The following is a 56791-nucleotide window of genomic DNA, read 5'->3' on the forward strand; positions in this document are numbered from 1 at the left end:
AGCGGTTGCGGGGATCGGACCGTTCCGACGGTGGCGCAGCAGGCGAGAAGGGGCGCCGTGGTCCAGGAGGCGATCCGCGTGCCGTTCACACCCACGAGGTTGGCGGCGGCGAGCGCGAGGAGCCCGATCGACAGCACCGCGGTCAAGAGATCAGCCGCCAGATCGGCGGTGCTGCCCAGGGCCGCGAAGGCCACCCCGCCCGTGGGCTCGAAGGACCTGGCGGCCGTTTGGAAGAAGTCTTGGTGCCAGTAGCCGAGGGGCAGTGCGGCCAGTTGCGCGACGGCGGCCAGGGCCAGCAGCAGGCAGGCCAGCGCGACGATGCGCGGCCGAGGAGGTCGGACCGGGTGCGGGACCGTCGCTGTGGTGCCGGCGCGGGAGGCCATGTCTCGATTATCGATAGCCTCCCTGACACCCGTGGTCCCGGAAACGGTGGCGGTGATCACCGGACAGCTTCCGTACCCAGGGAGTCGACCTATGCGAAAGGGCCGGGTCCGCACGGACCCGGCCCTTCGACGTGCTTGGTGACTCAGCGCGTCAGCGCGTGACCTCACCGGCGATGAACTCCTCGACGGCCTGGTGGGCGTCGTGGTCGGCGTACTGCACAGGCGGGGACTTCATGAAGTACGACGAGGCCGACAGGATCGGGCCGCCGATCTTCCGGTCCAGGGCGATCTTCGCGGCCCGGACCGCGTCGATGATGACGCCGGCCGAGTTCGGAGAGTCCCACACCTCGAGCTTGAGCTCGGCGTTGAGGGGAGTGTCACCGAACGAGCGGCCCTCCAGGCGGATGTACGCCCACTTGCGGTCGTCCAGCCACGGCACGTGGTCCGACGGGCCGATGTGCACGTCGCTCTTGCTCATCTCGTGCGGGATCTGCGAGGTGACCGACTGGGTCTTCGAGATCTTCTTCGAGACCAGCCGCTTGCGCTCCAGCATGTTCATGAAGTCCATGTTGCCGCCGAAGTTGAGCTGGTACGTACGCAGCAGCTCGACGCCGCGGTCCTCGAAGAGCTTCGCGAGGGCGCGGTGCACGATGGTCGCGCCGACCTGGCTCTTGATGTCGTCACCGACGATCGGCAGGCCCGCGTCCTCAAACTTCTTGGCCCACTCGGGGTCGGAGGCGATGAAGACCGGCAGGGCGTTGACGAACGCGCAGCCGGCGTCGATCGCCGCCTGGGCGTAGAACTTAGCGGCCTGCTCGGAGCCGACCGGCAGGTAGCAGACGACGACGTCGACCTGCGCGTCGCGCAGCGCCTGCGCCACGTCGACCGGGGTGGCGTCCGACTCCTCGACGATCTCGCGGTAGTACTGGCCCAGACCGTCGAAGGTCGGACCGCGCTGCACGCTCACGCCGGTCGGCGGCACGTCGCAGAGCTTGATGGTGTTGTTCTCGCTGGCGACGATCGCCTCCGCGAGGTCCATGCCCACCTTCTTGGCGTCCACGTCGAATGCCGCGACGAACTCCACGGCGTTGACGTGGTAGTCGCCGAAGGCGACGTGCATGAGACCCGGGACGCGGTCGTTCGGGTTGGCGTTCCGGTAGTACTCGACGCCCTGAACCAGGGACGAGGCGCAGTTACCCACACCGACGATGGCGACGCGGACGGAGCCCATAGCGTCTGCCTCCTTCTTTTCTGTCACGGCCGCTCATTCCTGGTCTCTCCAGGCGGAGGCGGGCTGTTGTCTTCTCGTCGGCCGCCGGCTGTCCCGATGTTCGGGACCGTCGGGGCTCGGCCGGAGCGCTCGTTGGCGATGAGCTCCTCCAGCCAGCGGACCTCGCGCTCACAGGCATCAAGGCCGTGGCGCTGCAGTTCCAGCGTGTAAGCGTCGAGGCGCTCGGCCGCCCGGCCCAGCACGTCACGAAGCCCTTCGCGACGCTCCTCGATCTTGCGGCGGCGACCCTCCAGAATGCGCAGGCGGGTCGCCTGGTCGGTCCGGGCGAAGAACGCGAAGTGCACACCGAAGCCCGTGTCGTCGTACGTCTCGGGCCCGGCCTGTGCGATCAGCTGGGCGAAGCGTTCCTTGCCTTCCGCGGTGATTTTGTAGACCACCCGACCTCGTCGGCTGGTCAGCGCGGGAACCTCCTCGGCAGTGGCGGGTGTCTCAGCAGCTTCGGTGATCCATCCCGCCGCCTGGAGCCTGCGTAGCGTGGGGTAGAGCGAGCCGTAGCTGATCGCCGCCCGGATCGCGCCGAGTTTGGCGGTCAGCTCCTTGCGCAGCTCATAGCCGTGCATCGGAGACTCCTGCAGGAGGCCGAGGATGGCGAACTCAAGCACTGGCCACCCTCTCTTTACCCTCCGGCGTGGAGTGGTAACCGCCGCGATGTATCGGACCGATACATCGCACGTTAGCGGGTCGCGCGGGCCAGGGCAAACCCCCGTTCCGAGATGTCGTCGTCACGGATTGTGAGCGTGGTCGCCTGCTCGGGCCGGACCGCGTACCCTTCTCCGCATGCGTACGCAGCGCCAGGTCGTCGACTACTCGCTTCAGAAGCGAGCAGTGCTGCGTGAGCTCCTGGCCGGCCGCGTCGGCACGTACGACGTCTGCGACGCGTCGCCGTACCTAAAGAACGCCGCTCGGTTCCACGGCGAGCCGACCGACCTGCGCTGCCCGATCTGTCGCAGCGAAAACCTGACCCTCGTCCACTACATTTACGGTGACGAACTCAAGCAGTCAGCCGGGCAGGCCCGGACACTGACCGAGTTGCCCGTGCTGGCGATGACGCTGCGTGAGTTCCAGGTCTTCGTGGTGGAGGTGTGCCTCGGTTGTGACTGGAACCATCTCGTCGAGCAGTACCTGCTCGGCCGGGACGGGCTGACCGGCGACGGCGACGGCACCAGCGAGCAGGACGCAGCGGGCGCCGAGAGCGGCGGTCGGCGGAGGCGAGAGGCGCAACGGTGATCTCAGCTGGTTGGACCGGCCCCGGGGCCGTGGACGAAACCCGGGACGGTCGACCGCTTGTTGGTCCGATTGGCCCCATTGATACGGCAATGACTCCGGTCGCCTGGCACCCCCGTGCCGGCGTCCCGGGTGAAGCAACTCACGGCAACCCGGTGGCGGCGCAGCCGCGCCCCACCGCGACCGGCAGGGTGTGAGGAATGAACTCGTACGGCGATCCCAGTTCTGCGCGCGGACGGGCCCAGTACTCGGGTCCGAACGGTGATCCCGGGGCGGGCGCGGACGACGCGTACCGACGATCCGGCGGTGACTCCGGCGGAAGCGGCTGGTCGGCCTCTGAGGGCGGCGCGGCAACCCCGGGCCGCGCCTCGGTGACGCCGCGGGCTGCCGGTGGTCGCGCCACGGTCGGTGGTTCGGCCTCGGTGCCCCCTCGTGGCGGTGCCGCCGCCGGGTCCGCCTCGGTGGGGTCGGCAGCGACCGGCCGGGCCGGTCGGGCCTCGGTGCCGGTGTCGCCGGCACCGGGCGTGGCCGCTGGCCGCGCCGGCGCCGGTCGGGCCTCGGTGCCCGTCTCCCCGGCGCCGGGCGCACCGGCAGGTCGGGCCGTGGTCGGTGCCGCCGCCGTCGGTGCGGCCTCGGTCGGCACCGCCTCGGCGGGTCGGGCCAGCGTCGGCTCCGCATCGGTCGGTGGTCGTGCGGCGGTCGCCCGGGCGAGCGTCTCACCGGTCTCCGGTGGGCCGGGCGGTCCGAGTGGGCCCGGCGGGCCGGGCGGTCCGGGCGGTCCCGGTCGGGGCGGTCGTGGCCCGGGTGACTCGGGTGCCGCGCGGGCGAAGAAGCGCAAGCGGATGAACCTGCTGATCGCCGGGATGGCCGTCTTCATCATGCTCGCCGGCATCGGCGTGGTCGGGTTCACCTACTACTCGACCAACGTGGTCATGCCGAACGAGATGCCGCTGCCACTCTCCACCACCGTGTACGCCAAGGACGGCAAGACGCCGCTCGCAAAGCTGGGCAGCGAGAACCGCACCTTCGTGACCATCCAGCAGATCCCGCAGCACGTGCAGGATGCGGTCGCCGCGGCGGAGGACCGGAACTTCTACCGGCACTCGGGCGTCGACTACAAGGGCATCGTCCGGGCCGCCTGGAACAACGTCTCCAACGGCGACAAGCAGGGTGCCTCGACGATCACCCAGCAGTACGCCCGCAACGCGTTCGAGAACCTCAAGGACGACACGTACGGCCGGAAGGTGAAGGAGGCCATTCTCGCCTCCAAGCTGAACGACAAGTACGACAAGCCGACGATCATGCAGCACTACCTGAACGTCATCTACTTTGGTCGCGGCGCGTACGGCATCGAGGCGGCGGCGCAGACCTACTTCGGCAAGCCGGCCATCAAGCTCAGCGTCGCGGAGGGAGCGGTCCTGGCCGCGCTGATCAAGCAGCCGCAGGCGACCGACACCCACAAGGGGTACGACCCGGCGGTCAACCCCACCGACGCCAAGACCCGCTGGGACTACGTGATCGGCGGCATGAAGAAGGAGGGCTGGCTCGACGCCCCCGGTCGGGAACCGGCACCGACCGAATACCCCAAGGTGCTGCCACCGAAAAAGGGTGGCAACGGCTTCGGTGTCGACAGCCCGCGCGGCAACGTCATCAACTACGTCCGGCAAGAGATGGACGAGATGGGTCTCTGCTCCGACAGCGGCGCGGAGGGCAAGACGAGCTGCGTCGACGCGCTGCGGGACGGCGGCTACCGGATCACCACCACCATCGACCCGAAGCTGCAGGCCGCCGCGGAGAACACCGCGATGCAGTCGAAGAAGGGCTCCGAGCTCTACGACCAGCCGAAGAACCTGATGGCGGCTGTGGTGTCGATCGACCCGTCGAAGGGTCGGGTGCTCGCCTACTACGGCGGTGACAGCGGCGCCGACTTCGACTACGCCGGCAAGAACATCGACAAGAACGGCGACCTGACCGGCGGGCACCAGCCGGGCTCGTCGATGAAGGTGTACACCCTGGCCGCCGCGATCGAGGCCGGTATCTCGGTCAAGTCGCACTGGGACCCCACGCCGTACAAGCCCAAGGGCTCCGACGTCGCAATCGGCAACGCCGGCCGCACCAACCTCAAGTGCGGCAAGTACTGCACCCTCGAAGAGTCCACGGTCCAGTCGTACAACGTTCCCTTCTACTGGGTCGCCGACACGATCGGCGCCGACAAGGTCGTCGACATGGCCAGGAAGGCCGGCGTGACCACCATGTGGGGCGTCGACCCGCCGCAGGCCTTCGACCTGTCGAAGAAGGGGCGGACCCCCTTCGACAACTACACCGCTTTCGGCAAGTACCCGATCACGGTGTTCGACCACGCCAATGCCCTGGCAACCTTCGCGAACGACGGCAAGTACATCAAGGCCCACTTCGTCGTCAAGGTGGAGCAGCAGGAGAAGGACACCGGCAAGTGGAAGGTGGTCGGCAGCGAGCGCATCAAGCCGGAGCAGCGGATCCCCAAGAAGATCACCGACGAGGTCACCGGCGTCCTGAAGCAGATTCCCAAGCCGAACAACATCTCCCTGGAGGACGGCCGCCAGGCCGCCGCCAAGACCGGCACCTGGGAGTACGACAAGGACGACAACTCGCACGCCTGGACGGTCGGCTACACCCCGCAGATCGCCACCGCGGTGTGGGTGGGCAGTAGGGACCCGAAGAAGCCGGAGATCCGGCTCACCGGCGGCAAGGACATCGGTGGTTCGACGCTCCCCGGCCCGATCTGGGAGAAGTACATGGACGCCGCCCTCAAGGGCCAGGAGGAGATCCCCCTGCCCGACATCACCGGCGAGGGCGACGTCACCAAGGGCAACGGCAAGGAGCCGCCGCCGCCACCACCGCCGACCAACCCGGGCGGTCAGCCCGGTCAGGGCACTCCCTGTAACCCGCTGATCGATCTGTTCTGCAACAACCCCGGCGGCAACCCTGGGGGCAATCCCGGCGGTAACCCCGGTGGCAACCCTGGCGGTAATCCCGGCGGTAATCCCGGCGGCGGTGGGACGGGTGGTGGCGGCGGGCTGTTACCCAGCCTGCCACCCAACCGAGACTGACCCACACCAGCGCACGACGCCGCCGCCGGCCGGACGACCTGTCCCGGCCGGCGGCGGCGTTTTCGTACCCGGAACTCCGTGCCAGGACAGGACGGGCACCCCTGTCGTACGGCAGGATGCCTCTTCATGAGCACCCAGTCGACGCCCGGCATCGACGACGCCGGAACCACTGATCACCCGTCTCGCTCCGACGGGTTCGTCCGCGGCATCTCCGGCGTCATCGGCGGGCCGCTCGGCGACCACGCGACCGCGCTGGACCGGCCGGCCGGTCGGGAGCGTCGCTTCTGGACCGCCGTGCGGATCGTGCTGGCGCTGGCGTGCCTCACACTCGCGCTGCACTGGGTGCAGAAATCGCCCTGCCAGGACGGCGCCTGGCAGAACAACGTCCAGTACACCCGGTTCTGCTACACCGACGTCCTTGCCCTCTACTACGCCGAAGGGCTCAACGAGGGCAAGGTGCCCTACCGCGACCACCCGGTCGAGTACCCGGTGCTGACCGGCTACTTCATGGGGGCGCTCGGTCTGCCGGTGCACGCCATCGGTGACGGCGACCCGAGCATCAACCAGGGCCAGTGGTTCTACAACCTCAACGCGCTGGTGCTGGGCGCGCTCGCGGTGGCCACGGTGGCGGTGATCCTGGCGTTGCGCCGCCGACGACCCTGGGACGCGGCGCTGTTCGCACTCGCCCCGGCGCTGGTGCTCACCGCCACCGTCAACTGGGATCTGCTCGCCATCGGGCTGGCCGCCTTCGGTCTGCTGGCCTGGGCCCGAAAACGACCGGCGGTGGCCGGCGTGCTGCTCGGGTTGGCCGGCGCGGCGAAACTCTGGCCGTTGTTCCTGCTCGGGCCGATCCTCATCCTGGCGCTGCGGGCCGACCGGGTTCGTGCCGCGCTCATCGCCATCGGTACGGCGATCGCCGCCGTGGTGCTGGTGAACCTGCCGGCCGCCCGGGCGTACCCGGAGAACTGGGACCGATTCTTCGAGCTGAACACCACCCGGCCAATCGACTGGGGCACGCTCTGGTACATCGGGCGCTACCTGGACGGCAAGGTCGGCAACGACCCCACCAAGCTCGGCCCGTTCGAGTGGCTCAACGCCAACATCCCAACCCTCAACACACTCTCGTACGCGCTGTTCGGGCTGGCCTGCCTCGGCGTGGCCGTGCTGGCGCTACGGGCACCGCGCCGACCGCGGCTGGCTCAGCTCGGCTTCCTGGTGGTGGCGGCGTTCCTCATCTTCAGCAAGGTCTGGTCACAGCAGTTCGTGCTCTGGCTGCTCCCGCTGGTGGTGCTGGCCCGACCGAAGTGGGGCGCATTCCTGGCCTGGCAGATCGCCGAGGTCTGCTACTTCGTCGCCTTCTACGGGGAACTGCTCGGCGCGGCAACCAGCAAGCCGGTCTTCCCGGAGGGGGTGTTCGTGCTGGCCTCGACGTTGCGACTGGCCACTGTGGTGGTGCTCTGCGTGTTCGTCGTCAAGGAGATCCTGCACCCCGAGCAGGACGCGGTGCGGGCCACCTACCCGGACGACCCGGACGGCGGCGTGCTCGACGGCGCCCCGGACGCCTCCTGGATAGACCGCTGGCGTCGCCCCGCGACGACCAGCGAACAGGCACCCGTCCCGGTGCCCACCACCTGACCCTCTAAGGCCGACTGCGGCCGGCACCACGTCAGGGTTTTCGGGGGAGCCCGCCCGGCGCAGGGATCAAGCCTGACCGCCCGGAGCCGGGCGGGCTCCCCCGAAAACCCGCCTTTAGAGGCGGTAGACGACAGCCTCCCCAACCTCCTGCCGGCTGATGCCGAGCGACTCGACCGGCGCGTCGATGCTGATCTCCCACGGCGTGCCAGCCACCTGACCGCGCAGCAGCACCACCGTGCGGACGCCGAGCGTGCGCAGGTAGTCGACGCTCGTCTGGTCCGGGAACGACTGGCTCACGCGACGGACGTCGTCGAGCTGGCGCGGCGTGAAGCCACTACCGCCGTTGACCACATCGGGGAACCCGTCGGTCGACCAGAGCATCACGTGCTGGTCCAGGCTCTGATTGCTGGGCAGCACCAGCATCGGCCCCTGCGCCGAACGCATCGCGGCCGGTGCGGTTGGCACCACCGGATGCGGGGTGGTGTTCAGGCCCTCGACGGTGACCAGCAGCAACGGCAGCAGGGTGGCCATCCGCAACCACGGCCCCGGCCACGACGGGATCCGCTGCGCGGTCAACTCGCGGACCCGGTCGGTGAGCGCGGTGACCGCGCCCGCCGCGAGCAGACCCAGCAACAACGTGGTCCAGAGCATCAACCGCCCGGGGGTACGCAACCCGCTCCAGCCCGGCAGATGCTCGAAGAGCGGCACGTAGGTGAAGGTGCCGTCGAAGAAACGGGTGCCCATCGCGAAGGCCATCGTCACCAGCACCCCGGCGAGCAGCAGCAGTCGGTGCCGCAGCCGCCAGACCGAGAAGAACAACCCGCCCGCGGCGAGCGCGTAGAGCACGAAGCCCGGCAGCAACGTCATCTCTGGGTGCCACGGCAGTGCCGCCCGGGCTCCCTCGTGCAGCCCACCCCAGATCCGGGACTCCCCGGGCGCCGTCACGAAGCCCGTCGCCGGCGGCGAGAAGAGGCTGATGTCGCCGATGGTGCGCTCGGCGTAGGGGTGCAGTTCGGTCACCTTGAAGAACGGGAACGCCATCAGCAGACCGACACCGGCGAACAACACCCCGCCGAGCACGTCGGCGACGAACAACCGGCGACCGAACGGAACGGCCTGGCCGGTGCGCAGCCGCCGCACGAAGAAGAGGACGGCAGCGACCAGCACCGCGCCGGCCAGGAAGTACGCGAATGGCAGCCCGATGCCGAAACCGAGGCTGAGCTGCCAGGCCGCCAGCAGCCAGCCGGCGTAGACCCAACCGTCGTGCCGGCGCTCCGGCCGGTAGCCGTGTCGGAGGGACCACCCGTGCCCGCGCGCCAACATCGCCAGCGCCAGCGGGATCCCCCCGTTGGAGAGCACGTGCAGGTGCCCGGCCTGGGCCAGCAGCCACGGCGCGTAGGTGTAGCTCACCCCGGCGACGGCCGCACCGATCCGGCCAGCTCCGAGCTGTCGGGCCAGCGCGTACGCCCCGAGCGTGGCGAGCGCGTGCGCCAGCACGAACATGATGTTGTAGCGCAGGATGGCGTCCTCGGGACCGCTGCCGAGCATCCCGGCCGGGGCGTACCCGAGCAGCGTGTCGGAGAACGCGAAGCTCCACAGCTCGGGGAAGAACGTGTTGGACTGCCACAGGCGCGCCGGGTCGGCCAGCAGGATGTGCCCGGACCAGGCCATCTGCCAGGCCTGCAGGCTCGGGTCCCAGTAGTCCTGCGGGAGGGTGTAGCGCGGATAGCGCAGCGTCGGCCAGGTCATCAGCACGGCCAGTGCCAACGCGCCGAGGGCGGCCAGGGTCCACTCGTGGATCAGGAACCGACCGACGGCCCGGCCCACCCGGGTGAAGATGGAGGGCCGCGGCTCGGGCGCGGAGGCGAACGCCTCCCAACGCTCCGGGCCGACCGGCTTCGCCTCGCCGTCGGCCTTGTCCGGCCCGTCAGCGTCGCTCGCCTTCGCGTCCTTGGCCGGGTCGCCGTCCTTGGTCGCGCCATCCACCGCGCCGCTGCCCTTGGCCGGGTCGCTGCCCTTGGCGGTGCTGTCGCTGGTTGCGGTGCCGCCCTCGGCGGTGTCCTGCTTGACTGCGGTGTCCTGCTTGAGCGCGGTGCCTTTCTGGGCCGCGGTGCCCTTGTCGCCGCGCCGGGACGCGCCCTTCTTGGCGGCAACACTCGTCGCGAGGTCGGCCTCGGCGTCGCCGTTCGGGCCGGCTCCGGTCAGTCCACCGTCACCTGATGACGGATGGTCCGTGGCGGTCTCGGCGGGGGCCGGGTCAGGGGTACGAGCCGACTGGGTGGGGGTGCCCGCTGCGGTCGTGGTGTCGGGTCGACTCTCGGCGTCCGCGCCGGCGGGGGTGGGCCGGGCGTTGCCGGTCCCGGGCTGTCCGCTCGTCATGCCGCCGGGCTCTCCGCTCCGAGCTGTTCACGCAGAAAGTCGATGTCGGCGGCCTGGCCGGTCACACCGCCCGGTGTCTCGACGACCACCGGCGCGCCGGCTGCCCGGATCACCGCCACCACCAGCTCGGGGTCGATCGTCCCGCCGCCCAGGTTGTCGTGTCGGTCCTGGCCTGAGTTGAACGCGCCCTTGGAGTTGTTGGCGTGCACCAGGTCGATCCGCCCGGTGATCGCCTTCACCCGGTCGACCAGGCCGAGCAGCTCCTCGCCGCCCGCGTACGCGTGGCAGGTGTCCAGGCAGAAGCCGACCTCGTAGTCACCGATGGCGTCCCAGAGTCGGGCGAGCGCGTCCAGCCGTCGGGCACAGGAGTTGTCGCCGCCGGCGGTGTTCTCGATCAGGACCGGTACGCCGAAACCACCGGAGTCCGCCGCGTAGGCGAAGGTCTTGCGCCAGTTGTCGAAGCCGACGGCCAGGTCGTCGCCGGCGTTGACGTGCCCGCCGTGAACGATCAGGCCCTTGGCGCCGATGGCGGCGGCCGCGTTGGCGTGCCCGAGCAGCAGCTTCCGGCTCGGGATCCGGATGCGGTTGTTGAGGGTGGCCACGTTGATGACGTACGGCGCGTGCACGTAGAGATCGACCTCAGCGGCGCGGAGCCGCTCGGCGTCTTCGCGAGGCTTGGGCGCCTTCCAACCCTGTGGGTCGGAGAGGAAGAACTGCACGGTGTCGGCGGACCGGGCGGCCGCCTCCGCCAGCGGGTCGGTCGAATCGACGTGGGCTCCGATACGCATGCGAGCGAGCCTACGTCGCGACCCCGACCGGCACGGCGACGGCCGGGGCGGTGTCGCGTCACCGGACGGACCGACGATCGTTGATGGCTTTGAACCGGCGACCAGCACCCGGTGCCGCCAGCGGCGCGAGCGTCGCACTCGGCGACCGGCGGTCGACGGCCGACAGCGAGGTCACCCCCGCCGCGCGGCCCGGCGCAGCGGGGGCGACCCCATCGCACACCGGCCACCGAGCGAAGACGAATCTCGGAAAATTGTGCTTTTCCCCCCGACAAGGTACGAGTGCTGTTGTACCGTCAGATAACAACACGATAAAGCTCCGCGGGGCGTCTTCGGTCCAACCTCATCGGTGTGGTCGTTCCTCCCCAGGTCCCACCCAAGGAATGCGGACCGGACGCCCCGCGGCCTCGTAGACGGGGGTCCACCATCGGCCGATTGACGGCCGGACGGTGGGCCCCCGTCGGCACGTCCGGGTCCGGGCCCGACCACCCCGGGCATGATCGTTGGGACCGGGTATCCTGGTCAGGTTGTCCGCGTCCGGCCGGGTTCCCTCGGCGCGTGCGGGCAGCGACACAAGACCTCCTGCCACGGAAGGACCGTGGCCGCTTAGCCCACAGGAGGTGAGCACGTCTTGCGTCACTACGAACTAATGGTCATCCTCGACTCCAGCCTCGAGGAGCGCACCGTCGCACCGTCGCTCGACACGTACCTGAACGTGATTCGGACCGCGGGTGGCTCGGTTGAGAAGACCGACGTGTGGGGCCGCCGGCGCCTCGCGTACGAGATCAACAAAAAGGCCGAAGGCATCTACGCCGTCATCGACCTGCAGGCCACGCCTGCTGCGGTGGCCGAGCTGGACCGTCAGCTCCGGCTCAACGAGTCCGTGCTGCGCACCAAGGTCATCCGACCGGAAATGCGCTAGAGCATCCAACCCCGGTTCGTCCGGATCAGCCTCCGCGACTCTGTCGTACGGCTCTGCGAGCCTGTACGACGAGACGCTGAGTGCGCGAGGAGATGGTCATGGCAGGAGACACCACCATCACGGTCATCGGCAATCTGACCGATGACCCCGAGTTGCGGTTCACCCCCTCCGGGGCTGCGGTCGCCAAGTTCCGAGTCGCTTCGACGCCCCGTTTCATGGACAAGGCGTCGAACGAATGGAAGGACGGCGAGCCGCTGTTCCTCGCATGCACCGTGTGGCGGCAGGCCGCCGAGCACGTCGCCGAGTCGCTGCAGCGTGGCGCTCGGGTGATCGTGTCGGGCCGGCTGCGTCAGCGGTCGTACGAGACCCGCGAGGGTGAGAAGCGCACCGTCATCGAGCTTGAGGTCGACGAGATCGGCCCGTCGCTGCGCTACGCCACGGCGAAGGTGCAGAAGATGTCCCGCTCCGGCGGTGGCGGCGGCGGCTTCGGTGGCGGCGGTGGCGGTGGCAACCAGGGTGGCGGCGGAGGCAACTTCGACGACCCCTGGGCTTCGGCTGCTCCTTCTCCCGCGCGTGCCGGTTCGGGCGCCAATTTTGACGAGGAGCCACCGTTCTAATGGCGCCTAGCGCTCGCGATCGCAAACCAGGAGCACGTGCAACGGCCAAGGCTGCGGCACTGCGCAAGCCCAAGAAGAAGGTGAACCCGCTCGACAAGGACGGGATCGCCTACATCGATTACAAGGACACCGCGCTGCTGCGCAAGTTCATCTCCGATCGCGGCAAGATCCGCGCTCGTCGGGTGACCGGCGTGACCTCGCAGCAGCAGCGGCAGATCGCCCGTGCGGTCAAGAACGCCCGTGAGATGGCGCTCCTGCCGTACACGGCCACCACCCGCTGAGAGGAGGCACCGATATGAAGATCATCCTGACTCAGGAAGTGTCCGGGCTCGGTGCCCCGGGCGACATCGTCGAGGTCAAGGACGGCTTCGGCCGTAACTACCTGCTGCCGCAGGGCTTCGCGATCGTCTGGACCAAGGGCGCGGAAAAGCAGGTCACGGTCATCAAGCGGGCCCGTGGGGCCCGCGAGATCCGCGACCTCGACCACGCCAACGAGGTCAAGGCTCAGCTCGAGGGTCTCAAGGTCAACCTGAAGGTCCGCGCCGGCGACGGCGGACGGCTCTTCGGCTCGGTCACCCCGGCCGAGATCGTCGACGCCGTCAAGGCGGCCAGCGGCCCGGTCCTCGACCGGCGTCGGCTGGAGGTGCCCGGTCACATCAAGTCGATCGGCGCCTACCCGGTGAAGATCAAGCTGCACCCCGAGGTGACCGCGTCGTTCAACCTGAACGTCGTTCAGGGCTGACGTCCGCACACCACCACGAGGGCCCGCACCGAGCGATCGGTGCGGGCCCTCGTGCGTACGTCATCCAACCCGGCACTGCCCGGGCCAGGGTGGACCCGCCCGGCGTGCCCGACAGGTCACCCAGTGCCGCCCCGACCTGCCTCCGGCCCAGCGGAGGAGGCCCCGGCCCGATGCCCGCCCGGTCTGGCCCCGGCCCGCAGACGGGTCACCCGATGGGCTGGCCGGTCACCGCGCTGATCAGCACCGTGGAGAGACCGCCGCCCACCACCGCGGCGGCGACCGCGATGGTCGCCGAGCGCCACGTCGTACCCACCCGGCGTAGCAGCGCCGCCACCACCAGACTGCTCACCAGCGCCAGACCGAAGCGCGGCGAACCGGCGAGAAGTGACTCCAACGCGCGGGACCGGGCGGACTCACACCCGCCCCCGCTGATATCGGTCACACAACCAGCAGGCGCCTGGCTGTCCAACGTCAACAGCCAAACGAAGATCAGCATGGCCGGCACCAGGTAACAGGCCGCCGTGTACAGCAGAGGCCGGACGGACCCACCCGGGTCCGGATCCAGCAGGTCGTCCTCCAGACGCCGGGCCCAGGCACCCGTGGCCGCCGACTCGACCCGCCGACGTACCGACGCCGTTCCCACCGCCGGCCGGTCCGCCCGACGCCGGGAGGGCGCCCCCGCGCGCGGCGCACCTGCCCGCGGCGCAGGCGCGCTGCGCGGCCGTGGGGCCGTGTATCCCACCACCGGAGACCGCGGGGCCGACGTCGTCGGGTCCATCCAGCGCGGGTCGTCATCGGCCAACCGAGTGCCGGACCAGAACCCGTCCTCCCGGCTCGGCCACCCCTCGGCCGCCACCGAGCGATCGGAGCGCGGCGCCAGCGTACGGTCCCACTGGTCGTCCTCGATCGCGGACCGCTCCCACTGGCCGGTGCGGTCCGACCGCTCCCAGCCACCAACGCTCTCCACCGCCGACCACTGCCCGCTCAGGTCCCCGCTGTCCGCGCCGGCCGCCGGCGGCCACGCGTGCACGCCCGAGGCGTCCCACGGGTCCACCGCAGGCGGGTACGACGGTTCGGGTTCCGCCACCCGGTCCGCTCCCCGGGCCCACGGGTCGGCCGCCGGACGGGACCACGACTCCTCCGCCGCACGTCGACTACGCCGGCTGGGACGGCTCGGCTCCTGCTCCGGCACCTGCTCGCTCGAGGCGGACTCCAGGTCCCCGCCCGACCAGATCACCTGCGGACGGCCAACCGGCGCACGGCGGGGACGCCGGTCCGAGACAGCGCCAGAGACCGGCTCGTCCTCCCCGGCGTCGGCCCGTCGGCGGCCGGCATACCCCTGATCCTGCGGCCGGTCGAGCGTCCACTCTCGGGTGTGGTCCGAATCTGGCGCCGGACCGATCGCCGCCTGCTCCCGCCGACGCGTCTCGCCGCCCCGCCGCCGACCACTCGACGACTCGGCGGACCGCCGGCCCGCGCCGGACGTCGGCCGCTCGGGCTCGTCCTCATCCTCGTCCGGTGCCGCGTGGCGACCGCCGCCGTCCGCGTGGCGAACCCCTGACTCCAACGCCCACCGGGGTAGGTAGGCGTCGACAGGCTCGTCCTGGCCGCGGTCCAACGCGCGCCGTCGGCTGGAGGTGCGGTAGCGCCCGTCCTCGTCGTACGGGTCAACCGGAACAGACGCCGCGCGCTCACCCCACGAGGCGGTTGGCTGGCGCTCGCGCGGGCTGCCATCGCCGCGTCCCCAGTCCCGGTAATTCACGGCCGGAGTGTGACCCTTCTGAACCGAAAGCGGAATCCGCTGTCCAGGTGTAGCCGTTCGCTGGAGATAGTACGGGACGATCGTGTCACAGGCCCGACCGAAATATTCTCCTCCACAGGCTGGGGAGCATGTTTCCCCAGGTCAACGACTTATGGCTGAGAATTCCCCAATGGTTGTCCACAGGCTGTGCACACGCTGCGCACATGCTGTCCACCGGGATCCACAGGTTGTCCCGAGGCTCGTCCACCGGCGTTGTTGAGTCTCTGACCTCGGGGTCCGTATGGTTGGCCCTCGACCGCCGGCGATGGCCCCCGATCGACCGGCCCGGTCGGACGGAAGTGTCGTACCCCAGCGGTAGAGCTGGGGTTGGATCCGGCGCAGTGGAGGGGGGACCCGTGTCGGTCACCGACGACATGCGGGCAGAGCCACGCTCCGGCGGAGGCCAGCCACCTGCGCAGCGGGATGGCCAGTTCGACAAGACCCCGCCCCAGGACGTCGCGGCCGAGCAGTGCGTCCTCGGCGGCATGCTGCTCTCCAAGGACGCCATCGCCGACGTCGTCGAGATCCTCAAGACCAACGACTTCTACCGGCCGGTGCACGCCACCATCTTCGACATCATCCTCGACATCTACGGCCGCGGTGAGCCGGCCGACTCGATCACGGTCGCGGCTGCGCTCGCCGACTCCGGGGATCTGGTACGCATCGGCGGCGCGCCGTACCTGCACACCCTCATCGCCAGCGTGCCCACCGCCGCGAACGCGGCCTACTACGCCCGCATCGTCAGCGAGCGGGCGGTGCTGCGCCGGCTGGTCGAGGCCGGCACCAAGATCGTGCAGCTGGGCTACGGCACCGCCAGCGGCGGCAGCCGCGACGTGGACGACGTCGTCGACCTCGCTCAGCAGGCCGTGTACGACGTCACCGAACGGCGGGTCAGTGAGGACTTCGCGGTCCTGGCGGACATGTTGCAGCCGACGCTGGACGAGATCGAGGCGGTGGGCGCGACCGGCGGCATGATGACCGGCGTCCCGACCGGCTTCAGCGACCTGGACCGCCTGCTCAACGGCCTGCACGCCGGGCAATTGATCATCGTGGCGGGCCGACCGGGTTTGGGCAAGGCGCTCGCACTCGACACCCCACTGCCGACCCCGGGCGGCTGGACCACGATGGGCGAGGTCAAGGCGGGCGATCAGCTTCTGGCGGCGGACGGCAGACCCACCACGGTCACACACGCCTTCGACGTCATGCACGACCGCCCCTGCTACGAGGTGGAGTTCTCCGACGGCACGGTCATCGTGGCCGACGCGGAGCACCTGTGGAAGACCACCAGCCGCGCGAGTCGGCGGCAGGCCCCAGCGCGGCAGAGGCGGCACTGGCCCGAGTCGTCGCTCGCCAACGTACGTGCGGCACATGAGCGGCTGACCTCCCTGCGGAACCAGCCGATCACGCTCTTCGACACGATTGAGCAGGTTGGGCCGGAGTTCCGACACGTCCTGCACACCGTCGCCCGTGAGGTCGGGTCGGTCGGTCGGATCAGCCGTCCCATCGTCCGCAACGGCAAGCCGCAGAACTGGACCGCGCCCGGCTATCCGGCTGGTCCGCTTCTGAGCGCCCTTCTTCAACGAGCTGAGCGGGAGGTCAATGCCGGCAGTCGGGCCGACCACGACGGCGTCGTCACCACTGCCGAGATCGCAGCCACGCTGCGTACTGACACCGCCCAGCGGCGGCTCAACCATGCCGTACGGAATTGCGCTCCCATCCAACTCCCGGACCGTGAGCTGCTGGTCCCGCCCTACACCCTGGGGACGTGGCTCGGTGACGGGCACAGCGACGCCAGCCGCTTCACCACGGCAGATCCGGAGATAGTCACGCTGTTGCGTCAGATCGGGGTCGCGGGGAACAAGCACATCCCGGGCGCCTATCTGCGCGCCTCGGAGGCTCAGCGCAGGGCGTTGCTCGCTGGGCTGATGGACACCGATGGGACCGTCGCCCCCGCCGGCAACCTGCAGTACACGTCGACCTCGAAGCGGCTGGCTGATGACGTACGCGAACTCATCGTCAGCCTCGGCTACCGCTGCACGGTCAACGCGAAGCCGACGCCCGGCCGCACCCGCGAGTCGTCGATCGCGTACACCTTGAATTTCTCCACCCCGGACGTCATCTTCCGGCTCAAGCGCAAGCAGGATGCACACGCTGAACGCCGCCGGACCACCTCCGACGTCCGAACGACCTCGCGGTTCATCGTCGACGTCCGGCCCGTTCCCAGCGTTCCCGTGCGGTGTGTGACCGTCGATAACGACGAACACCTGTACCTGGCCAGCCGGGCGATGATCCCTACCCACAACAGCACGGCCAGCATGGACTTCGCCCGAAATGCTGCGATTCGCGCAAACCAGGCGGCCGCCATCTTCTCGCTGGAAATGAGCAAGGTCGAGATCGTGATGCGGCTGCTCTCCGCCGAGGCGCGGGTGCCGCTGCACGTGCTGCGCAGTGGTCAGCTCTCCGACGACGACTGGACCAAGCTGGCCCGGTGCATGGGTGAGATCAGCGAGGCGCCGCTCTTCGTCGACGACACGCCGAGCATGAATCTAATGGAGATCCGGGCCAAGGCTCGGCGGCTCAAGCAGCGGCATGACCTCAAGATGATCGTGGTCGACTATCTCCAGCTGATGACCTCACCGAAGCGGACCGAGAGTCGTCAGCAGGAGGTCGCGGACCTGTCCCGTGGCCTGAAGCTGTTGGCCAAGGAGGTCGAGTGCCCGGTGATCGCGGTCAGCCAGCTGAACCGTGGTCCCGAGCAGCGCACCGACAAGCGACCCCAGCTGTCTGATTTGCGTGAATCTGGCTCAATTGAGCAAGATGCCGACGTTGTCATCCTGCTGCACCGCGACGACTACTACGACAAGGAGTCGCCGCGGGCCGGGGAGGCGGATTTTATTGTTGCCAAGCATCGGAATGGCCCTACCGACACGGTGACCGTCGCGGCCCAATTGCACCTGTCCCGCTTCGTCGACATGGCCATCGGCTGACCGGCGTCGCACCCCGTCGTCGGTCAGCCGAGCAGTGGGAACCAGCCCGCTGACTCACCCAGCTCCAGCCGGTCCCGGTCGGTCAGCGGGACGCGCCCGGTGGCCTTCAGCAGGAAGTCGTGGTCGTCCCACGCGGTGGGCCGAACGGTGTCGTCGCTGAGCAGGCCGTCCATGGTCGCCACCGCGACGCGTACCGCCAGTGGGCCGGGTGGCGGCGCGTCGGGCAGTTCCAGCGTCAGGTCCAGGTGGTGGACGACGGCCTCGGTGGTCAGGGTGGCGACGAGGTCCGGTACGCGCAGCACGTGTCCCTGCGTGGTCACGTACCCGTCGGGGTCGGCTGACGCGGCGGCGCGGACCGCCGCCGGGGCGGTGTCCCGCCAGAGGTCGACGATGTTGGTCGGACGGTCGAAGGCGGCAGCCGAGCGGCGTACCCACCAGGCGTGCCGGGCGGCCTGGTCGTCGCCGCCGGGAAAGTCACGCCAGTAGCTCACGTCGTCGACGTCGGCGGGGCCGTTGGCGGGGCTGGCCAGGGTGACGAGTGCCCGCTGGGCGTCGCCGAGCACGTGCAGGAGCAGGTCGGCGATGAGCCAGCCCTGGCAGCGGGTCGCTCGTTGCAGGCCGGCGTCGTCCAGGCCAGCGACCACTGCGGTGATCCCGTCGTACGCCTGGGCCAGCGCCTCGTCCGGTCTGGTCGCGGTCATGCGATTCAGCCTCGCATGAAGTGTCGTGCCCGCCAACGATCAATGGCCCGGGTGATGTGCCCGGGCCGACGCGCGATCGACCCGGGCGGAAGATCGGCTTGGGATCAGCCGAACATCTCGTCGAGGAAGCCCTTGCGCTTCTTCTGCCGGTAGTGGCCGTGGTAGCCGTGGTGCTGCTGCTGCTGGTGGCCGTAGGCCGGCTGCGGCGGGTAGCCGTGGGCGGGCGGGGGCGGCGGCGGGACAGCACCGTAACCGGGCTGGTGCGGCGGGGGCGGCGGGGGCGGGTAGCCGGCCGGCTGCTGCGCGGGTTGCCCTGGCGCGCCGCCGGTCTGTTGGCGGCTCCAGTTGGCCTCCGCCTCGAACAGCTTCTCCAGCTCGCCGCGGTCCAGGAAGATGCCTCGGCACTCCCCGCACTGGTCGATGACGACGCCGCTGCGCTCGTACTGGCGCATTTCTCCGTGACACTTGGGACAGGTGAGGCTACTCATCGCCCGACGGTACCCGGTGGACCTATGCAGTTGCTGTGAGCGCCTCGGTGACTTCTTCGTCGGACACCTCGTGGAAGTCGTCGTAGTAGACGCTCACCGCGCCGAAGTCCGGCGGGCGTTGGGCGCAGATGACCTGGTCGGCTTCGGCGGCGACCAGTTCGTACGCCTCCTGCGCGCCGACCGGGACCGCGACCACGACGCGGTGCGCCCCGAGTTGGCGGACGACCTCGACGGCGACGCGGGCGGTTGCGCCGGTGGCGAGACCGTCGTCGACGATCACGGCGGTGCGTCCGGTGAGGTCCACCTGGGGGCGATCGCCCCGGTAGAGCCGTTCCCGGCGTTCCAGTTCGGCCTGCTCCCGATGGCGGACCTCGGCGATGTCGTCGCTACTGAGTCGGCTGGCCACCGCGTCGTTGAGCACCTGGACACCGCCCGGCCCGAGCGCGCCGAAGGCGACCTCCCGGGCCCACGGCATGCCGAGCTTGCGGACGACCAGCACGTCCAGTGGCGCGCCGAGCCGTTCGGCGACGACCCGGGCGACGGGGACGCCGCCACGGACGAGGCCGAGGACGACGACGTCCGGTTCGCCGATGAGTGCGGTGAGCCGTTCGGAGAGCACCCGGCCCGCGTCGGCCCGGTCGCGGTACGTGGTCATGTCTTCAGGTCTACGCCCTGACGAGCGGTTCCGCTCGAGAGTTACGCCGAAGTGGTCCGACCGGACCGCTCGTCGGCAACCGCGGTGTTCGGCGTGTCGACTGGGCGGTGCAGCGCGGGTGCCCAGGTCAGCAGGGCCAGCGGGTACAGCAGGTAGCCGAAGCGGGTCGTCGGCATCAGGGCGATGGCGGCGAGCAGTCCGTACCCGCAGATGAGTGCGGTGGCGACGGCGGTGCGGGGCGGGCGGCGGGCGAGCCGGACGGCGATGGCGACGCCGGCGGCGACCAGCAGCGCGGCGGCGATCAGCCGGCCGGCGGGTAGCGCGCTGGCGATCAGGTAGCCGGGGAACGGGGACTGCGCGGGACTGGTGACCAGCCCGTGGCCGAGGGGGAAGCGCAGCACGTTCTCGGTGAGGGCGTCGCGGTCCACCAGCAGCGCCGGCAGTAGTGCGGCGATGGGCAGGCCGATGGCGCCGGCGGCGACTCGGGTGCCGGCGCGCCGGGTCAGACCCCAGACGATCAGGACCAGGGCGACCGGCCAGGCGAAGAGCTTCAGAGCGCCGGCGAGCCCGACCGCGAGGCCGGCCCGGCCGGGTCGGTTGGCGGCGGCGAACGCGAGGGCCAGCAGGCAGAGCGCGAGTACGGGTAGGTCGTCGCCGCCGGTGGCGAGGGTGAGGGCACAGATCGGCAGTACGGTGGCGGCCTGCACGCCGCGCAGCAGGGCTGCGTCCCGCCGCTGGGTGGCGGCGGAGGTGGCCTGACCGGCGGTGATCGGTGTTCCGCGGAGGGCGGCCACGGCCAGGGCGAGCGCCAGTGCGGTGCCCACCGCGAACCAGACCCGGGAGTCGGTCCACCAGGTGTCGAGAAGTGCTCTGGGCAGGCCGAACATCGCCATGCCGGGCTGGTACGGGGTGTAACCCATCAGTTGCTCGCCGGGTGGCAGGGCGGCGATGGCGTCGGGTCCGAGGTAGGGCGTGCCGTGTTCCAGGAGGCGGGCGCCGGCCTGCTCCACGACCAGCACCTCCTCCTGGGCCCGGTCGGTGCGCCCGCCGGCCCGGTCGATGCTCTGCCAGGCCAGGGGGAGCAGGGTGGTGGCCGCCCAGGCGAGACCGGTGACCGTCCAGCGGGCCGGCAGACCGGTCAGCCGGGAGGTCGGAGAGCGTCGACGCAGCAGGAGTTGGGCGATCACCGTCAGGGTCGCGAGCAGGTAGCCGACGGCGGCGACCGCGCCCCAGGCGCGGTGCGGCAGCAGGGTCGACGTGACCGCGGTGATCGCGGCGAAGGTGGCCGAGACGGCGTAGAGGCCCAGGTCGAGGGCGAGTCCGTCAGCGGCGCTGTCGAGCGTCCGCCAGTGCCAGCGACGGCGGCGGGCGGTCGGGTCGTCGACGATCACGCGCGACAGTCTGGCAGACCTGGCTGCCCGCGTGCCGGGCCGATGCCTGCTCAGGCGGGCAGGTGTGGGAGGCGGTCGGGGCGGGAGCGGCCGGCCTGGCGGCGGTTCTGGCTCAACCGGATCACCGCCCCGGCGTCGTGCAGCGGCGCGGCCAGGGCGCCCGGTCGGCCGCCCGAGCCGCGTTGCATCGCCGCGAGCAGGGTGCCGGACGGCATCGGTCGGGCGAACAGGTGCCCCTGGCCGGCGACGCAGCCCAACTCCCAGAGGGCCCGCCGCTGCGGCTCGCTCTCCACCCCCTCGGCCACCACGTCCAGGTCGAGGCTGCGACCCAGGTCGAGGGTGGAACGGATGACGGCGGCGGCCTCCGCCGAACTCTCCATCGTCGTCACGAAGCTTCGGTCGATCTTCAGCTCGTGTACCGGGATCCGGGAGAGCAGCGAGAGGGATGAGTATCCGGTGCCGAAGTCGTCCAACGCCAACCGGACTCCCTCGTCGCGCAGTCGGCTGAGCACCCGGTCGACCACGTCGAGTTGGCTGAGGGTCAGCGTCTCGGTCAGCTCCAGGACCAGTCGGTCCGGTGGTAGGTCGTGGGCGCGGAGGCGGGCCAGCACCGAGCCGGGGAACCGCGCGTCGAGCAGGCTGCGCGGGGACACGTTGACCGCGACCGGTACGTCGAAGCCGGCGTCGCGCCACGTCACGGCCGCGATCAGCGCCTGGTCGAGGATCGCTTCGGCGAAGGCCGGTAGCAGACCCGACCGTTCCACCGCCTCCAGGAACCGCAGCGGGTCGATCATGCCGTGGGTGGGGTGGTGCCAGCGGGCCAGCGCCTCCGCGCTGGTCACCTGACCGGTGCCCAGGTCGACGATCGGCTGGAAGTTGACGACGAACTCGTGGTCGGCGACGGCGCGCGGCAGGTCACCGCCGAGGGTGAGGCGACCGAGGTCGGCGGTGTCCCGGGTCGGGGCGTACGTGGAGATCCGTTGCCCGGCCCGCTTCGCCTGGTACATGGCCACGTCGGCGCGGCGCAGCAGCTCGGCCATGCCACCGTTGGACGGGGCGCCGGAGATCCCGCCGCTGGCCTCGACGCTGATCCGCATGCCGTCCAACTCGAACGGCTCGTGCAGGGTGGCGAGCAGCGTCTCGGCCCGGTGCGCGGCCACCGCCGGGGCCGGTAGACCCCGCAGGAGTACGGCGAACTCGTCGCCCCCGAGGCGGGCCACCAGGTCGGTCGCCTGGGCCGCACCGCGCAACCGGTCGGCCACCTGCACCAGCACCTGGTCGCCTGCGGCGTGCCCGAGGGTGTCGTTGACCTCCTTGAAGTGATTGAGGTCGATCAGCACCAAGGCGGTCACCCCGTCGGCGTGCCGGGTGCTCAACTGCTCGGTGCCCTCGTCGAGGAGGTGCCGGCGGTTGGCCAGGCCGGTCAGCGCGTCGTGCGAGGCCGCGTACGCGTGCTCGTCGGCGACCCGGGCCAGTTCGGCGTACGCCTGGGCGTTGCGGACGGCCGTGCAGAGCGCGGAGGCGAAGGTGCGCAGGGTGTACTGCTCCCGCTCGGAGAGCTGCACCGGGCCGCGGAAGCGCAGGCGAAGCAGCCCGACGTCGACGGTCCGGTCATGGCCTTCCAGCGGCGCGGGGACGATCGTGCCGTCCACGTCGGTGGGCGTGCCGGTCGGGCCGTCGAAGGTGATGCCGCCGGTGCCACCGCGCACGGTACGGCCGCCGTCGCGCAGCTCGATTTCGACCTCGTCGGCGGAGAACAACTCGGCGGCCTGGGTGACGGCGGTGGTGAGCACGTTGTCCAGGTCGACGACGTTGAGCGCGTCGGTGGTGCGGGCCAGCCGCTGCCACGCCTGCTGCTCGGTGCGGCCACGGATGCGTGCGGAGTAGGCCAGGTGCAGGCTCAGGACCAGAGGTGGGACGGCGAGCAGTAGCCGGGGGTCCATCTGGAGAGTGAGCAGGGTCAGGGCCGCCACCACGAACCGGACCGCGTACCCGGCCAGGCGAAGATCCAGGTTGCTGCGGAACTGGGCCGAGATCTTGGTGCCGGAGGCGAGCGCGATCACGGGTATCGCCAGCACTTCGTCGAGGACGGCGGCGACGACGTAGGCGACCGACAGGATCCCCACCAACTGCGGGGCATGCATGGCGGGCCAGGTCCAACCGAGTAGCGCGAAGGCAATGCCTGCCCCGGCCGCGACGAGAATGTTCTTGCCGACGCCGAAGGCCAGTTTGATCGGTGGCAGACGGGCTGAGGCGATGGTGATCCCGATGCAGGTGCAGAGCACCACCCATGGCACGGGGGCAATGGCAGCCGCAAGGACGATCGCCGCCTCGCTCCAACTGATCAGGTGCACCGTGGACCGGACCCGTACGCGGGCCTTGACGAACGCACCCAGGGCGATCATGGCGGTCAGCGTTACCAGGGTTGCTCCGTCGGGTGTCGGAGCCTCGGCCGCAGGGAAGGTCAGTCTCAGGGAGGCGAGCGCAACGACCGTGGCGGCAACGACGAGGAGACCGACGATCAGCCGTAGCCGTCGATCGGTCCCGTCATCGCGTCGTTGTGAAGAGGCCACGCAACTCCTGGATTACCTCGCCTGTCGTGCTCGCAACCATATCGCCGGGCGATGCAGAAGTCCTGCACCGATGTCAGCCCCACTCGTTTCCGCGCATTTCACCCACCCTCTCCTTCGTGTGGTTGTCGGGCTCTGTGGGAGCCGACTCTCTACGAATGGAGCTTAAATGGGGTTGGCCCTAGTTAGGGACGATAAATGTCGTTATCCTCAACATTAGTTAATCCTGTACGCATAAGTGACATTCTGTTTGCGTTCCGGTGCGGAGAGCGCTGGGATGCTCGCCTGCTGCAGCCGGTCCGTTGCGGAATGTCGCGAGCCGTGCCGACTGATTAGACCGCGCCCTCAGTGTGGGTGTTGGGGTGCCGCAACTCATCCGCCGATTCGGTCGACCGCTCGCCAGCTTCAGGCACGGCGCCCCTTCGTCGACTACGCACCCAACCGGTCGCAGATGGGCATTGATGATGGTGGCACTACCCCGGGTCGTTCCGGTGGCCGGGGCTTGTGCGGCAACCAGTAGTTGAGGGCTTTCGCTCCTTCTTTCCGTGATGTGGCGGGGGTTGGGAACGCTGAGGCAACAGATGGTTCTTGCAATGTTCGCATTGCACGCCTCGTCCCGTCGCAGTCGACGACCGCGGGAGCGTTCGAGCCGGCCGCTCATTGGCGTCGGGCGTTACATCCGGTGCCCGTAAGCTTCGTTGCGTGATCGGCTGAATACCCCGCTGGGGCAGGGGGACGGGTGGAGATACAACTTCTGGGCGGCCTCTCGGTGCGACTGCTCGCTCGCAAGCTGCACCTGGGTACGCCTAAACAGCAGGCTGTCTTCGCGATGCTGGCGATCCAGCCCGGTCAACTGGTGACCGTCAACGACTTGGTTGACGAGCTGTGGCCGGACGGCCCGCCGCGTTCCGCGGTGGCGAACGTACGGACCTACGCAGCCAATCTGCGCCGGACCTTCGAAGCTTCCGAGTCTGGTCGGGGCGTCATCGTCAGGCAGCAACGCGGCTACCGGCTCACCCTGGAGCCGGAAGCTATCGACGTGTTCCGCTTCGAGATGGAGTGCGCTGCGGGCCGCGAAGCGCTGATGGCCGGCCAGGTGGACCGCGCCCTGGAGCGGTTGGGGTCCGCATTGGCGTGCTGGCGGGGGCCGATGCTCGCCGGCATGTCGCTCGGGCACGTGCTCCGCGCACGTGTGGTGGCCGCCGAGGAAGAGCGTCTGCTGGCCGTGGAACTCCTTGCCGACGCACAGCTCAGAGCCGGGCGGAGCGACCTGGCCATCCCCCTGTTACGGCAGGCCATCGCCCGTTATCCCCTCCGAGAACCGGCGTACGCCCTTCTCGCTCGGGCGCTGCACGAGCGAGGTGACCACGCGGGCGCGCTCGTCACGTACGACGAGGTCCGGACGAAGCTGATGGCCGAACTCGGCGTCCTCCCGGGTTCCGACCTGCAAGCCCTCTACCGCACGATCGTTTCGGCGGTGCCGTCTCAGCGTCCGGCGAACCGCGCCGCATCCCGTCCGGCTGGCCGGAGCGCCCGCCTTGTTTCGAAGGCACCTTCCCCAGGCGGTCCTCTGGTCGCCGACAGTGCACCTCGGCCCGACCCGGTGGATCACCTCCCCCGAGCGGTCACCGACTTCGTCGGTAGGGAGGACGTGGTGTCGCGGGTGCTGGCGGAGACCTGGCGGGTTGAGGAGCGGGTGCCAGCCGTGCACATCATCGATGGCATGGCGGGTAGCGGCAAGACGACCCTCGCCGTGCACCTGGCCCGCCGGCTGTCCGGTCGGTACCCGGACGGCGCGCTGTTCATCGACCTGTGCGGGCACGGCGAGAAGAACCGGGTCGAGCCGGCCAGTGCTCTGGTTACCCTGCTTCGACAGTTGGGCGTTCCGGCTGGCCGTGTACCTGTGGAGTTCGACGACAGAGTGGAGTTGTGGCGACAGGAACTGGCCCGCCGAAGGTCGGTGGTAGTGCTCGACAACGCGGCGAGCAGCGAGCAGATCATGCCCCTGCTGCCGGCCGAGCCGACCACCGTCGTGCTGGTGACCTCCCGGCGGCGTCTCTCCCATCCGGATGTCGGGCCCTCGCGGACACTGCCGCTCCTGAACCAACAGGAGAGCGTGGATCTGCTCAGCCTGAGCGTCGGTCGGGACAGGGTCGAAGCAGAGCCAGAGGTAGCCGCCGAGGTGGTGCGTCGGTGCGGATATCTCCCTCTGGCGATTCGGCTGGCTGGTGCCAGACTGGCGCATCGGCGCGGCTGGAGGTTGGCCGACCTTGCCGGACAGATGGCTGGCGACGCTCCGGTGCTGCACCACCTCGCCCAGGAAGAGAGCACTGTCACCGGGGCCTTCGCCGCCTCCTATGAGCCGCTTCCGAGTTCGACCAGGCGTGTCTTCCGATTCCTGGGCCTGTACTCCGGTAGCCGCTTCAGCACGCCGGCAGTCGCCGCGTTGACCGGCCTGACGATCGCGGAAGCTCGCGCGGCGCTCGACGACCTCGTCGACGGAAACCTGGTGGAGGACCTGGACTCGACGCGATATCGACTGCACGACCTCATGCGGCAGTACTCCATCGAACTGTGCTTGCGTACCGAATCCGCGAGCGACCGAAAAGCCGGGCTGGCTCACCTGTTCGACTTCACTCTGGGGGTGGCACTGAGGGTCGCCAAGACCCTGGAGTTCAACGACCTGGGATCTCGCGTCACACACCTTCCGTTCGGGCGAACCGAGTTGATCGACGCGATCGGGGAGCCCACGGCCGACTGGTTGGAGACCGAGCGGACGGACCTGGTGACGATGGTGAGGTCAGCGCTCGATGAGGGTTTCCACGAGCACTGTTGGCGACTCGCGCGAGCCCTCTGGCGATTCTGTTACATCCGTGGGTACTTCGAAGACATCATCACGACCCATCGGTACGCGCTGAACGCGGCGGAAGCATCCGGGGACGCCGACGCAACCGCATTGATGAACAACTACCTCGCTTCCGGCTACGTCCGGACCGGCGACAACCGGGCGGCGCTGCACCATCTGACCCGCGCTGTGAGCCTCGCCGGAGACTCGCGGGACGTGCTGAACGCCGCCCGATACCGCGCCAATCTCGCGGCCGTCTACTGGTGGAGTGGCAATCTGACCGAAGCGGTGACGGTCGGTCTGGAGTGCCTGCGCGACTACAAGGGGTACGGCAATGTCAGGGTGCCGATGGTGCTGCCGAATCTCGGCATAGCGCTGACGGCTCTGGGTCGCTACGACGAGGCGCTGCGGATACATCGCCTGCACCTGGCGTGGGCCCGGACGAACTCCGACGAGTTCCACACGCTCAACGCGCTCAGCCACATCGGCGCCGTACGTCTGAGAATGGGCGACCTTCCCCAGGCGATCCGAATTCTCCTGGCTTCGTTGGCCCTACGGGATCGCACCGGCCACCGCTACGCCGAGGCCGAGGTGCGCAACGACCTCGGGATCGCCTATCGCGGTCTGGGTCGTCTGGTGGAGGCCCAGCGGGAGCACGAACTGGCCCGGGAGCTGTCGATCGGTTCGGGCGAGCGACACGTCGAGGCGGCTGCCCTGAACGAACTCGGGTGCACCCTGCTGGCGCAGGGGCGGGGCGACGAGGCGTTCGACGTGCACCAGGAGGCGTTGCGGTTGGCTACTCGGATCGCGCACCCGCACGAGCAGGGTCGTGCGCTGGCCGGGCTCGCCGAACACTTCGCCCGCGCCGATCCGGCCGAGGCCCGGCGGCACTGGGAGCGGGCATTGGCGATCTTCCGACGGATGGGCGTGCCGGAGCGCTTCGAGGCCGAACGCCGCCTCGCCGAGTTGAGAGGGCAACCCTGGTCGCAGCGCGCTGGCCAGCCCGAACGTCGCTTATCGATTTCTTATCGGCAGGCCCGGTAACTTTCCGGCCGTATCGGCGAACGGGGGAGGTTCTGCCCCTGGGCAGAACCGGGTCGTCGACACGCGCCCGCTGCCAGGTCCCCCCAGCGACCTCGGCCGCGGGCCGGTGAAGGGAGGAGCGGCGTCGGACCGATGCACCGTCAGCACCCGGTGCGGTCCGCGTGACGCCGCTCCTTCCGACCGCCGTCGTACCGCACCGATAGGCTCACGACCGTGACCGAACCCGCGCAGCTCAGCCACGTCGATCGCGCCGGCGCGGCCCGCATGGTCGACGTCTCCGCCAAGGCGGTGACGGGTCGGTTGGCCGTCGCGGCCGGCCGTTTGCGGACCACGCCCGAGGTCATCGACCTGTTGCATCGCGATGGGCTGCCCAAGGGTGACGCGTTGGCCGTCGGGCGGCTGGCCGGGATCATGGGTGCCAAGCGCACCCCTGATCTGATCCCGCTCTGCCACCCGATCGCCCTGCACGGCGTCACCGTCGACCTGCGGCTCACCGCCGACACGGTGGAGATCACGGCCACCGCCCGCACGGCGGATCGGACGGGGGTGGAGATGGAGGCGTTGACCGCGGTTGCTGTCGCAGGTCTCGCCCTGGTCGACATGGTCAAGGCGGTCGACCCGGCGGCCTCGGTCGAGGCGGTCCGGGTGCTGCGCAAGGAGGGCGGAAAGACCGGCGAGTGGGTCCGTCCGGAGGACCGGCCGTGATCCGGGCTCGGGTGATCGTCGCTTCCAATCGGGCCGCGGCAGGCGTCTACGCCGACACCAGTGGGCCGCTGCTCGTCGCCGGCCTGCGCGAGCTGGGCTGCGAGGTCGACGACCCGGTGGTGGTGCCCGACGGTGAGCCGGTCGGCGACGCCTTGCGGGCCGCCCGCGCCGATGGTGTCGACGTGGTGCTGACCAGCGGTGGCACCGGAGTGACCCCGACGGATCGGACCCCGGACGTGACCCGGGGCCTGCTGGATTACGAGATCCCAGGCATCGCCGAGGCGATCCGCGCGCACAGTCGTGACCGGGTGCCGACGTCGGTGCTGTCCCGGGGCCTGTCCGGGGTCGCCGGCCGGATGCTGGTGGTCAATCTGCCCGGCTCGACCGGCGGTGCCAGGGACGGCCTGGCCGTTCTCGGGCCGATCCTCGGGCACACCGTCGACCAGCTTCGCGGCGGGGACCACTGACCGCTTCGCGGCGGGGACCAGTGGCCGGTGCACGCCAGGCGCGGGCGGGTGTCGGTCCGGGCCGATAGGCTCGGTCGGTGAGCACGGAAACCGCACCCACCGCGGATCGGGTCACCGCACCCCCGCCAGCCGGGTGGGAGGAAGCGCGTTCGCGGGTCTACGCGGTCGGTCTGGCCGCCGCGCTGCCCGCCGCCGCCCGACCACTTGTCGACACCGACGGGTCGACCCTGGCCGAGCCGCTGACCACCCGCACCGACCTGCCGGCGTTCCCGACATCCAGCGTGGATGGCTGGGCTGTGCGCGGCCGCGGGCCGTGGCGCGTCGTCGGCCGGGTCCTGGCCGGCAGCACCCCCGCGCCGCTCACCGAGGACGACACCACCGTCGAGATCGCGACCGGCGCGATGGTGCCCGAGGGCGCCAGCGCCGTGCTCCGCGTCGAGGAGTCCGCCGCATCCACCACCGGCCTGATCAGCGGCACTCCCCGGAAGACGCCCGAGTGGCGGCAACCCGGCGAGGAGGCGTACGCCGATGAGGAGTTGTTGCCGGCCGGCACGCCGGTCGACCCGGCGGTGATCGGCCTGGCGGCCGCCTGCGGGCACGACACGCTGCGGGTCCGGCGGGCGCCGCGTGCCGCGCTGCTGGTCTTCGGCGACGAACTGCTGACGGCGGGCCCGCCCGCGGCCGGGCGCATCCGCGATGCGCTGGGCCCCGCGGTGCCGGCGTGGCTGCGGCGGTACGGCTGCCAGGTCCGCCCGTCCGACGTGGTCGGCCCGGTGGCTGACACGCTGCCCGCGCACGTGGCGGCCCTGCGCTCGGCGCTGGCCAACGCCGATCTGGTCTGCACCACCGGCGGCACGATGAACGGCCCGGTCGACCACCTGCACCCGACCCTGGAGGCGCTCGGCGCCGACTACGTGGTCAACACGGTGGCGGTCCGCCCGGGCTTCCCGATGCTGCTGGCCCGGCTGACCGGCCCCGACGGGCGGGCCCGGTTCGTGGCCGGGCTGCCGGGCAACCCGCAGTCCGCCATCGTCGCGCTGGTGTCGTTGGTCGCCCCGCTGCTCGCCGGCCTCCAGGGCCGGTCGATGCCGCTGCTGCCGCAGGTCACGTTGGCCGAGGCGGTGCCCGGGCGCGGCGACCACACCCACCTGGCGCTGGTTCGACTGGACCGGGCCGCCGGCGTCGCGTTCCCGGTCCGCCACGTCGGCTCGGCGATGCTGCGTGGCCTGGCCGGCGCGGACGGGTTCGCGGTCATCCGACCCGGCACCAGCGGCGAGCCGGGCGACCGGGTGCCGATCGTGCCACTGCCGTTGTTTCCCGGGGAGCGCGCGTCGTGACCGCACCAACGATCACCTTCGGCGAGGTCACCGACCAGCCGCTCGACCTCGCCGCGCACGAGGCGGCGGTCGCCGACCGCCGGGCCGGCGCTGTGGTGTCCTTCCAGGGCGTGGTTCGCGACCACGACCACGGCCGCCAGGTCACGAGCCTGGAGTACGAGGGGCACCCGAGCGCCGCACAGGTGCTGCGCGAGGTGGCCGCCGAGATCGCCGCGGAGCCCGACGTCTACGCGGTGGCGGTCTCGCACCGGGTTGGCCCCCTGGCGATCGGTGACGTGGCGCTGGTCGCCGCGGTGAGCACCGCGCACCGGGCGGCGGCCTTCGCGGCCTGCGCCCGACTGGTCGACGAGGTCAAGGCGCGACTGCCGATCTGGAAGCGACAGGTCTTCACCGACGGCACCGAGGAATGGGTCAACTGCCCCTGACCGCTCAGCGGTGGCCGTTGACCACCACTGCCCGGGCGAGCCGGTCGCCGTAGAACGCCGGCTCCGCACCGGGGCGCCACGGCAGCGCGGCGACCAGCACGATCAGCGCGAGCGCGAGCGAGTTCTCCATCAGTGCCCCGAACAGGCCGTCCTGATAGTGCGACATCTCCGGCAGTTGGTGCTCGTACGGCCAGATCGGCGAGATCAGGAAGAGCAGGTAGAGCCCGATCGCCGCGACGCCGTGGCGGAGCCCGGTCAGCGTCGGGTACCAGATCGGCGGGCGGAGCCCGTTGACCCCGGGTAGCCCACCGAAGACCGGCCCCTGGCCGGTGCGCTGCGGCATCCCCCGGCTCGCCTCGCGGCGACGCACGGCGGCGTCGGCCAGCACGATGATCGCCGGGATCACCCAGACCAGGTGGTGCGTCCAGGAGATCGGGCTGATCACGTTCGCGGTGAGACCGACAAGCGTGAAGGCGGTCAGCTCGTCACCGTCGGCGCGGGAACTGGCCGCCCGGGACAGGCCCAGCGCCAGGACCAGCACCGAGAAGGCGAGCCACAGCAGCCCAGGGGTCTCGATCGAGTCGTACAGCCGGGCGAGCAGACCGGCGAGGGACTGGTTGGGCGTCATGTCCGCCGCGCCGACCCGTTCGGTCTGCCACAGCACGCTGCCGAAGTAGGTGCGCGACTCGTCACCGACGATCGCGAAGGTGCCCACCGTCACGCCGATCGTGGTGCCGATGGCGGTGGCCGCCACCCGCCACTGACGGGTGATCAGCAGGTAGGCGATGAACAGCGCCGGGGTGAGCTTGACCGCGGTGGCGAGGCCGATACCGGCCCCGGCCCAGGCCCCGCCGTAGATGAAGCGCAGCAGCGGGCCGTCGGTGGCGGCGTAGTGGGTGCCCCGGCGGGACCGCCAGCGAAGGCCGATCAGGTCGGCCATGATCAGGGCGAACAGCAGGATGTTGACCTGGCCGTAGCCGAGCGTCTCCCGGGCTGGCTCGATGGCGACCGCGAGGGGCACCGCCACGGCCACCGTGAACCACAGTGGCCACCCCAGCCGGTCCACGATGGGTCGGAGCAGCCCGGCCAGCACCAGCGCCAACGCGGCGATGCTGGCGGCGGCGTTGACCAGACCGGCCGCGCCGATCGGCAGCTGGGCCATCGGCAGCATGACCAACCCGGCGAAGGGTGGATAGGTGAACCCGAGAGTGGTTCCGGGCGCGATGAACTCGTAGAGCTCGTGACCGCTCGCCCACCACACCACGGCACCGTGGTAGATCTTCATGTCGAAGAAGTTGTACGGCCGCCCGAAGGTGCCGATGGCGAGCCATGCGGCATAGGCGACGGCGGCCACGATGGCGCCCCGTACGACGTTCCTGCGATCGATCCCGCGCGTCACGCGGTCGATCCCGCGTGTCACACGTTGGATTGGGGCGAGGCGGTCCGCCCGTCTACCGACAGCCGTCGGCATGGCGTGGCCACCCCCGTACCAAGGTCGTCCTACCCGTCCAGGTCCTGCACGGAGCCTAGAACGGCGCCTCACGTCAGTGCCTCCCGCGTTATGCGACCGTGTCCGATCCCACACATGTTTTTGACATTTCCACCGCGTTAACGCCTACCGGGTGGTTCAGGTAATTCGTGGCCTTAGCGGGGGGTGGGGGTGAGGCAGAGACGGATCGACGCAGGTCAGCCGGGGAGTCGACGTGCGGTGGAGGCGGAGCGGACGGCGATGCGGGCCTCGCGTCGGGCGGTGCGGACGGCGCGTTGCACGGAACGTCGAGAGTGGCCGATGCGATGACCCGTCCGCCACCGCAGACCCGGCTTGCCGCCGGTGTCCGACGCGGCGAGCAGCAGACCGCCGAGGAGCCCGAGGTTCTTCAGGACGTGAATCTGGTTGTTGTTCTTGGCGATCGGGTCGTCGTTGTTCCAGAAGGGATGCCCGGCGATGGTCACCGGGACCAGCGTGCCGGCGAGGACCAGCGCGGCGGGTCGGCTGAGTCGTCCGGTGGCCAGCATCAGACCGGCGCTGACCTGCACCGCCGCGTTGAGCCGGATCAACGTCTCGGTCTCGGTGGGGAAGCTCGGGTGTGCCTTCTTCAGCATCGGCGCGACCTTGTCGGTCACCGGTTTGGCGGCCACCGCGAGACGGCCGGGGTCGCGGAGGTTGCGATACCCGCTGACCACGAAGATGCCGCTCAGCATGGCGCGGGCGAGGGAGCGTACGGGCGTCATAGGTCAGTCATACCCCGTCGCGACGTTTGCTACCCCGGCAACCGCAGGATCGGATTGGTGTTGGTACACGTACGCCACGCCGAATCGAGCGACCGTCACGGATGGACGGGCGTTGGCGGGTAACGTCGCGCGGGTGACCACGCTGCGGCTACGCCCCGAGGACCCGGCCGACGCCGGCCCGGTCCGCCGCGTGCTGGCCGCCGCGTTCGCCCGCCCGGACGTGGCGACTCCGCCGGAGGTCAGCCTCGTCGACGAGCTACGCGACACCACCGCCTGGTTGCCGGAGTTGGCCATGGTCGCGGAGTACGGCGGTGAGGTGGTCGGTTACGCGCTGCTCACGCGGGTGCGGCTGCGGCCGGAGCGGGGCTCGGACGTGCCCGTCCTGGCACTTGGCCCGGTGGGGGTCGCGCCGCACCGACAGCGGGTCGGGCACGGCACGGCGGTCGTGCAGGCCGCCCTGGACGCCTCGACCGAGTTGGGCGAGCGGCTCGTCGTCGTCCTCGGTGCCCCGGCCTTCTACCGCCGGTTCGGGTTCGGCCCGGCGAGTGAGCTGGGCCTGACCGGGCCGTGGACCGGCCTCGGTGAGCCCTGGCAGGCGCTGGTGCTGCCGCCGTCCACCAGCGAGGAGGGGCCCCCGCCTCGCGGTGAGGTGCTCTTTCCGGCGCCCTGGTCGAAGGTCTGACCGGCTCGGCGCGGTGGGTGGTGGTCAGGCCGGCTGCGTCCGTAGGTACCGGCCGAAGTGCGGGACCGTGAAGGCGACCGTGCCCCGCTCACCGGAGTAGATCAGCCCCTTCTTGATGAGCGCGTCCCGGGCCGGGGACAGGCTGGCCGGCTTGCGGCCGAGGGCACGGGCGATCTCGGCCGTGGGCACCGCGGCGTCCATGTCGTCGCGGACCACCGCGCCGGGCTCGCCCTCGACCGCGGACATCATGGCCATCGCCCGCATGTATTCGCGTTCGGCGGGAGTGGCCCGTTCGAACCGGGAACCGAAGAAGCCGACCGCCAGTTCGGCCTCCGCCTCGGGCGCGGCGACCCGCACGTCGGCCGCGGTGATCGGCGAGCGCGGCGCGTGATCCCAGGTCGCCTTTCCGTACGCCTGGACGAAGTAGGGATAGCCACCGGACTTCTCGTAGAGCAGATCGAGGGCCTTCTGCTCGTACTCGACCTCCTCGCGCTCGGCGGGCGCGCAGAGCGCCCGGTCGGCGGCGATCCGGTCGAGCCGGTCGATGCGTTGGTAGCGGAACAACCGTTCGGAGTACGACTTGGCGGCGCTGAGCACGGCCGGCAGGTGTGGAAGGCCGGCGCCGACGACGATCAGTGGCGCGCCGAGCTGGGACAGCTCGTGGCAGGCGGCGCAGAGCGCGGACACGTCCTCCGGGCCGAGATCCTGCATCTCGTCGATGAAGATGGCGATGCCGGTGCCGACGTCGCTGGCCACGGCGGCGGCGTCACTGAACAGCTCGACCAGGTCGATCTCGATGTCGCCGGAGTCGGCCCGACCGCTGGCGGCCGGCACGTCGATGCCGGGCTGCCACCGGTCGCGCAGCTTCGTGGCGGCACCGGACCGGCCGGTCGGGGTGGACCGCTGGGCGAACGCCTTGAGGACGCCGAGGAACGCGTCGATCCGGTCCGGTGCGCGGTGGCGGGGGGCGAGCTCCCGGACCGCCATGTGCAGCGCGGCAGCGACCGGTCGACGCAACGACTGGTCCGGTCGAGCCTCGATCTTGCCGCTGCCCCAGAGCCGGTTGATCGCCTGCGACCGGAGGGTGTTGAGCAGAACCGTCTTGCCGACGCCCCGCAGCCCGGTGAGCATCAGGCTGCGCTCGGGTCGGCCCCGGGCGATGCGCTCGAGCACGATGTCGAAGACGTCCAGCTCCCGCCCCCGCCCGGCGAGTTCGGGCGGACGCTGGCCGGCGCCCGGCGCGTACGGGTTGCGGACCGGATCCACGCATCGCAGATTATCGGGCCATCTAGCTGCGAGGCTAGACATGGATAGATGGGGCTACCGGCGTGTCGGGGCCGTCGACCACAAACTAGGGGTGTCTAGCGTCCACGCTAGACACCCCTAGTTTTGGCAATCGGATTGTCGGTGCTCCGGATCGGGCTAGCGCTTCTTCAGGCAGAGCACGTAGTCGAACAGGTCGACCGAGTTGTCGTGCACATAGTTCGCGGTCGCCTGCGGCGCGAGCGTCTCGCACCGGTCGCCGTCGGTGGTCGCCGGGATTCGCAGCAGCACCTGATAGGTGTTCGGGCCGCACGGCACCTTGCGCAGCTCCGCGTCGTCCTCACTGCCGTCGTTCACCACGCAGTCACCCCGCGCGAACTCCTCGTCCGGGGTCGGCGCGGCCGACGTCGGCGCGTCGCTGGGCAGCGCGGGCGGAAGGACCGGGGCACTCGTCGAAGGGGTGCGCGCGGCGTCGCTGCCCGCGTCGGCCACCTTCCAGACCGCCCAACCGGCCAGGCCGAGGCACGGACAGAGCACGAGCAGCACCACCACAGTGATGATGAGAGCGACGTTGCGACCGGTCTTCTTCACTGGCGCGGCGGGCGGCATTCCGTAGCCGCCGGGCGGCTGCTGACCCCACGGCGCGGGTGGTTGACCCGGCATCTGCCCGGGCGTCGGGCCGGCCGGTGGGAACGGCCCGGGCGGTGGGTACGGGCCGGCCGGCGGCGTCGGCCCGGCTGGTGGGTAACCCGGCCCCGACGTGGGCGGAGTCGGGCCGGCCGGTGGGTACGGGCCGGGGGGTGAGTATCCCGGGCCCGAGGTGGGCGGCGGCGCCCACATCGGCGTGGTCGGTGGCTCCGGGTTGGTTGGTGGCGCCCACATGGGCGCCGTCGGTGGCTCCGCGCCGGTCGGCGGAGGCCCCCACTGCTGCCGCGTCGGGTCCTCCGCGGCTGACGGGGTGCTCAACTGGGGCAGGGTCGGGTCGACCGGTGGTGAGCTGTCCGGCCTGGAGGGCGGGCGTTGGTACGGATCGTCCGGCTGATCGGAACCCGTAGGTCCGTAGGTCGTCATGTCATCCCCGGGGGTGGGTGTTCTCAGCGTTGCTTGAGGCAGAGGACGAAGTCGAGAGTGTCCAGCTCACTGTCGAAGAAATACCAGTTGGTGTAGCCCTCGACCTTGCCGCACTTGGCCTCGGCGTCCCGCTCGCCGCTGGTCGGGCCGTCGATCCGGCTCAGCACCTCGTACGACTTCGCGGTACAACCGCTGATCAGCAGTTTGGGCTTGCCGCCGGCGGTGCCGTCGTTGCGGACGCACTGGCCGACCTTCGCGAACCGGGGATCGGCCGACGACTCCGGCGCGGCGGCGCTGGGTGCGGGCTCGACCGCGTCCGCGCTGGGCTCACCGGCGGCGGCCGAGTTGCTCGGCGCGGCTGCCGGCGCCGGGTCGCTCTGCCCACGCCGGAGCCAGAACACGCCGGCGACGGCCACCACCAGCAGTACGACGGCCAGCACCGCGATCAGCGGCCCCCGACCACGCCGGCCCGGCGCCGGATCCTCGCCGTACGGGTCATCGGGCCGGTACGGCTGCCCGCCGTACGTCGGGGTCGGCTGGTACGAACCGCCGTAGGGCGTGCGGGGCTCGTTGCCGTAGGGCGTCTCCGTCCCGCCACCGTAGGGCGCGCCGGGCGCGGCACCGTAGGGCGCGGTGGGTGGGCCGCCGTACGGCCCGGGTTGTCCCTGCGGTCCTGGCGGGTACGACGGGACCGCCGGCGGGTAGGGCTCCGGCGTGGGCGGGTAGGGCTGCTGCACCGGGTGACCCGGGGTCTCGTCGGGTCTCTGCCCACGCCACGGCCCCGGGTGGCCGCCCCCCGGTTGTCCGTAGTTCGTCATGCCGCCCTCCTGCACGAGTGGTGAGAGGCCGGCCACCAAAGCGCGACGCGGACTCCGAGGTCACCGTAGCGTGGTCCACTGATGAGCTCACCTTCACCGAGCGCCACAGCCCTGGCCGGCCGTCGCGCCAGCACCACGCCGACCCTGATCTGGACCGCGTTGATCGTGGTCTACCTGCTCTGGGGGTCGACCTATCTGGCCATCCGGATCGCCGTGGAGACGCTGCCTCCGCTGCTGTCGGCCGCCCTCCGGTTCGCCGTGGCCGGCCTGGTCCTGGCGGTGGTGCTGCGACTGCGTCGAGGCCCCGGCGCGCTGCGGGTCGACCGACGGCAACTCGGCTCGGCCGCGTTGGTCGGGGTGCTCCTGCTCGCCGGTGGCAACGGTCTGGTGGTGCTCGCCGAATCAGGGCCGCCGGGAGTGGCGGTGCCGTCCGGGATCGCCGCGCTGCTGGTGGCCACGGTGCCGCTGCTGGTGGTGCTGTTGCGCTCGGCCACCGGGGACCGGCCGCCGATCTGGACGTTCGCCGGGGTCACCCTGGGCTTCGTCGGCCTCATCCTGCTGGTGCTGCCCGGCGGTAGTTCGGCTGCGGTGCCGCTGCTCGGGGCGTTGACCGTGGTGGCGGCGGCCACCTCCTGGTCGGTCGGGTCGTTCCTGTCCGGACGGATCCGGATGCCCGCCGACCCCTTCGTGGCCACCGTGTACGAGATGGTGGCCGGCGCGCTCGTGCTGGCGGTCGTCGCCGCCGGTCGGGGCGAACTGGCCGACTTCCACCCGGCGGCGGTCAGCACCCGGTCCTGGTTGGCGCTGGGTTACCTCATGGTGGCCGGTTCGTTGGTGGCCTTCACCGCGTACGTCTGGCTGCTGCACAACGCGCCGATCTCGCTGGTGTCGACGTACGCCTACGTGAACCCGGCGGTCGCGGTCGCGCTCGGCGCGCTGCTGGTGGCCGAGCCGATCACCCCGCAGGTGCTGCTCGGGGGTGCCGTCATCGTCGCCGGGGTCGCCCTGGTGGTGACGACCGAACGGCCGCGTCGGGCGGGCACGGGATCACGATCGGGGCCCACGGTGGCGCGCGACCGCCAGTAACGTCCGGCCCATGTCGGCCGCCGCGCTGGTGTCGATCGCGCTGCTCGGCGCGCTGGTCGGCCTCGTCGTACCCCTGGTGTCCCGCGGCTTCGCCACGGCGGACGCCCGGCCATGGGCGTTTCCACTGCCGCAGCCGGTCCGACGGCCCTGGGTCGACCCGATGGTGGCGGCCAGCGTCTTCGTCGGCCTTGGCGTCGCCGTGGGTGACGACCCGGCGCTGCCGGTCTTCCTCGCGGTGGCGGCGGTCGGTCTGGCGCTGGCGCGGGTCGACCTGGCCTGCCTGCGGCTGCCCGACCCGCTGGTCCTCGTTGCCGGGCTGCTGGCCCTCGGGGGTCTGACCGCCGTGGCGCTGCTGTCCGGCGGTCCCGGCCGGCTGCTCGGCGCGCTGGGAGGTGCGGCGGTCGCGGGCGCGGCGCACGTGCTGTTGGCCCTGCTGCCTGGCTCCCGGCTGGGTTTCGGGGACGTGAAACTCGCCGCCGTCCTCGGCCTGCCGCTCGGCTGGTTGGGGCGGGACGCCCTGCTGGCCGGGCTGCTCCTGCCGCACGTGCTGCACGGCGGCCTGGTGCTCAGCCTGCTCGCCGCCCGAAAGGTGCACCGAAACACCCTGCTACCCCTCGGCCCGGCCCTGCTGGCCGGCGCCTGGCTCGCCGCCCTCCTCGGCTGACCCGCCCCCCGCCCCCGGCTTCGTCGATCTTGCAGTTTCTGCGGCGACCTAAGGTGCATCCCGCGCACAACGGCGACCGAAAGTGCAAGATCGGCGGGGCCAGGGGCCGGGGCCGGGGGCGCGGGCCCGGGGGTTAGATCAGTCGGAGTTGGCGGTCCTTGGGGCGGCGGGGTTCGGCTTCGCCGAAGCGTTCGAAGAGGCCGGGGTCGATGGTGCCGAGGAACGGCGAGGGGGCGCAGTCGCGCTCGGCGCCGTGGCGGGTGCGGCGGGCGGCGTGACTGACGTACAGCCGGTCCTGGGCCCGGGTCAGGCCGACGAAGAAGAGTCGGCGCTCCTCGGCGACGGCGTCCTCGTCGGACGTCGAGCCCGGCCAGCGCAGCGGCAGCAGCCCGTCCTCGACGCCGACCAGGAAGACCACCGGGAACTCCAGGCCCTTCGCGGCGTGCAGGGTGAGCAGCGTGACCGCCTCGGCACGCGGGTCGAGCGCGTCCACCTCCGCGCCGGTGGCCAACTGCGACAGGAAGGTCTCCAGGTCGTCACCGCAGCGTCGGGCCAACGGGGTCAACAGGTCCACGGCCGAGCGGACGTCCTCGGGACGGACCGCGCTGGCCGCGCCGTCCAGGGTCGGCACGGCGAACCGCTCGGCGACCACCTGACCCGCCAACCGCACCCGGGCGGCCAGCGAGCCGGCCAGACCGTCGGCGTGCCGTAGCTCGCGGGCGATGGCCGCCACCCCGGGCCGATCCCGCAGCCGGTCGTGGGAACGCTTCTGCACGGGGATGTTGGCCCGGGTCAGGGCGTCCACGATCGGGGCGGCCTGCGCGTCGGTGCGGTACAGCACGGCGATGTCGGAGAACGACAGCGAGGTGGACCGGCCGTCGATGCGACCCGAGTCCAGCGAACGGTGCGACAACCCGCCGACCAGGTCGTCGACGGTACGCACCACGAAGTCGGCCTCCTCGGCCACGGACGCCGCCGGGTAGCGCCCGACCAGCGGGGCCTCCGGGTCGAGCCGCGCCGGGTCCAGTCGTCGACCCCGGACCAGCGAGGACGGTGCGATCGCCTGCACGGCGGCGGCCAGGATCGGGGCCGACGATCGGTAGTTGCGGTTGAGCCGAACCAGTCGGGCGTCGGTGAAGTCCTCGGAGAAGCGCAGGAAGTAGCCGACGTCGGCACCCCGGAACGAGTAGATCGCCTGGTCCGGGTCGCCGATCGCGCAGAGGTTGCCGTCGGCGGGGCTGAGCAGCCGCAGCAGTTCGTACTGCACCTCGTCGACGTCCTGGTACTCGTCGACGAAGATCCACCGCCAGCGGTCCCGGTACCGCTCGACCAACTTCCGATCGGCTCGCAACAGCTCCACCGGCAGGGTCACCAGCTCGTCCAGGTCGACCAGGTCCTGCTTGCGCAGCAGCGACACGTAGGCCGCGCTGTCGTCCCCGGCCTCGGTGCGGGCCGCGGCCCGCTCGGCGTCGTCGGCGATCCGGAAGTCGGCCGGGAGGCCCGCCGCGTCGGCGTTCTCCCGCAGGATGGTCAACCCCAGCGCGTGGAACGTACCCACCGTGACGTCCTCGGCGACCGGGCCGAGCAGGCCGTCGAGGCGGTGCCGCAACTCCTCGGCCGCCCGGCGGGTGAACGTGATCGCGAGGCAGTGCTCGGGAAAGACGTTCAGCTCCGCGCAGAGGTACGCGATCCGGTGGGTGAGCGTCCGGGTCTTCCCGGTGCCCGGACCGGCCACGATGAGCAACGGACCGCCGGGTGCGGAGGCGGCCACCCGCTGCATGGCGTCCAGTCGGTCCAGCAGGCCGGTGCCGACCTCCTCCATACCGGAGAGCATCGGCTCGAACGGCTCGTGCGGCGACGGCGGCGACGCGATCGGCGGCGCGGGCGTCGGAGTCGGCTTACGCTTCGGCTCCGCCTTCGCCGCCGCCGGGCGCTTGGCCGCGACCCGGGGAGCCGGCTCCGTGGGCCGCCGCTGCGCCGGCACCGGTACGTCGAACAGCGTCTCCTGCGCGCCCAGCTCGGCCGGGTCGAAGAGCGTGATCACGCCGTACTCGCCGTCGTAACCGGGCACCCGGCGCACGTCGCCGCGCCGCAGCCGCCCGATGCCCTCCGCGAGCAACTCACCACCGGCCTGGGCGATCTCGGTCAGCGGCGTCGTGGTCAGGATCTCCAGCTCGGGGCCGAGTGCGGCCAGCAACTCGTTGAACCGCCCCTCGACCTTCTTCGACCGGGCACCCACCTTGTTGATCTCGCCGAGGATCTCGGCCAGCGGCACCAGGTGGGTGACGTCCCGGGCGTGTGCCGGCCGGTGCCCGTCCGGGCGGTCCGCCAACTCCTCGATCCGGCTGAGGACACCCACGGTGAGGGGTTTGCCGCACTCGGGGCAGCGCCCGTCGGCGGCCCGGGTGCGCTCCGGAGACCAGTTGACCCCACACAGTCGGTGCCCGTCCGCGTGGTACTTGCCCTCCTCCGGGAAGAACTCGATCGTGCCGGCCAGGCCGTCGCCGGTACGCAGCGCCTCCCGAACGGCGAAGTAGTCCCGTTCGGCGGTCAGCACTGTCGCCTCCCGGCCGAGCGCCGGCGGCGAGTGCGCGTCCGAATTGGACACCAACTGGTAGCCGTCCAGGCTGCCGACCCGCCAGTTCATCGCGGGGTCGGAGGAGAGCCCGGTCTCCACGGCGAAGATGTGCTCGGCCAGGTCGGCGTAGCAGTCCGCGATCGCGTCGAAGCCGGACTTCGAGCCCAGCGCGGAGAACCACGGCGTCCAGATGTGGGCCGGGACCAGGTAGCCGTCCGGGCTGGCCTCCAGGGTGATCTCCAGCAGGTCGCGGGAATCCAGTCCGAGGATCGGCCGGCCGTCGGAGCCGAGGTTGCCGATCCGGCCGAGCGCGGTGTTGAACCGGGCCACCGCGTCCAGATCCGGCAGGTAGATCAGGTGGTGCACCTTGCGGGTCCGGTCGTCCCGCTTGTAGATGGTGGAGATCTCCACGCTCAGCATGAAACGGACCGGGTCCGCCTCCGCCGTCTGCGCGAGCCGGGGTGGCAGCCGCCGGGCGATGTCCCGTTCCGCCTCCGGGTCGAGCCGGTAGAGCCCCGGCTCGGCCGGGCGCAGCGTCTCCCGCAGGTGGTCGTACCAGGCCGGATGGGTGAAGTCGCCGGTGCCGAGCAGGCCGATGCCCTTACGCCGGGCCCACCACGCGAGGTTCGGCAGGGTGAGGTCACGGCTGCACGCGCGCGAGTACTTCGAGTGGATGTGCAGGTCCGCGACGAATGGCGGTAGGCCACCGGGGGGTACGGCGCTGAACGGGGGCACGCCGCATCCTGTCACGCCCGCCGCGCCGGCCACCCGCCGCCACGCGCGGACGTGACCTCCGCTATGCCGAGCGCAGCTCGACCAGACTGATCTGCGGCTCCGCGCCGACCCGGACCGGCGGCCCCCAGAAACCGGCGCCGTTGGTCACGTAGACCTTGGTGCCGTCGACCTCGCCGAGCCCGCTGACCACCGGCTGCTCCAGCCCGACGGCCAGGTTGAACGGCACCATCTGCCCGCCGTGGGTGTGCCCGGACAGTTGCAGGTCGACGCCGTACCGGGCCGCCTCCTTGGCCGCCAGCGGCTGGTGCGCGAGCAGGACGACGGGTCGGCTCGGGTCGCGGTCACCGAGGGCGGCGGCGAAGTCCGGTCCGGCGGCGAGGCCGGTGCCCGCCCCGGTGAGGTCGTTCACGCCGGCCAGGTCGAGCACACCGCCGCGAGCCTGGATCTCCTGCCGCCGGTTCTGCAGCACCCGCAGACCGAGCCGGTCGACCTCCTGGACCCACTCCTCCACGCCGGAGTAGTACTCGTGGTTTCCGGTGACGAAGAAGCTGCCGTAGCGGGAGCGCAGGTCGCGCAGCGGCGCGGCGGCCGAGCCGAGTTCGGCCACCGAACCGTCGACCAGGTCACCGACGACCGCGACGATGTCCGCGTCGAGCCGGTTGATCGCGGCGACGATCCGCTCGGTGTGTGCCCGGCCGCGCAGTGGGCCGAGGTGGATGTCGGAGACGGTGGCGATGCGCAGGCCGTCCATGCTGCGGGGGAGCTTGGCGAGCGGGATCCGTACCCGGTCGAGCTGGGGCGGGCCGAGCGCCGTGCGGATGCCGTACCCGGTGATGCCGGTGGCGGTGAGACCGGCGAAGATGGCCGCCCCACGGGCCAGCAGCAACCGGCGGGACGGGTCGTGGTCCGGTGCCGCGACGGCGCCGGCGGCCGGCGGCTCGGTCGGCCCGGCGGCACCGACAAGCACCGGCTCGGGCGCGGCGGTGGTCGGTTCCGCGGCAACCACCCGGCGGCGCAGCACCAGCCGGGTGACCAGCATCGGCACTTCCAGCACCACCAGTACGACCAGCAGGTAGAACATCAGCGCGAGCCACAGGTAGCCCGGCCAGGCGAGCCAGTAGAGCCCGGCCTGCGTCCCGGCGAGGGTGACCGGCACGAGCAGGGCCAGCACCAGGGCGGCGATCCCGCCGATCCGTCGCCAGCGGCCCGGCGTGGTGGTGTCCCGAACGAGCCGCTTCCACAGATAGAGGTGGATGAGACCGGTGACCAGCGCCAGGACAGCCACGAACCCCAGAACCGCCATCATGTGTGCGCCTCCCTCAGCCGCCCGCGAACGGGGGCAGGACATCGATCGTGGCCCCGGCCGGTAGGGGTGCCTGACGATCATGACAGGTGACGCCGTTCACGAGGAAACTCGCCACCCGCAGCACCGCGGCCAGTCGGTCGCCGTGGCGCTGGGTCAGCTCGGCCGTGAGGTCGTCGAGTGACCGCCCGGCGGGGATGGCTTCCTCGGCGCGGCCGACGGCGGCGCGGGCGCCCGCGAAGTAGCGGACGGTCAGCGGTGGCCCCTGCATGCTCAACCTCCGATCGCGGACATCGGACGGGTCGGCTGGAGGAAGGCCGGGTCGTCGATGCCGTGCCCGGCGCGCTTGCCCCACATCGCGGTACGCCAGCGTCGGGCCAACTCGTCGTCGTCCGCACCGGTGCGCAGCGCGGCGCGCAGGTCCGACTCCTCGGTGGCGAAGAGGCAGGCGCGGACCTGGCCGTCGGCGGTCAGCCGGGTGCGGTCGCAGTCCCCGCAGAAGGGACGGGTGACGCTGGCGATCACACCGACCCGGGCGGGGCCGCCGTCGACCAGCCAGGTCTCCGCCGGTGCCGCGCCGCGCTCGGCCGGGTCGGGGCTCAGGTCGAAGGTGGTACGCAGGGACGCCAGGATCTCCTCGGCGGTGACCATGGTGTCGCGGGACCAACCGTGCTGGGCGTCCAGCGGCATCTGCTCGATGATCCGCAGCTGGTAGTCGTGATCGAGGGCGAATCGGAGCAGCGCCGGCGCCTCGTCCTCGTTGACACCACGCATCAGCACTGAATTGATCTTCACGGGGCTGAGCCCGGCGGCCGCCGCACCGGCGAGCCCGGCCAGCACCGCGTCGAGACGGGGACGGCGGGTGAGTTTGGTGAACCGGTCCGGGTCCAGGGTGTCCAGTGAGACGTTCACCCGATCCAGGCCGGCCGCCCGCAACGCCGGAGCCAGCCGGTCCAGGCCGATGCCGTTGGTGGTCAGCGACACCCGGGGGCGAGGTTCGAGGGCGGCGACCGCGGTCACGATGTCGACCAACCCGGGTCGGATCAGCGGCTCACCGCCGGTGAACCGCACCTCGGTCACGCCGAGCAGTTCGACAGCCACCCGGACCAGCCGGACGATCTCCTCGTCGGTCAACAGCTCGGGGCCGGCCAGCCAGGGCAGCCCTTCCGCCGGCATGCAGTAGGTGCAGCGCAGGTTGCACTTGTCGGTGAGGGACACGCGCAGGTCCCGAGCGACGCGGCCGTACCGGTCGACGAGGACGCCGTTGGTCCCCGGGGCGACGCTCACCTGTCGACCGTAGCGCGCTCGGCCCGACTCAGGACGGCGCGGGCGGTCTGGACGACCACATCTCGGTAACCGACGCCGAAGAGTGCGGTGTGCACGAGCAACAACTGCAGCTGATGCAGAGGCACCCGGTCCCGCCAGCCGTCCGGTAGAGGCCAGCTCTCCTGGTAGGCGGCCAGCACCCGATCCAGGTGGGGAATGCCGCCGAAGAGGGCGAGCTGGGCCAGATCTGTTTCCCGGTGCCCGCCGTGCGCTGCCGGGTCGACGAGCCAGACCCGGTCGTCGGCCCCCCACAGCACGTTGCCCGGCCACAGGTCGCCGTGGATGCGCGCGGGCGGCTCGTCGCCGCCGAGCCCGTCGAGGCGATCGATCACCTGCTCGACCAGAGCGGCATCGGCGCTGGTCAGCGCACCACCGTCGACCGAGCGCCGCAGGTAGGGGGCGAGGCGCCGCTCGGCGAACCACGTCGACCAGCGCCCGCCGGTGGGGGTGTTGTCCTGTGGAAGAGACCCGATGAAACCGGGCCAGGTCGCACCGAAGGCGGTTGCGCCCGCCCGGTGCAGGCCAGCCAACTCCCGGCCGAAGCGCTCCGCGGCCTCCGGCGTCGGTTCGCCGGGCTCGACCCAGTCGAGCGCCAGCAGCTCCGGCAACACCACGAACACTTCGGGTACGGAGACCGCGCCCGCCTCCCGCAGCCAGCGCAGGCCGGCGGCCTCGGCGGCGAAGAAGCCCTCCGGTGCCGGTCGGTCGGCGCCCTCCGGCCAGGACTTGGCGAAGACGGAGTGGCCGTCGTCGAGGGTGAGCCGGGCGGCGGCGCAGATGTCGCCACCGGCCACCGGCGTCTCCCGGAGCCGCTGATGGGTCCGGAAGGTCGGGAGGTGTGCCGGATGCGCGCGCAGGTACGCCAGGTCCATCAGCGCACGGTAACCGCTCCTTACGACGGCCAGGTGTCGCCCGACCACATCGGCGCTCTTTCCGTACTCGTAGGTGGGGGATGAGCAGGGAAAACACGTTCAGTAACTGTGGATAAGCCGCGTGTCGTCCACAGGGGCTGGCAGGCCTCGGTACCCCCGCCGCAGGCTTCCGACATGACCTCGACCGAACGCCCTCAACTCGCCGTCCGCTCACCCGCCGACCTGATCGCCGCCGTGCCGTACCTGCTCGGGTTCCATCCCACCGACAGCGTGGTCGCCGTGGCGCTGGTCGGCCGACAGATCATCTTCGCGGCCCGTGCGGACCTGCCCGACCCCTCCGAACCGGGCGGGCTGGCCGGGCACCTCGCGGGTGTGATCCGCCGGCAGGGCGCGGAGGCCGCCACCGTGGTGGGTTACGGGCAACCGGAGCTGGTCACTCCGGCCGTGGACGCGGTGCGCGACGCGCTGAACGACTTCGGGCTGCACGTGCTCGACGCGCTGCGGGTGACCGACGGCCGCTGGTGGTCCTATCTCTGCACCGAGCCCGACTGCTGCCCGCCCGAGGGTCGCCGCTACGACCCGACCGCCAACCGGGTGACCGCCTCGGCGGTCTTCGCCGGCCAGGTCGCACTCCCCGACCGGGCCGCCCTGGTGGCGCAGGTGGCACCGGTGGACGGCCCCGCTCGGGACGCGGCCCGCGCGGCCACCGCCCGCGCCCAGGTGAGACTGGCCGAGTTGATCGAGCAGGCGCCCGAGAGTGACCTGCTCGGGGCTCGAGCGCTGCGCGCCGCCGGGGTGGCGGCGGTCCGCGAGGCCCAGCGCCGGCAGCGACGTGGTGAGCGGCTCGACGACGACGAGGTGGCCTGGCTGAGCGTGTTGATGACCCACCTGCCGGTCCGTGATCACGCCTGGGAACGCACCGACGGCCGGGACCGGGACATCGCCCTCTGGACTGACGTGCTGCGCCGCGCCGAGCCGGAGGTGGCCGCCGCGCCGGGTGCGCTGCTGGCGTTCGCCGCCTGGCGCGCCGGGCAGGGCGCGTTGGCGGCGGTCGCGCTCGAACGCACGCTCGACCTGCACCCCGACTACTCACTCGCCCTGCTGCTGGACGACCTGCTCCGGCGCGGCGTCCCCCCGGCCGAACTGGACGGCTGGCCGTCGGTCGGGATGCCCGGGGTCATCCGCCCCCGCAAAAGGAGCCGACGTGGCCGCCGCTGACCGGTCCCGCCGCCCGCGCGGTAATACCGTTGGTGCCACCAGAATTGATACGCTGGAGGACATGACCGTGAAGCGCTCCGTGAGCCTCCCCGACGACGTCGCGGAGTGGCTCGACCAGCAGCCCAACGTCTCGGCCGCCATCACTGCGGCGGTGCGGGCCCAGATGGACGGCACGCACCTCGACGACGTGCTGCGGCGAGCCGGCATCGAGGTGACCGAGGCCGGCAGGGCGCGGTGGCGGGAGCGGCTGGCGACACCCATCCCGGCGGACGCCCTGGCCGAGGGGCGCCGGATGTTGGGAGGCGTCGGGTGAGTGATCAGATCGCGGTCGTGTTCGACGCGTCGGCGTTGACGGCCTACATCGAGGGCAACGTCTCGGTGGGGGAGTTGATGCTGGAGGTTGCCGACGAGGGTCGACAGGTGGCCATCCCGGCGACCTGCCTGGCGGTCGCCTTCGCGAGCGTGGCCGACGAGATCGATGCCGCGCTACTAGCCCTGATGATGACTGCCCCGATGATCCGCCTGCTGCCGCTCGACGCCGAGGACGTGCGAGACACCGGCAAGCTGGCCCGCGCCGTGGACGGAGACATCTCGCTCGGCCAGGCCGCCCGCGCGGCACTCACCCACGAGGCGCACTACGCGACCGTGCAACCCAAGGTGGCGGCGAAGGTGCTCCCCACCAACTGGAGCATCCTCGACCTGGCGTGACGGGTCCTCCGGCGACGCCTCCGTCGAAGGATGTACGCGTTGCTCCTGTCCACGGCCGACGCGGCAGGGTCCCCGCCGCCAGAGAATGATCTCGTGGCTGTTCTCCGCGTTGGTACGACATGACCCCCGAGTTGCTGCTGTCGCTGGCCGGGCTGGCGTTGATCGACAGCACCAGCATCGGCACCCTCTTCATCCCGGTCTGGCTGCTGCTCACCCCCGGGCCGGTCAACGTCCGGCGCATTCTGGGCTACCTCGCCACCATCGCGGCGTTCTACCTCGCGGTGGGGCTGCTGCTGGTCTGGGGCGGCAGCACGCTGGGCGACGCGCTGGGCGGTGCCCTGGACAACCGGGGCGTCCTCTGGGCGCAACTCGTCCTGGGCGTGGGAATGCTGGCGCTCAGCTTCCGTTACGACGGCAAGCGGCGTCCCCGTACCGGTGGTGTGTTGCGCTGGCGGGACCGCGCCACTGCCGGAGACTCCTCGGCCCGCTGGTTGGTCGGGCTCGCGCTGCTCGCGGCGCTTGCCGAGGTGGCGACCATGCTGCCGTACCTCGGTGCGGTGGGTCTGTTGGCCACCTCGGGGGTGGGAGCGGTGAGCGTGGTGGCGCTGCTCGCCGGGTACTGCCTGGTCATGGTGCTGCCGGCGGTGCTGTTGCTGGGTGCCAGGGTGGCCCGCCCGCGACTGGTCGAGCCGGTGCTGGCCCGCCTGAACACCTGGATCGTCACGAAGGCGGGCAGCGCGTTGGGCTGGATCCTCGGCATCGCAGGTTTCCTGATCGCCCGCGACGCCGCCGCGCGGCTGTCGCTGTTCGACCTGATCGACCGGATCGGTCGCTGACCGGCCGCTCGGGTCAGGCTGGCTGCTCCACCGTGATCCGGTGCGGCCCGGTGTAGACGTTCATGGTCCGCCCGCGCAGGAAGCCGACAAGTGTCATCCCCGCCTCGTCGGCCAGTTCGGCGGCGAGGGTGCTCGGGGCGGACACCGCCGCCAGCAGCGGCAACCCGGCCATCCACGCCTTCTGGGTCAGCTCGAAGCTGGCCCGTCCGGAGACCAGCAGTAGGTGCCCGGCGAGCGGCAACCGGCGTTCCCGCACGGCCCAGCCGATCACCTTGTCCACGGCGTTGTGCCGGCCCACGTCCTCCCGGAGCACCACCAGCTCACCGTCCGCGGTGAACAGCCCCGCCGCGTGCAGCCCGCCGGTCCGATCGAAGCCGCGCTGGGCGGCGCGCAACCGGTCGGGCAGGTCGGCGAGCAGCGTGGCCGGCACGCTGAGCGGATCCTCCGCGACCGGGAAGAGTGACCGGGTGCGTATCGCGTCGATGCTGGCCTTGCCGCAGACCCCACAGGAACTGGTCGTGTAGAAGTTCCGGGACGGGTCGGTGGTCGGTTCCGGTACGCCGGGAGCCAGCACCACGTCCACCACGTTGTACGTGTTCGGCGTCTCCGCGCCGGCGCAGAGCTGCGCGGTCAGCACGTCGTCGGTCGACCGGATCAGCCCCTCCGTCAGCAGGAACCCGATGGCCAGGTCCAGGTCGTCGCCGGGGGTACGCATGGTGACGACCAGCGGCCGACGTCGACCGGGGCCGGCCGCGCCGACCCGGATCTCCAGCGGCTCCTCGACGGCGAGCGTGTCCGGTCGGCGGACCGACCCGCGCCCGGCGGTCGCCGCGTCCAGGTCGATCCGGAGTACGCCCCGTCGATCAGTTGCCCGTCCCATCCCGCCATCCTCCACCCCGCACCCGCACACCCGCACGACCACCAACCATTCGTGAGCACCGCCCCGCCCTCACCCCCACCCCGACCCCCCACCCCCACCCCGACCCCACCCCCGCGCGTTGATCATGAAGTTGTCCGCGCGTGTCGTCGGCGTGTCGAGCGATAAGTCCATGATCACCGGGGCGAGGGGTCGGGCCAGCAGGGTCGGACGAGCCGGGTGGGGGCCTCGCGATCGGGTCGGGCGGAGCGCCGGCCGGACCGCACTACACCGGGTCGAGCGGCGGGCACGACCGGGCGGCCCGGGGTCGGGCGCCGGGCACGACCGGGCGACGCCGGGGTTGAGCGGCGGGCACGAGCGGGCGGTGGCACGGCTACGGTGGCCGGGTGGGGACGTACGCCGCCGTGGTGCTCGCGGGTGGGGCCGCCCGACGGATGGGTGGGGTCGACAAGCCCGCGCTTCCGGTCGGCGGCCGGCCGATGCGTGACCGGGTGCTGGCCGCCGTCGCCGACGCGACGCCGCGCGTGCTGGTCGGTGCCGCCGACGCGGTGCCGGCGGGTGTGCGGGTCGTCCGGGAGGACCCGCCCGGCGGCGGCCCGGTCGCCGCGGCGGCGGCGGGTCTGGCACTGCTGGATCCCGATACCGCGCTGGTCGCGCTGCTCGCCGCCGACTTGCCGCTGCTCACCCGGGCCGCGATCGGCGACCTGCTGCATCACCTCACCGACCCAGGCCCCGAAACCGAGCCGGCGGGCCCCGACGCCGACCTGGGCCCCGACGCCGACCTGGGCCGCGACGCCGACCTGGGCCGCGACGCCGACCTGGGCCGCGACGCCGACCCGGGCCGCGACGCCGACCCGGGCCCCGACGCCGACACAGATTCGGCGGGCCCCGACGGGGCGTGCTTCGTGGACGGGGACGGTCGGCGGCAGTCGCTCTGCGGTGTCTGGCGGGTCGCCTCGCTGCGGGCGGCGTTGCACCGGTTGACTGTCGAGCGGGACGGGACTCTGTCCGGAGCCCCGGTCCGGGCACTGCTGGCTGGTCTCGTCGTGCGGGAGGTGGCCTGGTCCGGCGAGGGCCCGCCGCCGTGGTTCGACTGCGACACTGACGAGGACGTACGCCGGGCGGAGGAGTGGGCGCGATGACGGTGATGGACGACTGGGTCACGGCGGTGTGCGCCGAGTTGGATCTGGACCCGGCCGCGGTACCGGTGCCAACGGTGCTGGATCTGGCCCGGGACGTCGCCCATCAGGTGCTGCGTCCGGGTGCGCCGGTCACCGCGTACCTCTTGGGGTTGGCGGTTGGCCGGGGCGCGGAGCCGGCGGACGCTGCGGCCCGGCTCAGCGCGCTGGCGGGCGCCTGGCCGGTCGAGCTGGGCGCCGACCCCGCGAACCCGACGGCCCCCTGACCGCCGCTGTCCGATCCCGGTCCGGGCTGATTCGGCCCCCGGGCGGCGTGGGTAGGGTGATCGTGACGGACGGAGGCGATCATGACGGCTGACCACCCCTCGGCGCCGCACGGTGAGCTGCCCGGCGCTTCGACTGAGCCGGCGGAATCGATCCTGCTCGACGAGCCCAGCACCACCGACCTGCGAGCGAAGGTGACCGAGGCGTGGCGGGAGTTCGCCCGTGCGCTCGCCGTACGGCTGCGGGAACTTCCCGTCGGCGCGCACCTCGACGTGACCCTGGACCCCACCGCCTCCGGCACCGGGGACGCCATCTATTCGATAAGCGTCGACGTGGACGCGGACCGGGTGTTGTCCGCCCGCGCGGTCGGCAACGCCACCCTGCCGGCGGGCTACCGACTGGACCGCGGTGCGGTGGCGGACATGGTCGCGCTCGGTTGGTCCCCGCCCGGGGTGGTCGCCGGCTCCGGTGGTTCCTTCGGGCTGAACGCCACGACGGCCGAGTCGACCCAGGTCGCCGCGCTGCTCTCCCGCACGCTTCGGGACGTCTACGGCGCCCCGCACCCGGCCTTCCTCGTCTACTCGGTGCAGGACACCGAGGGCGAACCGCTGGCGGTGGACCCGCTGGGCACCGCGCGCAGCGAGTTCGGCCCGGACGCCGACGTGGAGGCGGACCTGGAGGAGGCGTTGGCCGAGGCGGCCGCCGCGCAGGTGGAGCGGGACGACGTGCTCGACCTGGCCGACCGGGTCCGTACCGTGGTCTCCACGATGTTGAAGTCGGACACCGACCGGTTGCAGGTCGACTCGGACGGCGACATCAACATCCGCGCCGGCTCGGCGATGGTCTTCGTGCGGGTGCGGGACAATCCGCCCCTGGTGGACGTCTTCTCCCCGGTGCTCACCGAGGTCGAGCCGACCGAGCGGCTCTACGTCAAGCTCTCCGAGCTGACGAACCGGATGCCGATCGGCCGCCTCTACTGCGCCGACGACACGGTCTGGGCGTCCATCCCGGTGTTCGGCCGCAACTTCCAGGCGACCCATCTGATGCTGGCGGTGCAGGTGATGACCGGTCTGGCCGACGAGTTGGACGACCGTCTGCACGGCGAGTTCGGGGGCAAGCGGTTCTTCGGTGAGGGTGACAAGCCGGTCCGACGCGACGAGTCGGAGCACCGCACCGGCATGTACCTCTGAGACCGGTCAGGTCACGTCCAGCAGGGTCTTGCCGACCGTCGCGCGCGCCTCGATGGCGGCGTGCGCGTCGGCGGCGCGTTCCAGCGGGAAACGCTGGCCGATGAGCGGTCGCAGCCGGCCGGCCGCCGCGTCGGCCAGGGCCTGTTCGGTGTACGCGCGCAGCCGCGCGGGCGGCACGTCCGGCCGGACCAGGGTCACCTGCCGTGCCGCGGCGGCCTCCGCCGACACCGGGGACCACTCTCCGCTCGCCAACCCGAAGCTGACCATCCGGCCGCCCGGGGAGAGCAGGTCGAAGGCGGCCCGGGCCACCGGACCACCGACCCCGTCGAGCACCACGTCGACCCCGCCAACCGCGGCCCGGACCTGCTCGACCCACTCGGGTCGGAGGTAGTCGACGGCCAGCTCGGCACCCAGGCCGGGCAGCAGGTCCACCTTGCGTGGCCCACCGGCCGCGCCGACCACCTGGGCTCCGGCCCGGACCGCGAGCTGCACCAACAGGCTGCCCACGCCACCGGCCGCGGCCTCCACCAGCACCCGGTCACCCGGGTGGACGCCGACCGCCTCGATCAGCATGGTGGCGGTCCGCCCGTCGGCCAGCAGCGCGACCGCCTCGTCCAGCGCCAACCCGGCCGGCACCGCGATCGACGCCGACGCGTCCACGGCCGCGAGTTCGGCGTAACCGCCGGAACCTCCGGTTGCGCTGACCACCCGCTGCCCGGTCAGCGCCGGGTCGACGTCCGGCCCGACCGCAGTGATCACCCCGCCGACGCCGTTGCCGGGGATCAACGGTGGGGTGAGGCGGAACGGGCCGGGGCGACCGGCGCGCAGTTGCGTCTCGATGAAGGTGATGTTCGCGTGCGCGACGTCGATCAGCACCTGGCCGGGGCCGGGCACCGGGTCGGGCGCGGGGCCGGGCACCAGCACCTCGGGCCCGCCGAACTCACGTAACCAGATCGCCCGCATGACAGTCTCCTCGGCCTCGGTGGGCTGCCTCGCCCACTCGGGGTCAGTCCATCTCCTCAACCCGGGTTGAGGTCAAGAGGTGCCGGGAGAAGGGCCGACGCCGGGCGATTCGACCAGCCGGGAGAGCACGATGGTGCTGCGGGTGGAGGTCACGAACGACTCGGCACGCAGCCGCTCCAGCGCTGCCTCCAGGTGGGCGATGTCGGCGGCGCGCAGGTGCACGAGCGCGTCCGCCTCCCCGGAGACGGTGTACGCGCCGACGACCTCGGGGTGTCGGCGGGCGGCGACACCGATCTGCGCCGGGGTGGTCCGGCCGGCGCAGAACAGCTCCACGAAGGCCTCCGTCGTCCAGCCGACGGCGGCTGGATCAACGACAGCCGTGAATCCCCTGATCACGCCGGTGGCGCGCAGTCGGTCGACGCGGCGCTTGACCGCCGGGGCGGAGAGTGACACCCGAGCGCCGATGTCGGCGTAGGACGCGCGGGCGTCCGCGACGAGTAACGCAATGATCCGCTGGTCTACCGCGTCTATCTGCAACGTTCCGCCTCTGGGAAGCAACGCTTGTGGCTGTTTTCAAAGTTCCACGGTACCTACTCTTGTTGACCGTGAACCAGCAGCGTTTCCCGCGAAAGCGGACATATCTCATGTGCTCGCCGGAGTATTTCGCGGTCGAGTACGCGATCAATCCGTGGATGGACGTGACCACCCCGGTCGACCGGGACCTGGCCGTCAAGCAGTGGGACCGGCTGCGCGAGACGCTTGTCGGCCTCGGCCACGAGGTGCACCTGCTCACCCCCGAGCAGGGCCTGCCCGACATGGTCTACGCCGCCAACGGCGGCTTCGTGGTGGACGGCAGCGTCTACGGCGCCCGGTTCAAGCACGAGCAGCGGGCCGCCGAGGCCGCCGCCCACCACGCCTTCTACGAGGCGCAGGGCTGGCGGTTCCTCGCACCCAGCGAGACCAACGAGGGTGAGGGCGACTTCGCGTACGTGCCGGAGGCGCACGGCGGGCTCATCCTGGCCGGGCACGGCTTCCGCACCGAGATCCCGGCGCACGCCGAGGCGCAGGAGGCGCTGGGCCGCCCGGTGGTGTCGCTGCGCCTGATCGACCCCCGCTTCTACCACCTGGACGTGGCGCTCGCGGCCATCGACGACGCGAATGTCGTCTACTTCCCGGGCGCGTTCTCCGCGGCCAGCCAGCGGGTGCTCACCCAACTCTTCCCGGACGCGGTGATCGCCGACGACGAGGACGCGATGGCCTTCGGGCTCAACCTGGTCAGCGACGGCGCGAACGTGGTGCTCAACAGCGAGGCCACCCGCTTGGCCGGCAAGCTCAAGGCGGCCGGGTACACCCCGGTCCCGGTCGAGCTGGCCGAGCTGAAGAAGGGTGGCGGCAGCGTGAAGTGCTGCATCGCCGAGCTGCGACACTGACCCCACGAACGTCTCGGGGCCGGCCTCCCACTGGGAGACCGGCCCCGAATCGTGTTCCGGGTGGGCGTTCAGCCCAGCGTGGCCAGCTCGTTGATCAGCACGTTCGACATGACCTGACCGTCGCGCTGCACCTCGCGCAGGTACCACTTCTGCTGAGGGGTACGCGGCTGGTTGAACTGCCAGATGCCGCGCGGGCTGTCGATCTGGCCGATCTTGCCCAGGGCCAGGTTGACCTGCTGCGGCGTGGGCTTCCCGCCGGCCAGCTGGATGGCCTGGTCGAGCACCTGCGCCGCGTCGTACGACGCCATCGCGTACGTGGTGGGGGTGACCTGGTACTTCTTGCGGTACGCCGAGGCGAAGACCCGGTTCGACGTGTTGTTCAGGTCGGCCGAGTAGTTCAGCGCGGTCTGGATGCCCAGCGCGTTGTCCTTCAGGTTCTCCAGCACCGCGCCCTCGGTGAGGAAGCCGGGTGCGTAGATCGGCCCGGCGAACTTCTCGCGCAGTTGCTTGATGAACTCCACGGCGGCCGCCCCGGCGAAGAAGCAGAAGACCGCGGTGGGCTTCTTGGCCAGCGCCCTGGTGATGTCCGAGGCGTACGTGGTCTTGCCGGGGTTGGGGGTGGCGTTGGTGTAGGTCACCGCGTCGCGAATCCGTGGGTCGCTCGCGCCGAACTCCTGCCGGAAGCCACGGACCACGTCCGGGCTGCCGACGTTCTCCGGCATGATGATCGCGACACGGCCGTTCGCCGGCAGTTGGTCGCGCAGGTAGCGGCCCAGCGCCCGGCCGGCCTCGTCGAGCACGTACGAGGTCCGCCAGATGTAGAAGACGCTCTGCAGGCTGCTCGGTGAGGCGTTGGAGCCGATCAGCGGGACCCGGGCCTGTTCCACGGTGTCCCGGATGCCGACCATCACCGCCGAGTTGACCACGCCGGTGAGCGCCAGCACGCCCTGCTTGAGCAGGCCATCGACCGCGGCCTTACCGGTCTTCGCGGTGTCGCCCTCGTCGGCGGTCAGCAGCTCCACCGGGTGGCCGCCCAGCCGCTGGTCGTTCAGGTCGAGGAAGAGCTGGAAGCCGTTGGTGATGTCGTCGCCGATGCTCTTGAATCCACCGGCCTGCGGCGTGATCAACCCGATCTTGATTGGACCGCGGTCGGCGGTCGGTCCGGCGTCACTGTCTGAGCCACACGCGGCGACGAACCCGGTGGTACCGAGCGCGGCCAACAGTTGGAGCGCCCGCCTGCGATTCATCTGTGACACCGAGTTCCTTCCACGGAAGCGTTGCAGGGCCGAACACCGCCCCACCGGCGTTCTACCTGCTCCGCGACGCTGCGTCAATGGCTAGTGATCATCGTGCAAGGACCGCAACACAGCAAGGACCTGAGGCCAGGCGACGGACTCCGGGTCGATCAGCCCGAAATGCTCGCATCCAGGCAGTTCAACAAGGGAAATATCGGAACCCTCGGCACGCGCCTCCGCGACGAAATCCCGGCTCATCTCCGCCGGAACCTGGAGATCGTCCGAGCCGTGCACAACTACCGTCCGTGTTCGTATCGGTACCAACATCCGTGGATCCGCAGCCGCGTAGCGGTCCGGGACCTGCGCCGGGCCGCCCCCGAGCAGCGCGGCGACCGCCCCCGAGTCCAAATCCCGCCGGTACGCCTCGCCCAGATCGGCCACCGGGGCCAGGGCGAGCACCCCGCGCACAGTCGCCGGGGCGGTGGCCGCCGCGTACAGCGCCAGGTGACCGCCGGCGGAGTGCCCGACCAGGATCGGCGCGGCCGGAGTCACCCGGCCGGGCAGCGCCTCGGCCGCCAGCGCCGGCAGCTCGGCCACCCCGGTCAGGACGTCGGTCAGGGTGCCCGGCCAGCCACCTCCGGGCTGCCCGGTGCGGCGGTACTCCAGCTGCGCCACCGGGTAGCCGGCAGCGGCGAGGGCCGCGGCCAGCGGGCCGGTGTGCCGTCGGTCGTACTCGGCCCGCCAGAACCCGCCGTGCAGCACGACGACCAGCGGCCGTGCCGGCCCGGTTCCCGCTGGGAGGCGCAGGTCGGCCACCTGATCCGGGTCGTCCCCGTACGCCACGGTCCGGTCGGGCTCCGGAGCGGGCCGGGTCAACACGGCGCGCGGGTCGACAGGCATGGCGCGACGGTAGCGCGCCCCGCCCGGGTGGTTCGGCCCCGGGAGTCGGTCCCGGACGGCATAGCTCGGGCCCGCTGGGTAAAGATGGACCCCATGACCGAAGCGCGCTCCGCTGGACAGAACGACGAGCCCGGCCCCGACGACTCCGGCCACTCCGGCACCGTTGTGGTGGTCGGTCCGGACGGCCGGCCGATCGGCACGATGCAGACCGACGAGGGCCAAGGCGAGGATCCGACCCGCCTGGTCGAACAGCCGGCCAAGGTGATGCGGATCGGCAGCATGATCAAGCAGCTGTTGGAGGAGGTGAAGGCCGCGCCCCTCGACGACGCCAGCCGCAACCGGATGCGGGAGATCCACGAGCGGTCGATCGTCGAGCTCAAGGAGGGCCTCGCCCCCGAGCTGCGCGACGAGCTGGAGCGCATCTCGCTGCCCTTCGCCGAGGACAAGGCCCCCAGCGAGGGCGAGCTGCGGATCGCGCACGCCCAGCTCGTCGGCTGGCTGGAAGGCCTGTTCCACGGCATCCAGGCGGCCCTGGTGGCGCAGCAGATGGCCGCCCGGGTGCAGCTGGAGCAGATGCGCGGCGGCCGGCAGGCGCTGCCCAGCGGCCCCGGCGGAGTCGTCCCCGGGATGCCGGGCATCGGCCAGCCGGGCGCCGGCGAGGGTCACAACACCGGTCAGTACCTCTGACCTCAGTCCACCCCGAAGATCTTCTCCAGGTACGCCGCCACGCCGTCCTCGGTGTTCGCCGTCGTCACGTCGTCGGCGACCGCCAGGACGGCGCGGTGCGCGTTGGCCACCGCCACGCCACGCCCGGCCCAGGTCAGCATCGGTACGTCGTTGGGCATGTCGCCGAAGGCCAGCACGTCCGCCGCGGCCACCCCGAGCTGGTCGCAGTACCAGGCCAGCCCCGCCGCCTTG

At 71.2% G+C, this 56791-nt stretch carries 51 protein-coding genes and 1 pseudogene (2 of these 52 running past the window's edge); 25 read left to right on the top strand and 27 right to left on the bottom strand.

Annotated elements, in window-relative coordinates; translation table 11 throughout:
• The 3 genes from ACIBD9_RS15905 to ACIBD9_RS15915 all read right to left on the bottom strand — a co-directional run.
• On the bottom strand, window positions 1–383 hold the start of the coding sequence (locus ACIBD9_RS15905; RefSeq protein WP_396718199.1) for a hypothetical protein. It extends 400 nt beyond the left edge of the window; 383 of the gene's 783 nt are visible here — the first part of the coding sequence; the start codon lies at window positions 381–383; its stop codon lies off the left edge, out of view.
• A 151-nt stretch (window positions 384–534) separates the two neighbouring features.
• The gene (locus tag ACIBD9_RS15910) at window positions 535–1614 is read right to left on the bottom strand and encodes an inositol-3-phosphate synthase (protein ID WP_091396616.1); all 1080 of its coding nucleotides are present in this window, start codon (window positions 1612–1614) and stop codon (window positions 535–537) included.
• Between the two features lie 23 nt (window positions 1615–1637).
• On the bottom strand, window positions 1638–2276 hold the full coding sequence (locus tag ACIBD9_RS15915) for a PadR family transcriptional regulator (protein ID WP_030331823.1): 639 nt from the start codon (window positions 2274–2276) through the stop codon (window positions 1638–1640).
• 175 nt (window positions 2277–2451) lie between these two features.
• Between ACIBD9_RS15915 and ACIBD9_RS15920 the strand changes: the two genes are divergently transcribed.
• The 3 genes from ACIBD9_RS15920 (at window position 2452) to ACIBD9_RS15930 (ending at window position 7622) form a co-directional block, all read left to right on the top strand.
• Window positions 2452–2901, top strand: a complete 450-nt coding sequence (locus ACIBD9_RS15920; RefSeq protein WP_396718202.1) for a DUF5318 domain-containing protein — start codon at window positions 2452–2454, stop codon at window positions 2899–2901.
• 197 nt (window positions 2902–3098) lie between these two features.
• Complete coding sequence (locus ACIBD9_RS15925) at window positions 3099–5987, top strand: transglycosylase domain-containing protein (protein ID WP_396718204.1); 2889 nt, start codon at window positions 3099–3101, stop codon at window positions 5985–5987.
• 126 nt (window positions 5988–6113) lie between these two features.
• Window positions 6114–7622: a glycosyltransferase family 87 protein gene (locus tag ACIBD9_RS15930; RefSeq protein ID WP_396718206.1), complete on the top strand. Its 1509-nt coding sequence runs from the start codon at window positions 6114–6116 to the stop codon at window positions 7620–7622.
• 114 nt (window positions 7623–7736) lie between these two features.
• Here ACIBD9_RS15930 and ACIBD9_RS15935 read toward each other — a convergent pair whose 3' ends face one another.
• Entirely contained in the window at window positions 7737–10001 is a 2265-nt protein-coding gene (locus ACIBD9_RS15935) for a hypothetical protein (protein WP_396718208.1), read from the bottom strand.
• Entirely contained in the window at window positions 9998–10789 is a 792-nt protein-coding gene (locus ACIBD9_RS15940) for a deoxyribonuclease IV (protein ID WP_396718210.1), read from the bottom strand. The genes ACIBD9_RS15935 and ACIBD9_RS15940 overlap by 4 nt, the downstream gene beginning before the upstream one ends.
• Before the next feature lie 628 nt (window positions 10790–11417).
• Between ACIBD9_RS15940 and rpsF the strand changes: the two genes are divergently transcribed.
• From rpsF to rplI, 4 genes are all read left to right on the top strand, one after another.
• Window positions 11418–11708: a 30S ribosomal protein S6 gene (rpsF, locus tag ACIBD9_RS15945; protein WP_036391391.1), complete on the top strand. Its 291-nt coding sequence runs from the start codon at window positions 11418–11420 to the stop codon at window positions 11706–11708.
• 80 nt (window positions 11709–11788) lie between these two features.
• Window positions 11789–12325 carry a single-stranded DNA-binding protein gene (locus tag ACIBD9_RS15950; RefSeq protein ID WP_181518404.1) on the top strand — a complete coding sequence of 179 codons (537 nt, stop codon included), beginning with the start codon at window positions 11789–11791 and terminating at the stop codon, window positions 12323–12325.
• A complete protein-coding gene (rpsR, locus tag ACIBD9_RS15955) occupies window positions 12325–12606 on the top strand; it encodes a 30S ribosomal protein S18 (protein ID WP_051723758.1) in 282 nt (93 codons plus the stop codon). Before ACIBD9_RS15950 ends, rpsR begins: the two co-directional genes overlap by 1 nt.
• A 14-nt stretch (window positions 12607–12620) precedes the next feature.
• Window positions 12621–13067, top strand: a complete 447-nt coding sequence (gene rplI / locus ACIBD9_RS15960; protein ID WP_238657908.1) for a 50S ribosomal protein L9 — start codon at window positions 12621–12623, stop codon at window positions 13065–13067.
• A 205-nt stretch (window positions 13068–13272) separates the two neighbouring features.
• Here rplI and ACIBD9_RS15965 read toward each other — a convergent pair whose 3' ends face one another.
• Complete coding sequence (locus ACIBD9_RS15965; RefSeq protein ID WP_396718213.1) at window positions 13273–14829, bottom strand: hypothetical protein; 1557 nt, start codon at window positions 14827–14829, stop codon at window positions 13273–13275.
• A 380-nt stretch (window positions 14830–15209) separates the two neighbouring features.
• On the opposite strand from ACIBD9_RS15965, the gene dnaB reads away from it, so the two are divergent.
• On the top strand, window positions 15210–17855 hold the full coding sequence (gene dnaB, locus ACIBD9_RS15970) for a replicative DNA helicase (protein WP_396718215.1): 2646 nt from the start codon (window positions 15210–15212) through the stop codon (window positions 17853–17855).
• A 23-nt stretch (window positions 17856–17878) separates the two neighbouring features.
• Here dnaB and ACIBD9_RS15975 read toward each other — a convergent pair whose 3' ends face one another.
• The 5 genes from ACIBD9_RS15975 to ACIBD9_RS15995 form a co-directional block, all read right to left on the bottom strand.
• Complete coding sequence (locus ACIBD9_RS15975) at window positions 17879–18556, bottom strand: maleylpyruvate isomerase N-terminal domain-containing protein (protein ID WP_396718217.1); 678 nt, start codon at window positions 18554–18556, stop codon at window positions 17879–17881.
• A 104-nt stretch (window positions 18557–18660) separates the two neighbouring features.
• Window positions 18661–19044, bottom strand: coding sequence for a zf-TFIIB domain-containing protein (locus ACIBD9_RS15980; protein WP_091396643.1), 384 nt, complete (start codon window positions 19042–19044; stop codon window positions 18661–18663).
• 22 nt (window positions 19045–19066) lie between these two features.
• Window positions 19067–19699 (bottom strand): phosphoribosyltransferase, encoded by a 633-nt coding sequence (locus ACIBD9_RS15985; protein WP_396718220.1) that lies wholly within the window; start codon window positions 19697–19699, stop codon window positions 19067–19069.
• A 41-nt stretch (window positions 19700–19740) separates the two neighbouring features.
• Window positions 19741–21087, bottom strand: a complete 1347-nt coding sequence (locus tag ACIBD9_RS15990; protein ID WP_396718450.1) for a glycosyltransferase 87 family protein — start codon at window positions 21085–21087, stop codon at window positions 19741–19743.
• Window positions 21088–21140: 53 nt separating this feature from the next.
• Complete coding sequence (locus ACIBD9_RS15995; RefSeq protein ID WP_396718222.1) at window positions 21141–23663, bottom strand: putative bifunctional diguanylate cyclase/phosphodiesterase; 2523 nt, start codon at window positions 23661–23663, stop codon at window positions 21141–21143.
• A gap of 736 nt (window positions 23664–24399) precedes the next feature.
• Between ACIBD9_RS15995 and ACIBD9_RS16000 the strand changes: the two genes are divergently transcribed.
• The 5 genes from ACIBD9_RS16000 (at window position 24400) to ACIBD9_RS16020 (ending at window position 30483) form a co-directional block, all read left to right on the top strand.
• Complete coding sequence (locus ACIBD9_RS16000; protein WP_396718224.1) at window positions 24400–27549, top strand: AfsR/SARP family transcriptional regulator; 3150 nt, start codon at window positions 24400–24402, stop codon at window positions 27547–27549.
• 213 nt (window positions 27550–27762) lie between these two features.
• Entirely contained in the window at window positions 27763–28254 is a 492-nt protein-coding gene (moaC, locus tag ACIBD9_RS16005; RefSeq protein ID WP_088987073.1) for a cyclic pyranopterin monophosphate synthase MoaC, read from the top strand.
• A complete protein-coding gene (locus tag ACIBD9_RS16010) occupies window positions 28251–28721 on the top strand; it encodes a molybdenum cofactor biosynthesis protein B (RefSeq protein ID WP_396718226.1) in 471 nt (156 codons plus the stop codon). Before moaC ends, ACIBD9_RS16010 begins: the two co-directional genes overlap by 4 nt.
• A 77-nt stretch (window positions 28722–28798) precedes the next feature.
• Window positions 28799–30058 (top strand): molybdopterin molybdotransferase MoeA, encoded by a 1260-nt coding sequence (locus ACIBD9_RS16015; protein WP_396718229.1) that lies wholly within the window; start codon window positions 28799–28801, stop codon window positions 30056–30058.
• Window positions 30055–30483, top strand: coding sequence for a molybdenum cofactor biosynthesis protein MoaE (locus tag ACIBD9_RS16020; RefSeq protein ID WP_396718231.1), 429 nt, complete (start codon window positions 30055–30057; stop codon window positions 30481–30483). The genes ACIBD9_RS16015 and ACIBD9_RS16020 overlap by 4 nt, the downstream gene beginning before the upstream one ends.
• 4 nt (window positions 30484–30487) lie before the next feature.
• On the opposite strand, the gene ACIBD9_RS16025 is transcribed toward ACIBD9_RS16020, so the two are convergent.
• Both ACIBD9_RS16025 and ACIBD9_RS16030 read right to left on the bottom strand, forming a co-directional pair.
• Window positions 30488–31954: a glycosyltransferase 87 family protein gene (locus ACIBD9_RS16025; RefSeq protein WP_396718234.1), complete on the bottom strand. Its 1467-nt coding sequence runs from the start codon at window positions 31952–31954 to the stop codon at window positions 30488–30490.
• Between the two features lie 215 nt (window positions 31955–32169).
• A complete protein-coding gene (locus ACIBD9_RS16030; protein ID WP_396718237.1) occupies window positions 32170–32715 on the bottom strand; it encodes a DoxX family protein in 546 nt (181 codons plus the stop codon).
• A 133-nt stretch (window positions 32716–32848) separates the two neighbouring features.
• On the opposite strand from ACIBD9_RS16030, the gene ACIBD9_RS16035 reads away from it, so the two are divergent.
• Entirely contained in the window at window positions 32849–33397 is a 549-nt protein-coding gene (locus tag ACIBD9_RS16035) for a GNAT family N-acetyltransferase (protein WP_387175176.1), read from the top strand.
• Between the two features lie 24 nt (window positions 33398–33421).
• On the opposite strand, the gene ACIBD9_RS16040 is transcribed toward ACIBD9_RS16035, so the two are convergent.
• From ACIBD9_RS16040 to ACIBD9_RS16050, 3 genes and pseudogenes are all read right to left on the bottom strand, one after another.
• On the bottom strand, window positions 33422–34663 hold the full coding sequence (locus ACIBD9_RS16040) for an ATP-binding protein (RefSeq protein WP_196920321.1): 1242 nt from the start codon (window positions 34661–34663) through the stop codon (window positions 33422–33424).
• 156 nt (window positions 34664–34819) lie between these two features.
• Window positions 34820–35269, bottom strand: coding sequence for a hypothetical protein (locus tag ACIBD9_RS16045; protein ID WP_396718452.1), 450 nt, complete (start codon window positions 35267–35269; stop codon window positions 34820–34822).
• 485 nt (window positions 35270–35754) lie between these two features.
• Window positions 35755–36237: pseudogene (locus ACIBD9_RS16050) on the bottom strand (hypothetical protein); the annotation flags it as partial.
• A gap of 393 nt (window positions 36238–36630) precedes the next feature.
• Here ACIBD9_RS16050 and ACIBD9_RS16055 point away from each other — a divergent pair.
• Both ACIBD9_RS16055 and ACIBD9_RS16060 read left to right on the top strand, forming a co-directional pair.
• Window positions 36631–37635 (top strand): EamA family transporter, encoded by a 1005-nt coding sequence (locus tag ACIBD9_RS16055; protein WP_396718241.1) that lies wholly within the window; start codon window positions 36631–36633, stop codon window positions 37633–37635.
• Between the two features lie 10 nt (window positions 37636–37645).
• Window positions 37646–38299 carry a prepilin peptidase gene (locus tag ACIBD9_RS16060; RefSeq protein ID WP_396718243.1) on the top strand — a complete coding sequence of 218 codons (654 nt, stop codon included), beginning with the start codon at window positions 37646–37648 and terminating at the stop codon, window positions 38297–38299.
• Between the two features lie 133 nt (window positions 38300–38432).
• Here ACIBD9_RS16060 and ACIBD9_RS16065 read toward each other — a convergent pair whose 3' ends face one another.
• From ACIBD9_RS16065 to ACIBD9_RS16085, 5 genes are all read right to left on the bottom strand, one after another.
• Window positions 38433–41612, bottom strand: a complete 3180-nt coding sequence (locus ACIBD9_RS16065; protein ID WP_396718244.1) for a UvrD-helicase domain-containing protein — start codon at window positions 41610–41612, stop codon at window positions 38433–38435.
• 61 nt (window positions 41613–41673) lie between these two features.
• The gene (locus tag ACIBD9_RS16070; protein ID WP_396718246.1) at window positions 41674–42918 is read right to left on the bottom strand and encodes a metallophosphoesterase; all 1245 of its coding nucleotides are present in this window, start codon (window positions 42916–42918) and stop codon (window positions 41674–41676) included.
• Between the two features lie 13 nt (window positions 42919–42931).
• Window positions 42932–43186, bottom strand: a complete 255-nt coding sequence (locus tag ACIBD9_RS16075) for a MoaD/ThiS family protein (protein WP_396718249.1) — start codon at window positions 43184–43186, stop codon at window positions 42932–42934.
• A gap of 2 nt (window positions 43187–43188) precedes the next feature.
• Window positions 43189–44202, bottom strand: coding sequence for a GTP 3',8-cyclase MoaA (gene moaA, locus ACIBD9_RS16080; protein ID WP_396718251.1), 1014 nt, complete (start codon window positions 44200–44202; stop codon window positions 43189–43191).
• On the bottom strand, window positions 44199–45113 hold the full coding sequence (locus ACIBD9_RS16085) for a fructosamine kinase family protein (RefSeq protein WP_396718254.1): 915 nt from the start codon (window positions 45111–45113) through the stop codon (window positions 44199–44201). The genes moaA and ACIBD9_RS16085 overlap by 4 nt, the downstream gene beginning before the upstream one ends.
• A 174-nt stretch (window positions 45114–45287) precedes the next feature.
• Here ACIBD9_RS16085 and ACIBD9_RS16090 point away from each other — a divergent pair, with 174 nt between their 5' ends.
• The 4 genes from ACIBD9_RS16090 (at window position 45288) to ACIBD9_RS16105 (ending at window position 47875) form a co-directional block, all read left to right on the top strand.
• A complete protein-coding gene (locus tag ACIBD9_RS16090) occupies window positions 45288–46331 on the top strand; it encodes a DUF4192 domain-containing protein (protein ID WP_396718257.1) in 1044 nt (347 codons plus the stop codon).
• Window positions 46332–46392: 61 nt separating this feature from the next.
• Window positions 46393–46644: a hypothetical protein gene (locus tag ACIBD9_RS16095; protein WP_396718259.1), complete on the top strand. Its 252-nt coding sequence runs from the start codon at window positions 46393–46395 to the stop codon at window positions 46642–46644.
• Window positions 46641–47039, top strand: a complete 399-nt coding sequence (locus ACIBD9_RS16100; protein WP_396718262.1) for a hypothetical protein — start codon at window positions 46641–46643, stop codon at window positions 47037–47039. The genes ACIBD9_RS16095 and ACIBD9_RS16100 overlap by 4 nt, the downstream gene beginning before the upstream one ends.
• 119 nt (window positions 47040–47158) lie before the next feature.
• Entirely contained in the window at window positions 47159–47875 is a 717-nt protein-coding gene (locus ACIBD9_RS16105; protein WP_396718264.1) for a GAP family protein, read from the top strand.
• Window positions 47876–47888: 13 nt separating this feature from the next.
• Here the strand turns inward: ACIBD9_RS16105 and fdhD are convergent, their stop codons facing one another.
• The gene (gene fdhD / locus ACIBD9_RS16110; RefSeq protein ID WP_396718265.1) at window positions 47889–48755 is read right to left on the bottom strand and encodes a formate dehydrogenase accessory sulfurtransferase FdhD; all 867 of its coding nucleotides are present in this window, start codon (window positions 48753–48755) and stop codon (window positions 47889–47891) included.
• Window positions 48756–49138: 383 nt separating this feature from the next.
• Between fdhD and ACIBD9_RS16115 the strand changes: the two genes are divergently transcribed.
• The 3 genes from ACIBD9_RS16115 (at window position 49139) to ACIBD9_RS16125 (ending at window position 51345) form a co-directional block, all read left to right on the top strand.
• The gene (locus ACIBD9_RS16115) at window positions 49139–49894 is read left to right on the top strand and encodes an NTP transferase domain-containing protein (RefSeq protein WP_396718267.1); all 756 of its coding nucleotides are present in this window, start codon (window positions 49139–49141) and stop codon (window positions 49892–49894) included.
• Entirely contained in the window at window positions 49891–50157 is a 267-nt protein-coding gene (locus ACIBD9_RS16120) for a DUF6457 domain-containing protein (RefSeq protein ID WP_396718269.1), read from the top strand. Before ACIBD9_RS16115 ends, ACIBD9_RS16120 begins: the two co-directional genes overlap by 4 nt.
• 81 nt (window positions 50158–50238) lie before the next feature.
• Window positions 50239–51345 (top strand): T3SS (YopN, CesT) and YbjN peptide-binding chaperone 1, encoded by a 1107-nt coding sequence (locus tag ACIBD9_RS16125; protein WP_396718271.1) that lies wholly within the window; start codon window positions 50239–50241, stop codon window positions 51343–51345.
• 6 nt (window positions 51346–51351) lie between these two features.
• On the opposite strand, the gene ACIBD9_RS16130 is transcribed toward ACIBD9_RS16125, so the two are convergent.
• Together ACIBD9_RS16130 and ACIBD9_RS16135 are read right to left on the bottom strand one after the other, a co-directional pair.
• Window positions 51352–52308, bottom strand: a complete 957-nt coding sequence (locus tag ACIBD9_RS16130) for a zinc-binding dehydrogenase (RefSeq protein WP_396718274.1) — start codon at window positions 52306–52308, stop codon at window positions 51352–51354.
• Between the two features lie 72 nt (window positions 52309–52380).
• Window positions 52381–52845 (bottom strand): Lrp/AsnC family transcriptional regulator, encoded by a 465-nt coding sequence (locus ACIBD9_RS16135; protein WP_238659336.1) that lies wholly within the window; start codon window positions 52843–52845, stop codon window positions 52381–52383.
• Between the two features lie 59 nt (window positions 52846–52904).
• On the opposite strand from ACIBD9_RS16135, the gene ddaH reads away from it, so the two are divergent.
• Window positions 52905–53738 carry a dimethylargininase gene (gene ddaH / locus ACIBD9_RS16140; RefSeq protein ID WP_396718277.1) on the top strand — a complete coding sequence of 278 codons (834 nt, stop codon included), beginning with the start codon at window positions 52905–52907 and terminating at the stop codon, window positions 53736–53738.
• 68 nt (window positions 53739–53806) lie between these two features.
• Here the strand turns inward: ddaH and ACIBD9_RS16145 are convergent, their stop codons facing one another.
• Together ACIBD9_RS16145 and ACIBD9_RS16150 are read right to left on the bottom strand one after the other, a co-directional pair.
• The gene (locus tag ACIBD9_RS16145; RefSeq protein ID WP_396718280.1) at window positions 53807–54994 is read right to left on the bottom strand and encodes an ABC transporter substrate-binding protein; all 1188 of its coding nucleotides are present in this window, start codon (window positions 54992–54994) and stop codon (window positions 53807–53809) included.
• Between the two features lie 81 nt (window positions 54995–55075).
• Window positions 55076–55873, bottom strand: a complete 798-nt coding sequence (locus ACIBD9_RS16150; RefSeq protein WP_396718283.1) for an alpha/beta hydrolase family protein — start codon at window positions 55871–55873, stop codon at window positions 55076–55078.
• 84 nt (window positions 55874–55957) lie between these two features.
• On the opposite strand from ACIBD9_RS16150, the gene ACIBD9_RS16155 reads away from it, so the two are divergent.
• Window positions 55958–56560 (top strand): bacterial proteasome activator family protein, encoded by a 603-nt coding sequence (locus ACIBD9_RS16155; protein WP_238661813.1) that lies wholly within the window; start codon window positions 55958–55960, stop codon window positions 56558–56560.
• A gap of 2 nt (window positions 56561–56562) precedes the next feature.
• Here the strand turns inward: ACIBD9_RS16155 and ACIBD9_RS16160 are convergent, their stop codons facing one another.
• Window positions 56563–56791, bottom strand: partial view of an HAD family hydrolase gene (locus ACIBD9_RS16160; protein WP_210787440.1) — the 3' portion only. The gene runs 584 nt beyond the window's last position; only the last 229 of its 813 coding nucleotides appear in the window; its start codon lies beyond the right edge, outside the window; its stop codon occupies window positions 56563–56565.

Source organism: Micromonospora sp. NPDC050784, assembly GCF_044456765.1.
In the GTDB taxonomy this organism is placed as follows: Bacteria; Actinomycetota; Actinomycetes; order Mycobacteriales; family Micromonosporaceae; genus Micromonospora; species Micromonospora foliorum.

Bases quoted from the DNA above. Each gene is read 5' to 3' on its own strand.
- ACIBD9_RS15910 (WP_091396616.1), bottom strand. From the start codon at position 1,614: ATGGGCTCCGTCCGCGTCGCCATCGTCGGTGTGGGTAACTGCGCCTCG.
- ACIBD9_RS15920 (WP_396718202.1), top strand. From the start codon at position 2,452: ATGCGTACGCAGCGCCAGGTCGTCGACTACTCGCTTCAGAAGCGAGCA.
- ACIBD9_RS15925 (WP_396718204.1), top strand. From the start codon at position 3,099: ATGAACTCGTACGGCGATCCCAGTTCTGCGCGCGGACGGGCCCAGTAC.
- ACIBD9_RS15930 (WP_396718206.1), top strand. From the start codon at position 6,114: ATGAGCACCCAGTCGACGCCCGGCATCGACGACGCCGGAACCACTGAT.
- ACIBD9_RS15935 (WP_396718208.1), bottom strand. From the start codon at position 10,001: ATGACGAGCGGACAGCCCGGGACCGGCAACGCCCGGCCCACCCCCGCC.
- ACIBD9_RS15940 (WP_396718210.1), bottom strand. From the start codon at position 10,789: ATGCGTATCGGAGCCCACGTCGATTCGACCGACCCGCTGGCGGAGGCG.
- rpsR (WP_051723758.1), top strand. From the start codon at position 12,325: ATGGCGCCTAGCGCTCGCGATCGCAAACCAGGAGCACGTGCAACGGCC.
- rplI (WP_238657908.1), top strand. From the start codon at position 12,621: ATGAAGATCATCCTGACTCAGGAAGTGTCCGGGCTCGGTGCCCCGGGC.
- ACIBD9_RS15975 (WP_396718217.1), bottom strand. From the start codon at position 18,556: ATGACCGCGACCAGACCGGACGAGGCGCTGGCCCAGGCGTACGACGGG.
- ACIBD9_RS15980 (WP_091396643.1), bottom strand. From the start codon at position 19,044: ATGAGTAGCCTCACCTGTCCCAAGTGTCACGGAGAAATGCGCCAGTAC.
- ACIBD9_RS15985 (WP_396718220.1), bottom strand. From the start codon at position 19,699: ATGACCACGTACCGCGACCGGGCCGACGCGGGCCGGGTGCTCTCCGAA.
- ACIBD9_RS16025 (WP_396718234.1), bottom strand. From the start codon at position 31,954: ATGCCGACGGCTGTCGGTAGACGGGCGGACCGCCTCGCCCCAATCCAA.
- ACIBD9_RS16030 (WP_396718237.1), bottom strand. From the start codon at position 32,715: ATGACGCCCGTACGCTCCCTCGCCCGCGCCATGCTGAGCGGCATCTTC.
- ACIBD9_RS16045 (WP_396718452.1), bottom strand. From the start codon at position 35,269: ATGCCGCCCGCCGCGCCAGTGAAGAAGACCGGTCGCAACGTCGCTCTC.
- ACIBD9_RS16055 (WP_396718241.1), top strand. From the start codon at position 36,631: ATGAGCTCACCTTCACCGAGCGCCACAGCCCTGGCCGGCCGTCGCGCC.
- ACIBD9_RS16060 (WP_396718243.1), top strand. From the start codon at position 37,646: ATGTCGGCCGCCGCGCTGGTGTCGATCGCGCTGCTCGGCGCGCTGGTC.
- ACIBD9_RS16070 (WP_396718246.1), bottom strand. From the start codon at position 42,918: ATGATGGCGGTTCTGGGGTTCGTGGCTGTCCTGGCGCTGGTCACCGGT.
- ACIBD9_RS16075 (WP_396718249.1), bottom strand. From the start codon at position 43,186: ATGCAGGGGCCACCGCTGACCGTCCGCTACTTCGCGGGCGCCCGCGCC.
- ACIBD9_RS16085 (WP_396718254.1), bottom strand. From the start codon at position 45,113: ATGGACCTGGCGTACCTGCGCGCGCATCCGGCACACCTCCCGACCTTC.
- ACIBD9_RS16090 (WP_396718257.1), top strand. From the start codon at position 45,288: ATGACCTCGACCGAACGCCCTCAACTCGCCGTCCGCTCACCCGCCGAC.
- ACIBD9_RS16095 (WP_396718259.1), top strand. From the start codon at position 46,393: ATGACCGTGAAGCGCTCCGTGAGCCTCCCCGACGACGTCGCGGAGTGG.
- ACIBD9_RS16105 (WP_396718264.1), top strand. From the start codon at position 47,159: ATGACCCCCGAGTTGCTGCTGTCGCTGGCCGGGCTGGCGTTGATCGAC.
- fdhD (WP_396718265.1), bottom strand. From the start codon at position 48,755: ATGGGACGGGCAACTGATCGACGGGGCGTACTCCGGATCGACCTGGAC.
- ACIBD9_RS16120 (WP_396718269.1), top strand. From the start codon at position 49,891: ATGACGGTGATGGACGACTGGGTCACGGCGGTGTGCGCCGAGTTGGAT.
- ACIBD9_RS16125 (WP_396718271.1), top strand. From the start codon at position 50,239: ATGACGGCTGACCACCCCTCGGCGCCGCACGGTGAGCTGCCCGGCGCT.
- ACIBD9_RS16130 (WP_396718274.1), bottom strand. From the start codon at position 52,308: ATGCGGGCGATCTGGTTACGTGAGTTCGGCGGGCCCGAGGTGCTGGTG.
- ACIBD9_RS16150 (WP_396718283.1), bottom strand. From the start codon at position 55,873: ATGCCTGTCGACCCGCGCGCCGTGTTGACCCGGCCCGCTCCGGAGCCC.
- ACIBD9_RS16155 (WP_238661813.1), top strand. From the start codon at position 55,958: ATGGACCCCATGACCGAAGCGCGCTCCGCTGGACAGAACGACGAGCCC.